At 41.7% G+C, this 56,646-nt stretch carries 58 protein-coding genes and 15 pseudogenes (1 of these 73 running past the window's edge); 31 read left to right on the forward strand and 42 right to left on the reverse strand.

All coding sequences use genetic code 11. From position 1 onward, the window contains the following. Positions 1-16 precede the first annotated feature (16 nt). The 3 genes and pseudogenes from meaB to mce all read left to right on the forward strand — a co-directional run bounded on the left by meaB (position 17) and on the right by mce (position 2,941). Positions 17-931 (forward strand): methylmalonyl Co-A mutase-associated GTPase MeaB, encoded by a 915-nt coding sequence (meaB, locus tag DYY67_RS00750; RefSeq protein ID WP_166389907.1) that lies wholly within the window; start codon positions 17-19, stop codon positions 929-931. A gap of 46 nt (positions 932-977) precedes the next feature. Continuing rightward, entirely contained in the window at positions 978-2,540 is a 1,563-nt protein-coding gene (locus tag DYY67_RS00755; protein ID WP_166390147.1) for a methylmalonyl-CoA mutase family protein, read from the forward strand. A gap of 1 nt (position 2,541) precedes the next feature. Next, positions 2,542-2,941, forward strand: a pseudogene (mce, locus tag DYY67_RS00760) (methylmalonyl-CoA epimerase). Between the two features lie 58 nt (positions 2,942-2,999). On the opposite strand, the pseudogene DYY67_RS00765 reads toward mce, so the two are convergent. Further along, positions 3,000-3,786: pseudogene (locus DYY67_RS00765) on the reverse strand (COG4705 family protein). A 211-nt stretch (positions 3,787-3,997) separates the two neighbouring features. Next, positions 3,998-4,156 (reverse strand): hypothetical protein, encoded by a 159-nt coding sequence (locus tag DYY67_RS00770; protein ID WP_166389909.1) that lies wholly within the window; start codon positions 4,154-4,156, stop codon positions 3,998-4,000. Between the two features lie 303 nt (positions 4,157-4,459). Between DYY67_RS00770 and DYY67_RS00775 the strand changes: the two genes are divergently transcribed. Together DYY67_RS00775 and DYY67_RS00780 are read left to right on the forward strand one after the other, a co-directional pair. After that, positions 4,460-5,008 (forward strand): winged helix-turn-helix transcriptional regulator, encoded by a 549-nt coding sequence (locus tag DYY67_RS00775; RefSeq protein WP_166389911.1) that lies wholly within the window; start codon positions 4,460-4,462, stop codon positions 5,006-5,008. Further along, positions 5,008-5,502, forward strand: coding sequence for a hypothetical protein (locus DYY67_RS00780; RefSeq protein WP_166389913.1), 495 nt, complete (start codon positions 5,008-5,010; stop codon positions 5,500-5,502). Before DYY67_RS00775 ends, DYY67_RS00780 begins: the two co-directional genes overlap by 1 nt. 700 nt (positions 5,503-6,202) lie before the next feature. Here DYY67_RS00780 and DYY67_RS00785 read toward each other — a convergent pair. From DYY67_RS00785 to DYY67_RS00810, 7 genes and pseudogenes are all read right to left on the reverse strand, one after another. Beyond that, positions 6,203-6,756 (reverse strand): annotated as a pseudogene (locus DYY67_RS00785) (CBS domain-containing protein). After that, positions 6,756-9,439 (reverse strand): annotated as a pseudogene (ppdK, locus tag DYY67_RS11770) (pyruvate, phosphate dikinase). The pseudogenes DYY67_RS00785 and ppdK overlap by 1 nt, the downstream one beginning before the upstream one ends. Positions 9,440-9,465: 26 nt before the next feature. Next, on the reverse strand, positions 9,466-9,810 hold the full coding sequence (locus tag DYY67_RS11775; RefSeq protein WP_445082554.1) for a triose-phosphate isomerase: 345 nt from the start codon (positions 9,808-9,810) through the stop codon (positions 9,466-9,468). A 23-nt stretch (positions 9,811-9,833) separates the two neighbouring features. Next, positions 9,834-10,139, reverse strand: coding sequence for a triose-phosphate isomerase (locus DYY67_RS11780; RefSeq protein ID WP_445082555.1), 306 nt, complete (start codon positions 10,137-10,139; stop codon positions 9,834-9,836). Positions 10,140-10,563: 424 nt separating this feature from the next. Then, positions 10,564-10,732, reverse strand: a pseudogene (locus tag DYY67_RS00800) (50S ribosomal protein L40e). A gap of 26 nt (positions 10,733-10,758) precedes the next feature. Further along, positions 10,759-11,681, reverse strand: a pseudogene (locus DYY67_RS00805) (succinate--CoA ligase subunit alpha). Next, a pseudogene (locus DYY67_RS00810) lies at positions 11,674-12,785 on the reverse strand (succinate--CoA ligase subunit beta). Before DYY67_RS00810 ends, DYY67_RS00805 begins: the two co-directional pseudogenes overlap by 8 nt. A gap of 461 nt (positions 12,786-13,246) precedes the next feature. Here DYY67_RS00810 and DYY67_RS00815 point away from each other — a divergent pair. Further along, on the forward strand, positions 13,247-13,615 hold the full coding sequence (locus DYY67_RS00815; RefSeq protein ID WP_166389915.1) for a hypothetical protein: 369 nt from the start codon (positions 13,247-13,249) through the stop codon (positions 13,613-13,615). 178 nt (positions 13,616-13,793) lie between these two features. Here the strand turns inward: DYY67_RS00815 and DYY67_RS11370 are convergent, their stop codons facing one another. From DYY67_RS11370 to DYY67_RS00835, 6 genes are all read right to left on the reverse strand, one after another. After that, on the reverse strand, positions 13,794-13,934 hold the full coding sequence (locus tag DYY67_RS11370; protein WP_320415885.1) for a hypothetical protein: 141 nt from the start codon (positions 13,932-13,934) through the stop codon (positions 13,794-13,796). 235 nt (positions 13,935-14,169) lie between these two features. Continuing rightward, a complete protein-coding gene (locus DYY67_RS00825; protein ID WP_445082560.1) occupies positions 14,170-16,941 on the reverse strand; it encodes a class I tRNA ligase family protein in 2,772 nt (923 codons plus the stop codon). Beyond that, positions 16,847-17,131, reverse strand: a complete 285-nt coding sequence (locus tag DYY67_RS11785; protein ID WP_445082556.1) for a hypothetical protein — start codon at positions 17,129-17,131, stop codon at positions 16,847-16,849. Before DYY67_RS11785 ends, DYY67_RS00825 begins: the two co-directional genes overlap by 95 nt. Beyond that, positions 17,097-17,228, reverse strand: coding sequence for a class I tRNA ligase family protein (locus DYY67_RS11790; RefSeq protein ID WP_445082557.1), 132 nt, complete (start codon positions 17,226-17,228; stop codon positions 17,097-17,099). The genes DYY67_RS11785 and DYY67_RS11790 overlap by 35 nt, the downstream gene beginning before the upstream one ends. Positions 17,229-17,474: 246 nt before the next feature. Next, positions 17,475-17,873, reverse strand: a complete 399-nt coding sequence (locus DYY67_RS00830) for a hypothetical protein (protein WP_166389917.1) — start codon at positions 17,871-17,873, stop codon at positions 17,475-17,477. Between the two features lie 192 nt (positions 17,874-18,065). Then, positions 18,066-18,314, reverse strand: coding sequence for a hypothetical protein (locus tag DYY67_RS00835; protein ID WP_166389919.1), 249 nt, complete (start codon positions 18,312-18,314; stop codon positions 18,066-18,068). Between the two features lie 97 nt (positions 18,315-18,411). On the opposite strand from DYY67_RS00835, the gene DYY67_RS00840 reads away from it, so the two are divergent. Next, positions 18,412-18,858, forward strand: a complete 447-nt coding sequence (locus DYY67_RS00840; RefSeq protein ID WP_166389921.1) for an Lrp/AsnC family transcriptional regulator — start codon at positions 18,412-18,414, stop codon at positions 18,856-18,858. Positions 18,859-18,878: 20 nt separating this feature from the next. Here DYY67_RS00840 and DYY67_RS10310 read toward each other — a convergent pair whose 3' ends face one another. After that, positions 18,879-19,028 carry a hypothetical protein gene (locus DYY67_RS10310; protein WP_255492580.1) on the reverse strand — a complete coding sequence of 50 codons (150 nt, stop codon included), beginning with the start codon at positions 19,026-19,028 and terminating at the stop codon, positions 18,879-18,881. An 11-nt stretch (positions 19,029-19,039) separates the two neighbouring features. Beyond that, positions 19,040-20,050 carry a TrmB family transcriptional regulator gene (locus tag DYY67_RS00845; protein ID WP_255492581.1) on the reverse strand — a complete coding sequence of 337 codons (1,011 nt, stop codon included), beginning with the start codon at positions 20,048-20,050 and terminating at the stop codon, positions 19,040-19,042. A gap of 158 nt (positions 20,051-20,208) precedes the next feature. Here DYY67_RS00845 and DYY67_RS00850 point away from each other — a divergent pair, with 158 nt between their 5' ends. The 9 genes and pseudogenes from DYY67_RS00850 to DYY67_RS10325 all read left to right on the forward strand — a co-directional run bounded on the left by DYY67_RS00850 (position 20,209) and on the right by DYY67_RS10325 (position 28,194). Further along, positions 20,209-20,787 carry a hypothetical protein gene (locus DYY67_RS00850; protein WP_166389923.1) on the forward strand — a complete coding sequence of 193 codons (579 nt, stop codon included), beginning with the start codon at positions 20,209-20,211 and terminating at the stop codon, positions 20,785-20,787. Beyond that, positions 20,781-21,350, forward strand: coding sequence for a hypothetical protein (locus DYY67_RS00855; RefSeq protein ID WP_166389925.1), 570 nt, complete (start codon positions 20,781-20,783; stop codon positions 21,348-21,350). Before DYY67_RS00850 ends, DYY67_RS00855 begins: the two co-directional genes overlap by 7 nt. An 11-nt stretch (positions 21,351-21,361) precedes the next feature. Continuing rightward, positions 21,362-22,547 (forward strand): annotated as a pseudogene (locus DYY67_RS00860) (AAA family ATPase). 196 nt (positions 22,548-22,743) lie between these two features. Continuing rightward, on the forward strand, positions 22,744-23,409 hold the full coding sequence (locus tag DYY67_RS00865) for a hypothetical protein (protein WP_166389928.1): 666 nt from the start codon (positions 22,744-22,746) through the stop codon (positions 23,407-23,409). 53 nt (positions 23,410-23,462) lie between these two features. Further along, the gene (locus tag DYY67_RS00870) at positions 23,463-23,720 is read left to right on the forward strand and encodes a metal-sensing transcriptional repressor (protein WP_218584673.1); all 258 of its coding nucleotides are present in this window, start codon (positions 23,463-23,465) and stop codon (positions 23,718-23,720) included. A 181-nt stretch (positions 23,721-23,901) separates the two neighbouring features. Next, positions 23,902-24,983, forward strand: a pseudogene (gene carA, locus DYY67_RS00880) (glutamine-hydrolyzing carbamoyl-phosphate synthase small subunit). Then, a complete protein-coding gene (locus tag DYY67_RS10315) occupies positions 24,970-25,101 on the forward strand; it encodes a hypothetical protein (protein WP_255492582.1) in 132 nt (43 codons plus the stop codon). The pseudogene carA and the gene DYY67_RS10315 overlap by 14 nt, the downstream one beginning before the upstream one ends. 20 nt (positions 25,102-25,121) lie before the next feature. Further along, positions 25,122-26,990, forward strand: coding sequence for a carbamoyl-phosphate synthase large subunit (carB, locus tag DYY67_RS10320; protein ID WP_320415902.1), 1,869 nt, complete (start codon positions 25,122-25,124; stop codon positions 26,988-26,990). 49 nt (positions 26,991-27,039) lie between these two features. Further along, entirely contained in the window at positions 27,040-28,194 is a 1,155-nt protein-coding gene (locus DYY67_RS10325) for an ATP-binding protein (RefSeq protein ID WP_320415903.1), read from the forward strand. Between the two features lie 68 nt (positions 28,195-28,262). Here DYY67_RS10325 and DYY67_RS00890 read toward each other — a convergent pair whose 3' ends face one another. The 4 genes from DYY67_RS00890 to DYY67_RS00905 form a co-directional block, all read right to left on the reverse strand. Next, positions 28,263-28,745, reverse strand: coding sequence for a transcription initiation factor IIB (locus DYY67_RS00890; RefSeq protein WP_255492639.1), 483 nt, complete (start codon positions 28,743-28,745; stop codon positions 28,263-28,265). Next, positions 28,738-28,896: a hypothetical protein gene (locus DYY67_RS00895; RefSeq protein WP_166389936.1), complete on the reverse strand. Its 159-nt coding sequence runs from the start codon at positions 28,894-28,896 to the stop codon at positions 28,738-28,740. The genes DYY67_RS00890 and DYY67_RS00895 overlap by 8 nt, the downstream gene beginning before the upstream one ends. Continuing rightward, positions 28,880-29,215 (reverse strand): hypothetical protein, encoded by a 336-nt coding sequence (locus DYY67_RS00900; protein WP_166389938.1) that lies wholly within the window; start codon positions 29,213-29,215, stop codon positions 28,880-28,882. The genes DYY67_RS00895 and DYY67_RS00900 overlap by 17 nt, the downstream gene beginning before the upstream one ends. A gap of 80 nt (positions 29,216-29,295) precedes the next feature. Further along, a complete protein-coding gene (locus tag DYY67_RS00905; protein ID WP_166389940.1) occupies positions 29,296-29,916 on the reverse strand; it encodes an FMN-dependent NADH-azoreductase in 621 nt (206 codons plus the stop codon). Between the two features lie 137 nt (positions 29,917-30,053). Between DYY67_RS00905 and DYY67_RS00910 the strand changes: the two genes are divergently transcribed. Together DYY67_RS00910 and DYY67_RS00915 are read left to right on the forward strand one after the other, a co-directional pair. Continuing rightward, positions 30,054-30,419, forward strand: coding sequence for a winged helix-turn-helix transcriptional regulator (locus DYY67_RS00910; protein ID WP_320415886.1), 366 nt, complete (start codon positions 30,054-30,056; stop codon positions 30,417-30,419). Between the two features lie 164 nt (positions 30,420-30,583). Beyond that, on the forward strand, positions 30,584-31,210 hold the full coding sequence (locus DYY67_RS00915) for a hypothetical protein (protein ID WP_166389942.1): 627 nt from the start codon (positions 30,584-30,586) through the stop codon (positions 31,208-31,210). Positions 31,211-31,247: 37 nt separating this feature from the next. On the opposite strand, the gene DYY67_RS11375 is transcribed toward DYY67_RS00915, so the two are convergent. Both DYY67_RS11375 and DYY67_RS11380 read right to left on the reverse strand, forming a co-directional pair. Beyond that, on the reverse strand, positions 31,248-31,577 hold the full coding sequence (locus tag DYY67_RS11375) for a hypothetical protein (RefSeq protein ID WP_320415887.1): 330 nt from the start codon (positions 31,575-31,577) through the stop codon (positions 31,248-31,250). Then, positions 31,567-31,995 carry a hypothetical protein gene (locus DYY67_RS11380; protein WP_320415888.1) on the reverse strand — a complete coding sequence of 143 codons (429 nt, stop codon included), beginning with the start codon at positions 31,993-31,995 and terminating at the stop codon, positions 31,567-31,569. Before DYY67_RS11380 ends, DYY67_RS11375 begins: the two co-directional genes overlap by 11 nt. Before the next feature lie 35 nt (positions 31,996-32,030). Between DYY67_RS11380 and DYY67_RS00925 the strand changes: the two genes are divergently transcribed. Beyond that, a complete protein-coding gene (locus DYY67_RS00925; protein ID WP_166389944.1) occupies positions 32,031-32,333 on the forward strand; it encodes a hypothetical protein in 303 nt (100 codons plus the stop codon). On the opposite strand, the gene DYY67_RS00930 is transcribed toward DYY67_RS00925, so the two are convergent. Further along, the gene (locus DYY67_RS00930) at positions 32,317-32,613 is read right to left on the reverse strand and encodes a hypothetical protein (protein ID WP_166389946.1); all 297 of its coding nucleotides are present in this window, start codon (positions 32,611-32,613) and stop codon (positions 32,317-32,319) included. The two genes, DYY67_RS00925 and DYY67_RS00930, sit on opposite strands and share 17 nt — an antisense overlap. A 101-nt stretch (positions 32,614-32,714) precedes the next feature. Between DYY67_RS00930 and purD the strand changes: the two are divergent. Continuing rightward, positions 32,715-33,994 (forward strand): annotated as a pseudogene (gene purD, locus DYY67_RS00935) (phosphoribosylamine--glycine ligase). Positions 33,995-34,001: 7 nt separating this feature from the next. Then, positions 34,002-34,820, forward strand: coding sequence for a hypothetical protein (locus tag DYY67_RS00940; protein WP_166389948.1), 819 nt, complete (start codon positions 34,002-34,004; stop codon positions 34,818-34,820). Positions 34,821-35,030: 210 nt separating this feature from the next. Here DYY67_RS00940 and DYY67_RS11385 read toward each other — a convergent pair whose 3' ends face one another. The 4 genes from DYY67_RS11385 to DYY67_RS10340 form a co-directional block, all read right to left on the reverse strand. After that, complete coding sequence (locus DYY67_RS11385; protein WP_320415889.1) at positions 35,031-35,267, reverse strand: 5-formyltetrahydrofolate cyclo-ligase; 237 nt, start codon at positions 35,265-35,267, stop codon at positions 35,031-35,033. A 309-nt stretch (positions 35,268-35,576) separates the two neighbouring features. Then, complete coding sequence (locus DYY67_RS10330) at positions 35,577-36,149, reverse strand: bifunctional 5,10-methylenetetrahydrofolate dehydrogenase/5,10-methenyltetrahydrofolate cyclohydrolase (RefSeq protein WP_320415904.1); 573 nt, start codon at positions 36,147-36,149, stop codon at positions 35,577-35,579. Next, complete coding sequence (locus DYY67_RS10335; RefSeq protein ID WP_255492583.1) at positions 36,098-36,301, reverse strand: tetrahydrofolate dehydrogenase/cyclohydrolase catalytic domain-containing protein; 204 nt, start codon at positions 36,299-36,301, stop codon at positions 36,098-36,100. Before DYY67_RS10335 ends, DYY67_RS10330 begins: the two co-directional genes overlap by 52 nt. Next, positions 36,210-36,446, reverse strand: a complete 237-nt coding sequence (locus tag DYY67_RS10340; RefSeq protein ID WP_255492584.1) for a tetrahydrofolate dehydrogenase/cyclohydrolase catalytic domain-containing protein — start codon at positions 36,444-36,446, stop codon at positions 36,210-36,212. Before DYY67_RS10340 ends, DYY67_RS10335 begins: the two co-directional genes overlap by 92 nt. Positions 36,447-36,514: 68 nt before the next feature. Between DYY67_RS10340 and DYY67_RS00955 the strand changes: the two genes are divergently transcribed. The 7 genes from DYY67_RS00955 to DYY67_RS00980 all read left to right on the forward strand — a co-directional run bounded on the left by DYY67_RS00955 (position 36,515) and on the right by DYY67_RS00980 (position 39,573). Beyond that, positions 36,515-36,805: a hypothetical protein gene (locus tag DYY67_RS00955; RefSeq protein WP_166389950.1), complete on the forward strand. Its 291-nt coding sequence runs from the start codon at positions 36,515-36,517 to the stop codon at positions 36,803-36,805. Then, a complete protein-coding gene (locus DYY67_RS00960) occupies positions 36,738-37,058 on the forward strand; it encodes a hypothetical protein (protein ID WP_166389952.1) in 321 nt (106 codons plus the stop codon). Before DYY67_RS00955 ends, DYY67_RS00960 begins: the two co-directional genes overlap by 68 nt. 33 nt (positions 37,059-37,091) lie before the next feature. Further along, positions 37,092-37,238, forward strand: coding sequence for a hypothetical protein (locus DYY67_RS00965; RefSeq protein WP_166389954.1), 147 nt, complete (start codon positions 37,092-37,094; stop codon positions 37,236-37,238). Then, a complete protein-coding gene (locus DYY67_RS00970) occupies positions 37,235-37,381 on the forward strand; it encodes a hypothetical protein (RefSeq protein ID WP_255492585.1) in 147 nt (48 codons plus the stop codon). The genes DYY67_RS00965 and DYY67_RS00970 overlap by 4 nt, the downstream gene beginning before the upstream one ends. A 134-nt stretch (positions 37,382-37,515) precedes the next feature. Next, on the forward strand, positions 37,516-38,862 hold the full coding sequence (locus tag DYY67_RS11390) for a S53 family peptidase (protein WP_320415890.1): 1,347 nt from the start codon (positions 37,516-37,518) through the stop codon (positions 38,860-38,862). Continuing rightward, positions 38,762-39,184, forward strand: coding sequence for a fibronectin type III domain-containing protein (locus tag DYY67_RS00975; protein WP_320415905.1), 423 nt, complete (start codon positions 38,762-38,764; stop codon positions 39,182-39,184). The genes DYY67_RS11390 and DYY67_RS00975 overlap by 101 nt, the downstream gene beginning before the upstream one ends. 161 nt (positions 39,185-39,345) lie before the next feature. Next, the gene (locus tag DYY67_RS00980; RefSeq protein WP_255492587.1) at positions 39,346-39,573 is read left to right on the forward strand and encodes a fibronectin type III domain-containing protein; all 228 of its coding nucleotides are present in this window, start codon (positions 39,346-39,348) and stop codon (positions 39,571-39,573) included. 55 nt (positions 39,574-39,628) lie between these two features. Here DYY67_RS00980 and purN read toward each other — a convergent pair. Continuing rightward, a pseudogene (gene purN / locus DYY67_RS00985) lies at positions 39,629-40,246 on the reverse strand (phosphoribosylglycinamide formyltransferase). Positions 40,247-40,402: 156 nt separating this feature from the next. Between purN and DYY67_RS00990 the strand changes: the two are divergent. Next, positions 40,403-41,368: an MBL fold metallo-hydrolase RNA specificity domain-containing protein gene (locus tag DYY67_RS00990; RefSeq protein ID WP_166389960.1), complete on the forward strand. Its 966-nt coding sequence runs from the start codon at positions 40,403-40,405 to the stop codon at positions 41,366-41,368. Between the two features lie 28 nt (positions 41,369-41,396). On the opposite strand, the gene DYY67_RS00995 is transcribed toward DYY67_RS00990, so the two are convergent. The 6 genes and pseudogenes from DYY67_RS00995 to DYY67_RS01015 all read right to left on the reverse strand — a co-directional run bounded on the left by DYY67_RS00995 (position 41,397) and on the right by DYY67_RS01015 (position 49,055). Continuing rightward, entirely contained in the window at positions 41,397-41,870 is a 474-nt protein-coding gene (locus DYY67_RS00995) for a response regulator (protein WP_320415906.1), read from the reverse strand. 130 nt (positions 41,871-42,000) lie between these two features. Further along, on the reverse strand, positions 42,001-43,071 hold the full coding sequence (locus DYY67_RS01000) for a UvrB/UvrC motif-containing protein (protein WP_255492588.1): 1,071 nt from the start codon (positions 43,069-43,071) through the stop codon (positions 42,001-42,003). After that, positions 42,969-43,586: a GIY-YIG nuclease family protein gene (locus DYY67_RS10345; RefSeq protein WP_255492594.1), complete on the reverse strand. Its 618-nt coding sequence runs from the start codon at positions 43,584-43,586 to the stop codon at positions 42,969-42,971. Before DYY67_RS10345 ends, DYY67_RS01000 begins: the two co-directional genes overlap by 103 nt. Then, positions 43,576-46,394, reverse strand: a pseudogene (uvrA, locus tag DYY67_RS01005) (excinuclease ABC subunit UvrA). The gene DYY67_RS10345 and the pseudogene uvrA overlap by 11 nt, the downstream one beginning before the upstream one ends. Further along, positions 46,387-48,327: pseudogene (gene uvrB / locus DYY67_RS01010) on the reverse strand (excinuclease ABC subunit UvrB). Before uvrB ends, uvrA begins: the two co-directional pseudogenes overlap by 8 nt. Before the next feature lie 95 nt (positions 48,328-48,422). Next, positions 48,423-49,055, reverse strand: a complete 633-nt coding sequence (locus tag DYY67_RS01015) for a pyridoxamine 5'-phosphate oxidase family protein (RefSeq protein WP_166389962.1) — start codon at positions 49,053-49,055, stop codon at positions 48,423-48,425. A gap of 74 nt (positions 49,056-49,129) precedes the next feature. Between DYY67_RS01015 and DYY67_RS01020 the strand changes: the two genes are divergently transcribed. After that, entirely contained in the window at positions 49,130-49,540 is a 411-nt protein-coding gene (locus DYY67_RS01020; RefSeq protein WP_166389964.1) for a hypothetical protein, read from the forward strand. 38 nt (positions 49,541-49,578) lie between these two features. Here DYY67_RS01020 and DYY67_RS01025 read toward each other — a convergent pair. The 3 genes and pseudogenes from DYY67_RS01025 to DYY67_RS01035 all read right to left on the reverse strand — a co-directional run bounded on the left by DYY67_RS01025 (position 49,579) and on the right by DYY67_RS01035 (position 53,115). Continuing rightward, positions 49,579-50,641 (reverse strand): annotated as a pseudogene (locus DYY67_RS01025) (LLM class flavin-dependent oxidoreductase). Positions 50,642-50,774: 133 nt separating this feature from the next. Further along, positions 50,775-52,100, reverse strand: a complete 1,326-nt coding sequence (locus DYY67_RS01030; protein ID WP_166389966.1) for an HD domain-containing protein — start codon at positions 52,098-52,100, stop codon at positions 50,775-50,777. Between the two features lie 69 nt (positions 52,101-52,169). Further along, positions 52,170-53,115: pseudogene (locus tag DYY67_RS01035) on the reverse strand (iron-containing alcohol dehydrogenase). A 143-nt stretch (positions 53,116-53,258) separates the two neighbouring features. On the opposite strand from DYY67_RS01035, the gene DYY67_RS01040 reads away from it, so the two are divergent. Next, positions 53,259-53,564, forward strand: coding sequence for a hypothetical protein (locus DYY67_RS01040; protein WP_166389968.1), 306 nt, complete (start codon positions 53,259-53,261; stop codon positions 53,562-53,564). Positions 53,565-53,568: 4 nt separating this feature from the next. On the opposite strand, the gene DYY67_RS10350 is transcribed toward DYY67_RS01040, so the two are convergent. From DYY67_RS10350 to DYY67_RS01065, 4 genes are all read right to left on the reverse strand, one after another. Further along, positions 53,569-54,264, reverse strand: coding sequence for a hypothetical protein (locus DYY67_RS10350; RefSeq protein WP_255492598.1), 696 nt, complete (start codon positions 54,262-54,264; stop codon positions 53,569-53,571). Positions 54,265-54,626: 362 nt separating this feature from the next. Next, positions 54,627-55,712, reverse strand: a complete 1,086-nt coding sequence (locus tag DYY67_RS01055; RefSeq protein ID WP_166389974.1) for an SPFH domain-containing protein — start codon at positions 55,710-55,712, stop codon at positions 54,627-54,629. 100 nt (positions 55,713-55,812) lie between these two features. Beyond that, positions 55,813-56,259: a hypothetical protein gene (locus DYY67_RS01060; RefSeq protein WP_166389976.1), complete on the reverse strand. Its 447-nt coding sequence runs from the start codon at positions 56,257-56,259 to the stop codon at positions 55,813-55,815. 132 nt (positions 56,260-56,391) lie between these two features. After that, positions 56,392-56,646: the final stretch of a hypothetical protein gene (locus DYY67_RS01065; protein WP_166389978.1), read on the reverse strand. Its footprint extends 318 nt past the window's final position; the window shows 255 of its 573 coding nt (coding positions 319-573); its start codon lies beyond the right edge, outside the window; the stop codon is at positions 56,392-56,394.

Below are 56,646 nucleotides of genomic sequence, written 5' to 3' on the forward strand. Positions count from 1 at the left end.
TACGTGATTGTTCTATATGGATTTAGTAAAGGATCTCAAGCAAGGCAATAGAAGGGCCATTGCAAGAGCGATATCGCTGGTTGAAAACGACGAAAAAGAAGCAAAGTCTCTGGTCAAAAAAATCTTCAAGAGTTCTGGAAAATCAATCACTATAGGCATAACCGGTCCTGCAGGGGCTGGCAAGAGCACTCTAATCAACAAAACAAGCATTGAGCTCAACAAACTTGGCTACAAGACAGCTGTTCTTGCAATCGATCCTACAAGTCACATAACTGGGGGCGCAATTCTTGGTGACAGGGTGCGCATGACAGAATCCACCGACTCTGGAACTTATATCCGCAGCATGGCATCAAGGGGTGCCACAGGCGCAGTCTCTCTTGCGTTGCGAAACAGCATCCGGGTGCTGGAGTTTTCCGGATTTAATCCGATAATAATTGAAAGTGTTGGGGCAGGACAGACTGAAGTTGACATATCGCGAGTTGTTGATGTGACTATAGTGGTCTTTAACCCAAACACTGGTGATAACATTCAAACAATAAAAGCAGGTTTAACTGAGATTGGAGATATTTACCTGATTAACAAAAGCGACCTGTCTGGGGCAAATCAGCTATTTGACTCTGTAAGGGATTTCATAGGCATGTCGGAAAAAAACCCAACAGTCATGATGACGTCTGCCAAATCAAACAAGGGGATAACAGAATTTGCAAAAAAACTGAAAGAATTGATGGAATCGCAAAAAAAATCGAAGAAACAAAAGGAAGAGGCAAGGCTTGACGCAGAACTGAAGGATATTATTTTAAATAATGTTAAAAATAAAGTGAGCAACATGCTTGATTCAAGTAGTGTTTATGCTAAATATCTCAAAAAGGTACAAAAAAAGGACATGGATCCGTTCGAAGCTGCAGACAAGATGTCTAAACTGTTAAAATGAGAGAATAAGATATGGCAAAAACTAATCAAACCTTCCAAAGAAAAAGATAAAAACTGATTCTAACATTCCTGTCAAAAACTATTATGATTCAACAGTAAAACCAAAGAGCAAAAATGAAGTGCCGGGAAAATACCCGTTCACAAGGGCAATTCATCCTGGAATGTACCGTGACAGACTTTGGACAATGAGGCAGTATACCGGGTTTGGTACTGCCGCACAAACAAATCAGAGATTCAAGTATCTGCTTGAAAGAGGACAGACTGGCCTGAGTATGGCATTTGACTTGCCCACTCAGATAGGATACGATGCAGATGATTCCCATGCAGAAGGTGAAGTGGGGAAGGTAGGGGTATCAATCACATCGCTCAAAGACATGATGACGTGCTTTGATGGAATTCCACTTGACAAAGTAAGCACTTCTATGACAATTAACGCGACTGCTTCAACACTGCTTTCATTGTATATTGCCACCGGGGAATCACAAGGAGTAAAAAGTGAACAATTACGCGGCACAACACAAAACGACATTCTCAAAGAATACATTGCAAGAAACACCTACATCTATCCTCCAAGGCCGTCGATGAGACTGATAGGTGACATGATTGAATACTGCTCCAAAAAAGTACCCCAATGGTATCCTGTGTCCATATCTGGGTACCACATGAGGGAGGCAGGATGCAATGCGGTGCAAGAAGTTGCGTTTACTCTTGCAAATGCCATTGAATATATTGAAACATGTGTTGATAGAGGTCTCAAAATTGATGACTTTGCCCCGAGGTTATCGTTTTTCTTTTGCTGCACTAGTGAATTTTTGGAAGAAGTTGCCAAGTTTCGAGCTGCAAGAAGAATCTATGCAAGAATAGTCAAAGACAGATTTCACGCAAAGGACAAAAAATCAATGCAGCTAAAATTCCATGTTCAGACAAGTGGAGAGTCGCTTACCGCACAACAACCAGACAACAACATTGTTCGAGTGGCCATACAATCAATGGCTGCAGTATTGGGAGGCTGTCAATCGCTTCACACAAACTCTAAAGATGAAGCATTAGCGCTGCCGACTGAGGCAGCAGTAAAGATTGCATTAAGAACGCAGCAAATAGTGGGACACGAAAGCGGAATTACAAAAACAGTTGATCCTCTTGCAGGCTCATACTATGTGGAATCATTGACTGATAAAATAGAAGAAGAGGCAAACCGATATCTCAAAAGAATTGACAGGATGGGCGGCTCACTGGCTGGCATTGAGAAAGGCTTTTTCCAGTCCGAAATACGACAAAATGCGTATAGGTTAAAGAAAGAAATCGACAGCAATGAGCGTGTGATTGTAGGGGTTAACAAGTTTACTGACTCTGCTGAAGAAAAGCAAGAGATTATGAGAATTGATGACAGTATTCAGGTAAAGCAGATGCAGAACCTAAAGGAGTTGCGTAGCACAAGAGATAACAAAAAGACTGAAGCTGCACTATCGAAAATGATGAGTGCTGCAGAAAAAGAGGAAAACTTGATGCCACTCATCTTGGAATCGGTGCGAAGTTATGCCACATTGGGAGAGATAAGCAATACATTTCGAGAAGTGTTTGGAATGTATCAGCCAAAGGAGTCATTCTAAAATGAAGATAAACCATGTTGCAATAGCTGTTAACAATTTGGATGAGGCAGTAAAGGAATATCAAAATGTACTTGGGGTAAGAGAAGTCGAGTTTGAGACCGTAGAGACTGAAGGAGTACGAGTTGCAATACTACATCTTGAAAATTCACGAATTGAGCTTATGGAGCCAACAAAGGAGACCAGTCCCATCAAGAAATTCCTTGATACAAGAGGAGAAGGCCTGCATCATATTGCTCTTGAAACTGAAGCAATAGAGGGCGAGGTTGACAGGATGAAAGGTGCTGGAGTGAGATTTCTTGGAGAAGTACGACCTGGATCTGGAGGAACAAAGATTACCTTTATCCATCCAAAATCACTTCATCGGCGTACTAACAGAGCTCTGCTCGCATCCAAAAAAGTAAATTGATGTGCAGTGGGGAAGTAAACTAACTGAGAATTTCCTAGTGGATTCTACAGGACTCAAGTCTGTTTTCTAATGACGTCTTTTTTTGTGACCGTCAGATAGATTACTGTAGCTAATATGGTGGCAAGGAAAATCATGCTTGTTATTCACGGTTCCCAATCCCAAATCCGCCATTACCCAAATCTTGCGAGAGATAGTCACCTATTGATGCCCCAAGGGGACGAGTTAGAATGTATGCTATCCAAAATGCCAAAATAGCATTCACCTTGAAAACAAAATGACTTGTTGCAACAGATGCAATTAGGACACCGAAAATGATTGCAGAGAGCAAGTAGCCAAGGTTTATGGTTCTCAGCCAATAGGTCCCCTGCAGCGGTTCCAAGTGCAAATGTAAATAAAATAGCTAACCAATAAAATGACTCCCTTCTGGTAGTGACGATTGTGTGTATTGATAGTGTTTTTTCCTTCTTGTACCAAACAGCAAAGACTATTGAAAGCAAGACAGTGAAGATTATTGTAGAAACTATCAAAGGTACCCCAAGGTTATCAGTCAGATTGTCTGTGATGAGAGTTCCTACTATGCTTATTAGAACAACGGCAAGCCAGTATATTCCTGGTACATATTTTTTGAATCTGAACTGGAAGATCAGCGTCACAGCAAGCATTGCTCCCATGATTAACGTTACTCCATCTAGTCCAAGATTCAACTTTGGTATTTAAAAAATCAGCACCTGTCTCACCAACAGTGGTGCATAGAATCTTGATTATCCAAAAGAACAAGGTGATTTCGGGCACCTTGTTTAGCATTACTTGAGCACCTGACTGAGTATCCTTATCTTTCATTTTTTTCACTTTGTATGAAATTGATATTAGTCATAATAAAAAGTCCAAGCGATTTCTCTTCCAATTTGAGGTTTTTTCATTTTATTGGTATATTACAATACAGGTACACTTGACTAAGTTATCTAGAAATGCTTGTAATGCAACATGGCTTGGTTTTAAGAATTAAAAAAATTTGAAAAGAAAATTAAAAAAATAGATGAGTGGAGTTTCTCTACTTTTTCAATTCGGTCTGGTCGTTTTGCTCTCCATCTCCATCACCTGTTGGTCCTTGACTTGCGCTGTTCTGGTCGTCATTTGTCTCTCCATCATTATGGTTGTCTACGTTATTGCCTGCAGCATCTACTGCGTTTGGAGTATCTTGGTTGGTCAACTGTTGTTGATGTGGTTGATTGAGCAAATACGTTACCGGCCATTCCAAATCCGATGGCTATTACTGCAATTGCCATCAAGGGAATTGCCAAGACTGTTTTTTTGTTTGTCATGTTGTGTTGTTTCACCTCGTAGTTTCGATAATCACATTTTTGCATATTATGATTGAGGAACATCTGGCTAACTTTAATGAAAAACGTTAACCTGAGATTACACGTTAACACATCAATACTTAGCTAACTGCACCTGTAATGTAATTACCCTTTATTATGCTAGGCATTCCAGTGGTAGAAGGAGAAGACTGTTGCGAAATGAAAAAGATGATGATTCTGAAAATAGATTACGCATATACGATTACATTAAAAAAAATCCCGGAGCACATCTTAGAATGATCACAAGACAATTAGAGATGGGTATGGGTGCAACCCAACATCATTTGGATATTCTGGAAAAGTCTGGAAAAATAAAATCAAGGAGAATTAACATCTATAGACATTATTATGCAGTTGAAGTATTAGAGGCAGAACATAATATTCTTGCCTTTTTGAGACAAGAAACAGCCATGGACATTCTCACATATCTTATGGATCATCCAAAGTCTACTCAAAGCGACATAATCAATTTCAAGGGGTTTTCAGCTCCCACAATAAGCTGGCACATGTCAAGGCTTGAGGAGGCTGGCCTAGTCAGTTCACTAAAAGACGGCAGAACGGTAAGATATTCAATAATAGACATGCAAAGTATATCTGCTGCACTCAAGACGTATCACCCAAACGTGTGGGACAAGATGTTGAGCAGATTTGCAGATCTCTTCTTGCAGATGGCTTCCAAGAATGAGGAGAAGGGTACCTGATGTTTGAAAATATTTTATTTGCAATCAGTGGAATGGCTGAAGTGGGAGGAGAGGCACCAGATCTTCCAGAATCTCTTGATTTTGCAACTGGAATATTTGCGGCAGTTTTGTTTGTAATGTCACTGTTTGCATACAGACGCACAAATATGAAGAGACTGCTTTTTGTCAGTGCAGCTTTTGGACTTTATGCGTTTCGAGCAATACTGCCAAGCTTGGAAATTATTCTTCCTACCAGTAGAGGCAACAACCATTACTGTAATACTGTCATCAACAGGATTTGTAATCCTTGCATTATTCTTTGTAGCAATAGTGAAAAAGAATTAAAAATTGGAAAGGCGTTTTGTAGCTACTCCGGTAATCTTCTGCCCATTTTGTGCGAAATTTCTCTGACAAAACTGAGAATCCAAATTCTCTGGGAGAAGAAAAACCCCTCGGTTCACCTTTATACGGTGTTTGAACCTTACAGGACTAGCATTTTCTATATGTGGATTTAGATTGTAAAACACACAAGGTGAAGCTTGGAGAATTAAGGTAGAAGGTGACAACAAATGGATCACACTTGTTCAAAATGCAAGCAAACAACAAACAATAATGCAAAAACGAAAAGCCATTTTTCTTAAAATCATTCTTATTGTTTTTGTTGCCAGTGTGGTCTATCTTGGTTGGGTTTGAAATTTCGGATAAAACATCACATACACATTTAGTTTCTAAATATAGGTTTCTAGTTATACCTGCACTAGTCTCTTTTGCAATGATGATGTGGTCTGCTTTTAAGATAATGACACGCAAAAAGCGGTGAAAATGCTAATCTTGGCGCTTTCTAATCTGAACCATGGTCTCAAATAATGACATTATGAAAAAATAACAGACTCAATTGACGGTTGTTCTAAGGATTTGACCTTAGAACTTCCGTCGGTAGAGAATCTGCATTATTGATTATGGATGTGAATACAAAAGATTGTGTTTGTTTATAATAAAATGATTAATTTTGTGTTTGTTGTAAAGTATGTTTGAACTAAACACACTGTTGAATATATTCATCTAATGTGCAAGAACTGCAAGTAGAAACCGTGGAATAATACAACAAAACCACGTAGAGAAAGTCTGCAATCCACGGTCTCTATATGTAATTTTTCTTGTATTGTGCAGAATAGAAAAAACTCCTCAAGGGTATTTTTTAAAGAAAGAGTATAATCATTCTACAATCTTTAGCGTGTCAGATGCGGTAATTATTCCGACAATCTTGGTATTTTTTGAAACAAGAACACATTTTGAATATCGTATTAGTGAGACCAGTGTCTTGACAGGTGTGTTGTAATCTACAATGGTGGACGGGGATCCATTATCTCTGACAGTCTTATCTTCTTTCTTTGCGTCTCATCATTGTCAATGAGATGTTTTACTATGCCGTCCTCTGTCACTACGCCCATTACTTCAGTTCCTTCAAACACCGGAACCTGACTAATTGACAAGTCCTGCATTTTTTTTATTGCGTCATTTAAGGTGTCACTTGTCTTTAGTTTTACAATCTCTTTGCTGCAAATGTCGCCTGCTTTCATTGCCGATTGGCTTTCAAGTGACCACAGCACCTCGAATATTTTTCTTGCAGTGGCATAGCTTGGCTGACATCTTCCAGACTCGATCTGATTTATCATGGAGGTGCTGACGCCTGTAAGGGAGGCAAGCTTTTGTTGCGTCAATCCAATTTTCTGTCTTGCCTGTTTTATGGATTCAAGTCTTGGTAGCATTATCTGTCACGTACCACTTTTTTTGAGGATTTTTTCGAGTCTTCAAGGGCTGCCTGTGCTGCTGCAAGTATTGCTATTGGCACTCTATGTGCTGATGCGCTCACATATGTTAATCTGACCATATTGCAGAACTTGATTGAACGGGGGTCTCCTCCATGCTCGCCGCAGACTCCTATCTCAAGATTTGGTTTGACATCCCTGCCTCTTGATATTGCAATCTGCATGAGGTCTCCTACTCCGTTGATGTCTAGCGACTGGAATGGATTTTCTGCCATTATGTCTTTTTCAAAATATTCTGGAAGGAATTTTCCCTCTGCATCCTCTCTGCTAAAGCTAAATACTGCCTGGGTGAGGTCATTTGTTCCAAAGCTAAAGAACTCAGCCGTCTGTGCAAGCTCAGCAGATGTCAGACAAGCCCTGACAACTTCCATCATTGTGCCAAAATTCATTTTCAGTTTGACTCTAAACTTTGATTCAACATCTGATTTTATGGAATCGTATATTTTTTTGATATATCTCAATTCGTTTATGCTTCCAACCTGTGGAATCATTATCTGTGGATGAACGTCTATTTTTTCTACTCTAAGCTCTGCCGCTGCTTCACATATTGCTCTAATTTGCATCTCGTATATTTCTGGATAAGTGACGCCTACTCTGACTCCGCGATGGCCCATCATTGGATTGAACCTCTGCCAGCTCTTTTGCTCTGTCAAATATTTTCTGGTGTCTGAATTATTTGCTCTGGGAGGCCTTGTTTTTCTAGGGAATGTATCTTGTTCATCAACTCCTCAGTGTTTGGCAGAAACTCGTGTAATGGAGGGTCTAAGAGTCTGATTGTTACGTGGTACCCTTGCATTATTTTGAGAATCTCCTTGAAATCATGTTTTTGTAATATGCGAAGCTTCTCCAATACTGCTTTTCTTTCTTGTATAGTCTTTGTCATTATCATCTCTACAAAGACTGTCAAGTCTATCTCGTGCATTGAACATTCTTTCTGTTCTGCACAATCCAATTCCTTTTGCGCCATATGATCGAGCAAGTTTTGCAGCTTCTGGTGTGTCTGCATTGGCTCGTATTCCAAGTGTTTTGAATTTCTCGGACCATTCTAGTATCGTTCTAAAGTCGTCTGTCAGTTTTGGCTCAACTGTAGGTATATCTGCCTGTGTACACATTGCCAGTGCTTCCGTCCACTGTTATGGTATCTCCCTCGCTAACAGTTTTGCCATTGACCAAGAATTGCTTTGCAGAATAATCTATTTTGATATCAGAGCATCCCAACAATGCATGGTTTTCCCATCCCTCTTGCCACCACTGCCGCATGAGATGTCTTTCCAGCCTCTGCTTGTAAGAATTCCAGCTGATGAAAAAAACGCAGGCACATCTTCTGGCTTGGTCTCTTCTCTGACCAAGATGACCTTTGCTCCGCTCTCACCCGCACTTGCTGCTCTTTTTACATCAAATATGACAATGCCGGACGCAGCGCCTGGTGATGCAGGTATGCCTTTTGTTATGGGCTGAATCTCTTTACTGCTTCTGTATCTATAGTTCTGTGCAAAATTTGGTCTAGATCTTCAGGATGCAGACGAAGGATTGCTCGCTCTTTTGATATCATTTTTTCTTTTACCATTGAAACTGATGTTCTAATCATGCCAGCTGTATTCATTTTGGCAGAGCGTGTCTGCAACAGGTAGAACCGACCTTTCTCAACTGTGAATTCAATATCTTGAGGTTCCTTGAAATGTCTTTCAAGTTTGTTGCATGTATTGAGCAATTGTTTGTATGTTGAGGGCATTTCTTTTGACATGTGGTCTATTGGCTGCGGTGTCCTGATGCCTGCTACGACATCCTCTCCTTGAGCATTGACAAGATATTCCCGAAGATCTTTTTTGAACCATCCGAAGGATCGCGCGTAAAGACCACACCTGTTGCACTGTCACTTCCCATGTTGCCAAATACCATGGTGACAACATTTACTGCAGTTCCACTTGCGGCATCTTTTGAAATTTTATATTTTTCTCTGTATACTACTGCCCTCTCGCCCATCCAGCTCTTAAATACTGCCTCTATTGCAAGCTCAAGTTGTTTGTATGGATCCTCTGGAAACTGCTTTCCAGTATGTTCTTGGCAGATTGTTTTGTACTGTGATACTATTTTTTGCAGTGACTCTTCGTTTAATTCGTAATCATGTTGTACGTTTTGTTGCTTTTTTGCATCAATGCAGAACACTTTCAAATTTTTTGTCATCTACGCCAAAGACTACTTTGCCAAACAACTGGACAAATCTTCGATAAGAATCAAGTGCAAATCTTGGATTCTTGCTTGAATTTGCAAGCCCTAAAACTGTCTTGTCATTTAATCCCAAATTAAGAATGGTATCCATCATGCCAGGCATTGATACTGAAGCGCCTGATCTTACGGATACCAAGAGAGGGTTTTTCTCAGAGCCAAATTTCTTGCCTGTTCTTCTCTCAATTTTTTGAATATTTTTTTTTACTTCTACCATGAGGTTTCTTGGCAGCTTCTTGTTGTTGCTATAGTATTTGGTGCAAACATCTGTTGTAATTGTAAAACCTGGAGGCACTGCAAGTCCAAGCCTTGTCATCTCCATCAGGCCTGCGCCCTTGCCGCCAAACAATTTCTTGTTCTTTCCGTCGCCTTCGTTAAAAAAATAGACTGACTTCACACAGGAACTCTATTAACCGAGGAATATCAAATTTTTCTGCTTTTTGTGAAGGCCTGAGCAAACTCGCCAATTGTTTTCTCCCAATTCTTGGCCTTGACTATGCCACTTGCAACTAGAATGCCGTTTGCTCCAAGCTCAAGTGCCTTTGACACATCATCTCCTGTGACAATGCCTGCACCGCAGAGCAACTTGGTGGAATTTTTTGCATCTTTTACTGCCTTGACAGAATTTGTTATGATCTCAGGTCTTTCCTTTGACACTGCTTTTCCACTTCCTATCAGCTCAGGCGGCTCTATTGCGATATAGTCGGGATTTAGCTTTGCATATTTTTTTGCCTCATTTACATCTTTTACGCATACAACAGATGTCATCTTCAAACTCTTCAGTCTCAGAACTAACTGTTCAATAGTCTTGACTTGAAATCCTGATGTTCGCTGTGATTAACTAGAGACCCGCTGACTCTTGATTTTTTTAAAAGCTCTGGAACAACAAATCCTGTAGTGCTGCCAACTTTTGAGATGTCTGTATGCTGAGAAAACACTGTAACTGGAAGTTTGGCCACTTCAGATATCAAATGTTGTGGAGGACACACGATGATTTTTGTTTTGTATTTTTTGGCAATCTTTGACGCAGCCTTTGCCAGTCGTAATGAATTGCCTGCTGAAATCTCTTCATAATTTTTAAAGTTAATTATGAACAAATGCTTTCAGCTGAATTTGTTGTTGCCTCTATATCAAGAGTTCCTTGTTTGAACGCTATGATGGAATCTGACATGATTTGTTTTTTGAAAATTCTTATAGGATGGAAGAAAAAAGAAATTTCATGAGAAGAGAATCATTTTTGCTGTTAGGAGCAACTTCATGGACTTGTATCAAATGCCAAGTCTTTGGGGTATAATGATGATGATCTTGTAAAAGTTGACATTTAAAAAAATACTTGAAAGCGGAGACAGTTATAGTATTAGCAGAATTGGAAAATTGGTTTGCTGGAAAAATGAATGGTGTTGACCAATCAGTAATTGACAGGGTACTGAACATTGCACACTACCAGAAATCAAAGTTTGAGGCAAACAACAAGTTTAGGATAGTATCAGATGGCAACGATTGTAGCTGCGGAGGCACTGATTACTTCTTTATGCCCAGTGTTCTGTTCTTCAATCTCAGGTAAGGATTGTGGCACTTGCGGCATCTTGCTAGCTGACATTGAATTTTTGGCACCGCATGAGAAGCAGACCTTAAAGTAAAGTCTTGCCTTTTGAGCAATCTGTTTTTTTAATGGATCTGTAATTGGCATTTTCTATTTTTCATCCTATTTGTCTGCTATTTGTTTCTACCCTTTTCTAACTTTCCTGCAAGCAGCATTGGCACTTCAGCAGGCCTCTTGGCAACAGGTACGTTTGCCTTGGCATACATGGACACCTTGGATTCTGCTGAACCGTATGTTCCATAAATTATGGCACCTGCGTGACCCATTCTTTTCTCCTTTGGAGCTGCACGTCCTGCAATATATGCTACAACGGGCTTGTCAAACTTGGTATCAATGATATGTTGCGCCAGCATCTCTTCAGCATCACCACCTATCTCTCCTACGACAACTACTCCGTCTATGTTGGCTCCGTTTCGAATTGTGTCAAATGCCTGTATCAGGGGTGATCCGTTAATTGGGTCTCCGCCTATTCCAAAACAGATGCTTTGACCAAAATTTGCCAGTGATAGATTGTTGGAGACTTCATACATGAGAGTGCCGCTTCGTGAAAGCACTGCGATTCTTCCAGGCTTGAATGGGGATGCTGGCATGATTCCAATCTTGATGACTCCTGGTATTATTACTCCGGGGGTATTTGGTCCAACCACGATTGCATCGTATTTTTTTGACAGTTCAACTACTGTTAACGCATCTTTTATTGGTACGTGCTCTGGGATTGCAATTAGCAGCTTGATTCCAGACTCTAGGGCCTCAACTGCTGCACCGAGGAAAAACTTTGCAGGAACAAAGATTATTGAAATTTTTGCAGCCAGTTCGCGCTTACCGCATCTTTCATGTTTTCATAAATTGGAACGCCTTCAAATTTTTGTCCGCCTTTTCCAGGGGTAACTCCGGCAACAATGTTTGTGCCATATGCAAGCATTTGCTGTGTATGCAGTGATCCAAACTTTCCCGTGATTCCCTGAACAATTACTGACTTTTTTTTGTAGTCCTTGTCTCCTTCCTTTCCGATTAATAATTCAAAAAGATCAGCCATTTTTATTTACCTCAATTACTGCGGCATTTATTGCTTCTTCAATTGTATCAAACATTTTTGTTCTAGAGCCCTTTAGCATCTCTTTTGATTTGTCTGCCTCTGCACCTGACATTCTTGCAAAGACTGGCACGTCAACCAGCTTGGTATCGTATGCCTTGATGAATGCAGTAGCAACAGTAGTTGTTTTTACAATTCCTCCGTAAAGATTTACAAGTATGCCCTTGACTTTTTTCATTTTACTAATCAAAGTAAGAGCTTCGTATACGGTATCAGTTGTTGCTCCGCCCCAACATCCAGAAAACATGCTGGTTTTCCTCCATTGTCAGATAGCATATCCAATGTAGACATGACAAGACCTGCTCCGTTACCTACAACGGCAATGTTGCCATCAAGCTCGACTAGTGAGAAGCCGCTTTTTTCAGCGCGTTCTTCAAGTTCTGAGACCTCCTGGAATTTGCGCAACTCGTCATGCCTGAACATGGAATTATCGTCAATTATCATTTTACCGTCTAGTGCAACAAGTGAATCGTCCTTTAGTATTGCAAGGGGATTGATCTCAGCCAACTCTGCTTCCTTTTCTACTGTAACTTTGGATAATTTTTGAAGTATGTCGACAAACTGTGTGAGTGCCTTGTCTTTTAACCCCATTTCTTTGCCTATTTCTTCTGCAGTTTTTGTATCAACATTTCCAAGTCCTACTTCGTGTATTATCTGGTTCTTGACAGACTCTATCTCTACACCTCCTTCTGCAGAAGATATCACGGTATAGCATCTTTTGCTTCTGTTCAAAAACAATGAAAGGTAAAGTTCTTTTTTGATATCTGCCATTTTTTCAAGCAAGATTGCCTTTGTCTTTTCTCCTTTGACTACTTTTTGCATTATTTCTGGATACTTTAATTCAAACTCATCTGCATTGTGACACTTTTGGATGGCCCCTGCTTTTCCTCTTCCACCCACTGCCATCTGCGCCTTGATGACAAATGGAAAGCCAAGTTTTTCGGCATCCTTTCTGCCTTGTTCTATGGTGACAGATGTTAATCCTTGAGGAATTGGAATTTTATAATCTGCAAATAATGCCTTGGCCTGATATTCAAGTAAACGCATGGAAAGATTTCATTTTTATGGTCTTTATAATCTGTATGTACAGTCATTTGGGTTAATTGATAATTGGCTCGTTTCACAATGCTGCTTGTGTTATAAAATATTTAGCTGATCATCTTTTTGATTTGTTGTTTGTGTATTGGGTTTGTTCTGGGAATATTTGGTAGTGTATCATAAGATTGGATTTTTGTGATAAGGAGAGTTAAAAATGCTACAGGTTAGTCATTTTTTGGAGTAACGACCAGGCAAGAGGGTGTCCTAATAGACACTCGGTCATACTCCATAACTTTACAATTTTTAGTTTTAAATGGCTTAAGATGAAATAAAACGCTATTGTGATTAGATTCTGTTATTTTTTTCAATTTTATTGACTTTTTACAACATTTCTATAGTTCATCTTGTGCTCAATTCTAGTAATCTACCTATTTGATATAAAACAAAACCGCATTGAATCTGTCCAATGCATGAAAATACTGGAATTTTGTGACCTGATACTTGCCACGAATAAAAAAATTCGCTACGTTGGGGTGTATCATGACGAGAAGATATATCACAAGTTACAGAAAAATGTGAAAAGCCATTTTACAGATGAAGAAAACATGATATCCGTAAAGACAGAGGTTGTAAGGGCATCCATGCGCCGATACATGGTGGAAAAATTGGGCGAACCCATATTTTCAATTACCATGTATCCAAAGGTCATCATGGTAACTTTCCATTTTATGGCGACAAATCTTGTATTGCTAAGTATGGAACCAAATGTAAACACCGATGACATCATAAACAAGATACAGAATCTGATAAAAACACACGGCTATTCATTAGTGCCCTAGTTGCGCGCTGCAGTCATTTGCAATTATGGAAAACACAGAATGTTTCACAATGAACGAACACAGTCTTTTCAATAGGTACCACGTAGTTATCGATGTAAGTTGTAGATTCTTACCAAGGCGGTCTGTTCTTGGTGGAAGTCATCCGGAACAGACCCCCTTTGTTATTGTGTTGGTTTAATCAACTAAATTGCTCTTCTAGCAAGTCTACGCACGAAAGCAAGAGGTCCCTGCTTTTTTTCACAAGCCATCCTGGGAACTCTTCTACTGTAAAAACTAGCTGTTGTTGAAAACTTGGAGGTATGCTTCCTCCAGATGTCACCACTTGTACTATTACATAACCGTCAGTTCAGTGTGCAGACTGTTTCTTGGTAAGAGTCTCCTTCCTCTTCCATGCTGTTTCTGTATAATACAATGGGCGTCTTTGTCCTTGCCACGATGAGAGGATCCCTTTTTTAGCAATACTTGAAAGTGGGACAAAAGCCAACCATCAAGAGTTATTTGCTTGGGCATGAGAATTAATCTCTGTTTAATTATTAAATTGGATAGATAAAACCCTACTCTATAGAGATTTGGATCTTTTGACCATCAAGATCTTCGTCTTTGTAACTTTTGGCCTTGTCTGAAAATTCAACCCTTTTTACCCTTACAAGAAAGGCAAGTTCTGACTGCTTTTCGTTGACCATTGTGAGGGAATCCTCATCAAGGCCTTGGATGTATGCTGCATCCAAGACATCAGTTGGGTTGTATCCGCGCTCTTTTCTGAGCACCTGCAACCTTCTTGCTATGTCTCGAACCAGGCCGCGCGCCATCATCTCACGGTTTCTTGACGTGCTGATAAACACTATGAGCGAATCACGTCTTGCCATCGCATGGCCTTCTTTTTCTGTAAAATCTACTATAAAGTCATCTCGGTCTAGCTCAATTTTGTTGCCGCCAAGATCAAAGCCAAATGTTCCATTTTTCAGTAATCCATCAACAATCACGGCAGGGTCCGTCTCTGAAAACTTTGCCACAAGGCTTCCCATCTCTTGTTTTGCTTTTGGACCTATCTTCTTTCGTTCAAGTTCGACCTTGGGTGTGATGGGCAATCCGGATTTTATCAGGTTTGATACAAGCTCAAGCCCTTCTGATTTTGGCAGCTCAATTATTTTGTATTTTTCTACATTGAGTTGTGATACAAGCAAGTCTGACAGGGATTCTAGTTTTTGTTTCTGTGATGGCTCCACGCAAATGATTGCTTCATTTAATGGCCATCTTCGTTTTAGTTTTCCCTTCATTCTTGCAGCTGCTGAAACTGATACTGCTTCTTTCATCAGGTCAAATGATTCTTCTATTTTTTCACTGACTAGTGATTGTTGTGGGGAGGGAAAGTCTTCCAAGAGTATGCTCTTTTTTTCAGAAAACATTGTGGTGTACAGATACTGTGTTGTAAACGGGCAGATTGGATGAATCAGGACATCGATTGTTTTTAAAATCTCATACAATGTGGCATAGATTGCAAGCCTTCTTTCCCTTGATGATTCGTCTTCTGTCCACAGCTCCTCTCTTGTGATTGGGATGTACACCTGGCTTACAGAATTTATGATATAGTCATCTATTGCCCTTGCTGCTTCATGGAACCTGCATCTGTCTTGGGACTCTATTACAGATGAGATTAATTTTTGTAGCTTTGACAGAATCCAAATCTCTGGCTCTTTTAGGAGATTCCTGTCTTTTGCCCATTGTACTGTGAAAGTCTTGTCATACTTGTCGTATTCGCTATTTTGTTTCAGGTAAATGTGCAAGTGATAAAGTGTGCTGAGGATCTGGTATGGCCTTGAGACAAGCTCGTCTGTGCTAAAGTTGAGGGGCTCTATGGGGCTTGATTTCCACATGAAATACAGTCGAATCAAATCTACAGAATACTTGTTTAGCAGTTCAATTGCATCCAGAACATTTCCCTGACTCTTGCTCATCTTGTTGCCGTTTTTGTCAAGAACGTGTCCCTGGAACAGAAATGATTTGAAAGGTGCGATCGGCGCATCGTTGAATATCACGTTTTCAATTAGTAGTGTGTATGCCCATCCTCTTGTCTGGTCTATGCCTTCAGTAAGAAATGCCGCTGGGATGTATTCTTGATAGTCGTTGTTTGAAAGTGACGCATATGGTGCAGCTCCGCTGTTGTGCCATGTATCCAAAACAAACTGCTCTCTTTCCATTTTCGATTTGCACTTGCCACAGCTTATCGCAACTTTATCTATCCATGGCCTATGCATCTCAAAATTTGGACCATCTGGAAGATCCGATGCTGCCTTTATGATGTCATCTCTTGAGAAGAACCATTTTTGGTTACCGCAATTTTTACAGTTCCAAAGGGGTAACGGGCAGCCCCAGATGCGCTCCCGTGAGATGCACCAAGGGTGTCTGTCCTTGATTATCTCGACAAACCTGTTTCTTGGCGGCTCAAAAAAATACTCGACACTCTCTGCTGCCTTTATTGCCTTGTCTCCTAGCCTGTCAAGAAAATAAAAAAAGCCCCTTCTTGCAAGCCATAGCAGTTTGTGCTGTGATCTCCAGCACAATGGATATTGATGCTTTATCTTTCCTATTCTCACAAGGGCATTTTTTTCCTTGACTGCTGCAACTATCTTGTCATCTGCATCTCTTACAAAAAGTCCTGCAAAGGCACCTGCATCTTTTGTAAATTTTGCCTCGTCATTTATTGGGTTAAAAATTGGTATCTTTCTTTTTGTTGCAATCTCAAAATCTTCTTCGCCGTTTGCAGGTGACAGGTGGACAAGTCCGCTTCCTGTCTGCACATCAACAAAATTCTCTGACACTACGATGTGAAAATTGGGAAGAGTGGAACGCTCTTTGAGTCCTGGGATCTCGTCTAAAAGGGGATGGATGTATTTTTTTCCTTCAAGTGTAGAGCCCTTTACTTCCTTGATGACTGTGTGTTCTTCGACTCTGGCCTCTTTTACAAATTCTTCTAGTCTGCTTTTGCCTACAAGCCATGTCTCATCTCCAACTCTGACATGGACATAATCTTCATCTGGGTTTACTCCAACCATTGTATCCGTAACAAGTGTGAACGGCATTGTGGTCCAAACAATGAGGTATAGATCCTCGTCTTGCATCTTGACCTTGTAGTACAGTGATGGGTCCTGAACTGTGTCATATCCTTGATTTACTTCGGCATGGCTCAGAGATGTCTGGCAGCTTGGACAGTATGCCACAACCTTGTATGCTTCAGAAAGAATTCCGCTTTCGTGAGCTTTTTTTAGATATTTCCATTCTCGTTCGATATATTCGTCCTTGTATGTCCAGTATGCATTTTTTTGGATTAAATGACATTCCCAATAATTTGTCAGACTCTAGCCATTGCTCATTGAATCTGTGCACAATTTTTTTGCATTCTAAAACAATTTTTTCAATTCCTGCAGATTCTATCACCTGTGACTTGCTTCCAGAAATGCCAAGTTCTTTTTCTGCCTGCAGCTCAACTGGGAAGGCCTTGCGTGTCCCATCCTGCATTGAAAATAATCTTGTAGCCCCGCAGAGTCATGTACCTGTACCACAAATCCTTCATTATTCTGCCGCGAAGATGTCCTGCATGTGGAGTTCCATTCATGGTGGGAGGGACCCTCGATGAAGACTGTTTTTTTTGTTTTATTTGGAGACTCGAAAATTAATTTTTCTAAATCGATGCCTGATAATTGTTGCTTGACCTCATCTTCCACCTTCTTTGGATTAAACTCGCTTGAAATCTGCATGGATAAGTGGCTATAATTTTACTGATTTTATAAAGGTACGATAGAACTGTATTATCAGAAAAGTGAGTTTTGCTAAAAAATGCTTTCACTAGCTGTAATGTATGCTATGACCAGATTCTGATTGACCCTTTTTTGCATTTTTCGTACAGTCCAAGCTTGTACAGTTTTTTCTCTAGTTCCTTTTTGAGCTCTTTTGGCACAGCTATGTGGAGAGGAATGTCCTTGCCGTTCATCTCCCTGCCTGTAAATGCCTTTAGCTGTGCATTTATGTTCGGATCGTCTTTGATGTATGTCTTGACTTCGCCTAGGTGTCGTAGTGCGCCCTTCATGCCCTCTAAATCTGGGGTCTGTCCATCTCTTTCTTTTGGCTTTGGAAGACTCCTGTACTTTTCATCAAAATACTCTGGCATCTCTGCAATGTCGATGTGCGTTATTGTAATTCCTTGAGATTCCAAAGTGATAGCAAGAGAGTTTAGCATCTTTTGGTGCTCCGCAGACGTCATGTTAGTAATATCTGAAAATGATTAAATTTAGATGTTGTTTGATTTTGGTTGTACTATCCCCTTCTAAATGATTGCCTATTTTTTGTTATTCTGTCAAAATCAAGAGAAGGGAAAAGTCCAACGTCTTTTCCCCATTTTTCTGTACGGCTCTACCGACGGTACCACGTAGCCTACTCAAACGCCCTGAAAGAGTCACCAATTCCACATGGGATTGACTCTAAAGATGAGTACTACGTATCCTATCAGAACACCTGCCACGATCAAGCCAGCTGATTCGTAGAATGCGACAGGGTTGTTTCCGCCGCCGTATCCTCCAGCTTCTGGGTTGATGACAAAGATGGTCACAAATACACATGCCAGCATTATGGCAACTGCTATTGGTATGTATTCATCGTGGCGTTTTCTTTGTTGGATTTTACCCGACGCGTCGTATGTTGACATGTCTTAGGTACGTTGTACATAAATATAGGGATATGCCAATTTTTTAACACAAATGTCCAAGAAAATCCTTAATTATTGAACAAATATGCATAATTGTATGGCAGTTGACGATCTGGACAAACGCATACTAGAAGAACTATTGAAGAACTCAAAGCGTTCTTACCGCCAACTGGCAGACGAGCTTGCAATTGCACCGGGAACTGTTCTTAATAGAATAAAGAATATGGAGTCAAAGGGGATAATCAAGGGCTATACCATAATTGTGGATCAAGGAAAACTAAGTTCACAAATCGTTGCCTTGATTGAGATAATTTCATCGGGAGGAAAACTGGAAGAGATGGGAAAAAAACTCTCCAAGTTCCCAAACATATACGGCGTCTATGAAACAACCGGATCACCTGACGCAATCATACTTGGAAAATTCCGGGATACGGACGAGCTTGGAAAATTTGCAAGATATCTTTTGGGGCTGCCGTCTGTTAGCAGGACAAACACCCATGTGGTGCTAAATACCGTCAAAGAAGACTTTAGAGTTTTGCTGTGAATTGCTTCTAAGATATAGTACTAGCTCAGTGCTATTTTTGAATCGACCTTGATGTGTATCTTCTCACCTGTATGCTGGTGATCATTGTAAATCATCTTGGTCTTGATTCCTTTTTTGTTCAGGTATCCTTCAAGCAAAAGCGCCCAAGGGATAGAGTGTCCGCTGTTCATCTTGGATTCTATTACAAAGTGATTGCCCTGCGACTCGTATTTGAGATGCCCGAACATGTGATATCCAACGTAGAGTCAACAAGTGAAATTATTTCGTCAAGTGTCTTTGATTGTATGTCAAGCCCATTTTTCTCCAAAAATACCATGAGGTCAATTCCCTTGCCTTTTGAGTTTAGCATTGAATTTAACACAAATCCAAGTCCATTTTCATTTACCAGTTGCACTACCTTGAGGGTCTCTTGTGCGTCTGACTTGGTCATATCTGACAAATTGTTGACCTTGATGCCGCTCTTCCAGGCATGCTCAAATGTCTTGACCTGGTTTGTACCAAGCACATCTGTTGACAGAAATATCGCGCCCTTGCCATTGCTGCTGTTAATCATTAGAATCTCAGAATCGTCAAAAGTAATCATGTTTTGGGAAACCTCTGCAGTCTTGATCTTGATCTCAGACGGCAGGTTGTGGAATGTTTCTGTTCCTACAAGATTTGACGGAATTATTATCTTGACATCAATATTTCTTCTCAGAGCTACCAAGAGCTCATCTTTGCACTGGGAGATGAGGCCGAGTCCCCATGAATCAATTATTGCATGAATCGATGTCTTGGAGCCTTCTATCATTGTCTGGAATTGTTTGAATACGTAATTCTGGGCAAGGTGGAAATATCTTTTTTCTTCTGAGCCTCTTGCCTTTTTACTGTCCTCGCTGAGTCGCTTTAGTTTGGTAGTAAGACTGTTCATTGCGTTGACACGGTTTATCTGCTCCTGTATGATTTCATCAAATGCGTCTTCTGGTGCAATGGCCGTGCACATTATCGGCTTGCTTTTTGATATTATTGCAATCTTCTTTTTTTCAAGTTTTAGTAATGTAGGATATACCTTGGTTCTTGGCAGGTCGGAATAATATGCAAGCTCGCTTGCGGAAATCGTGCCTTTTGTAATCAACGTGACATAGGCCTGTGCTTCGTATTTGCTCAGACCAAACTCTTCCAAGCTTACTGCTAAATCCTGTCCCTTGACCATGCATGAAATTGGCTACTTGCAAGGTAAGCTCAATAGCTAAATTCATTGAACAAAGGTTAGAAAAAATACTAAGCTGTATCTCCGGACGGTGTTACTGTGGTGACACTAGTTGTCGTAACATGGTTTTGATATATCAAAATCCTACCTTGTAATTGAAAATGACAACTCAATCAAAATGGGTAATAGAAGATGAGACTAAAAATCAGGTTGTCCGTGCAAGTACAATCAAACCAAGACTGGACTATGCAACAGAGACAGTCGATGGTATCCTTGAAGTCCTGGTACAAAAAAGGCGCGACTTGAACGAGTCAAACGTGTCACTATACAGAAGGTCTGATGGCACTGCAGAATCGCTCAAAGCACTTGAAAGCGAAGTGCGGCGCGAGCTTGAAATCTCATATGCCGTAGAGTCGCTAAGGCAGGTAAGGCGAAGCCTTGACTCCATTGCCGGCATGGGAAATGTTCCTGCAGGTCTTGCACCTACCATATCTCTTGTAAGAATAGTCAGGTCAAGAATGCTCTCCTTGCTGCCTGCAACTGATTTTGAGCTTGGCGAGCTATCCCTTGTCCTGTCTGGGGTCATAATAGATGCGGCGCACCTTGCAAGCGCCTGTCTTGACTTTGAGAAGGCAAATGAGGAATCAAGAAGGCTGCTAGATGAAGCTAAATTGATTGCCGACTCTAAAATATACAAGCAGTTCCCTAATCTAGATTTCCTGCAAGGCCTCTCATGTTGAATTTTTCAGGAGATGGCACAGAGCAGGATCTATCTCATCCTCTTTTTAGAATAAAGACGCTATCGTCAAAGATCGAGCAAAAAATTGCACAAAAAGACAAGGGAGATGATGGTTTTATTGATACGCTCTCAGTTGAGGAATTAAAGGACCTGCGACAGGTGATTCTTGCATCTGAATACCTGCTTACAAAATATCAGGATAAAAAAGACCTCAAGGTCTTCCTCGAGGAGTTTATTGGAATAATCATGCATGCCACAAACTCTGTCAACGGATTGAGGGACGAACTAGAAGACTTGGTAATATCCGCAGAGGTCGCCCTGCAGCAGATTCACACGCTGCACGATGATGTGACCCAGACTTTGACCCTTGGACGGGGGTCTCAAACAAAACTTGATGACTTTAGGCTGTCCCGCGCATCTACAATCCCATTGCTAAGAGAGCCTGTTGCCTCGCCTGCTATTGAGGCGCCTGCTGTAACACAGCCAAGTTCAATTAATTTAACAAATCCTACTAGACGAGTTCACACCAGTGATTACCTAACAAGAACCGAAGTGGAGATTTAGTTGATAATATTATGAGCCTAGCCCCGCAAGAATTAGAAAATAGTGCAAGTAGATTTGCTGCGGAAGCCATAAAGCTTGACTCTCAAGGAGCACGCGGCATGGCAATATCTAACTATCAGAGGGCAATCGAATCTCTAACAAAACTAATCCATCTATATCCTGAAAACAAACTAAACAGAGTATATCAGGAACGTGTTGCCGCATATCAGAACCGTATCAAGGCACTGCAACTGAATAACGTGGAAGTAGAGCCGGCAGTTGATCCAAAAGCAACCCCTGAAGAGCAGAAGCAGTCTCTGGCAAAAAATGAACTTGACTCGCTGATAATGAAGGAAAAGCCAAACGTCAGCTGGGCCGAAGTAATTGGCCTCGATGATGCAAAAAACGCACTCCGAGAATCTATTGTTTATCCTGCCAAGCGTCCAGACCTGTTTCCACTTGGTTGGCCCAGAGGAATTTTGCTTTATGGTCCTCCGGGATGTGGCAAGACCGTACTTGCGGCAGCTACTGCAAGCGAGATTGACGGATATTTCATTAATGTAGATGCGGCATCCATGATGAGCAAATGGTTGGGTGAGGCAGAAAAAAATGTCTCAAAATTATTTACCATGGCAAGAGGAATGGCTGAAAAAGAGGGATTGCCAGTAATATTGTTCATAGATGAAGTGGATTCACTTCTTGGAAACCGCAACAGCGAGATAGGCGGAGAGATTAGAGTCAAAAACCAATTCTTGACCGAGATGGACGGCATCAACGGAAAAGGAAAAGATCTCAAACTCTATGTCATAGGGGCAACCAACAAACCCTGGAGTCTTGACTGGCCATTTCTTAGACGATTCACAAAGAGAGTCTATGTATCACTTCCGACACTAGAGGCGCGAGTCAACCTCTTTGAGCTATATACTGCACCGCTTCAAAAGGAGGAAAAGGCAAAACCTGCCGAGCTTGCAAAACTTGCAGACGGATACAGCGCAAGTGACATCAAAGACATTTGCCAGTCTGCACAGCTAATGGTTGTAAACGATTTGTTTCATTCGCCCGCATTTCAGGATCCCTGTAGTTGGAGAATCCCCGCCACAGCCACGTCAGATTACCATGTCTGACTTTAAAGAAATCATAACAAGACGAAAGCCAAGTGTAAGCATGGAAATGATTCGCGCCTATTACAAGTGGAGCGACCAGTTCAAGGCACTGTAGGTTTTACTATTCTGGTTCAAAAATCTTGTAAGTTCCAGACAAGGGCAATAAACTGACTGAACAATTCTTAGTGGATATTATCTTCACATTAATCGCAGGTCTTACAGGATTCTAATTACTGATGCCCTGTCCTAGGGGGGAGGATATATTTTTTAGGAACTTATTTTCAATTTTAATTCAAGGAACACATGTTTGAATGATTGGCCTTCTTCCCTACGTGATAGGAGCCGCGGTAGTTGGAATACTGCACATGTCAGCGCCTGACCATTGGGTTACACTTTGTGTCCTTGCAAGGAACAAACAGTGGGCACCCAAAAAGCTATTCGGAATATCATTTGTAGCGGCAGTCGGTCATGTGGGCCTGTCTGTTGTTATGGGTCTTGCAGTAGTAATTCTTGGTCTCGTATTCTCACACTTGATTTCATACTATCTTGATACTGGAATTGGAATTATCATGGTTGGGGCGGGGCTAATCGTCGGGATCAAACCACTTGTCGTAAAAAGAGACCATCATCATGACCACGGACATGAACACAATATCGATACTCATGATAATGAAGTCAAGGAAGGTGTTGGCAAACTGACCCAGGGAATGGGGTATTTTGCTGTTCTAGGAGCTGCTCTTTCGCCTGATCCTAGCATTATACCAATTTATCTTTCAGCAATATCAGCGGGGTTCTATTTTGCGTTGGAGCTATCTGCAGTGTTTGCAATTGCTTCGATTCTAACACTCTTGCTTTTAGTCAAGCTCGGTACAGTGGGACTTGCAAAAACCTTCGAGAAAATTCCAGAAAAATACAATGACTCACTAGTAGGTTTTGTAATTGCTGCCATAGGAGTTTATGTTCTTGTTGCCAGATAGGTTGGATAAACCATCCAATTAGATAAATATCTCAATAGGTACAAAATAGATCAGTGACTCATCATAAATTGCCTGAAGTAAAGAAAAGATTGGCAAGGATAGAGGGACATGTTAAAGGCATAAGGAAAATGATTGATGATGAAAAGGGATATCCTGAGATTGTACAGCAGATCACAGCGGTCAGAGCGGCTCTTGATAGTACCATGGAGATAATAATTCAGGATCTTGTGGATCATGTTAACCTCAATACAAATACTAGAGGAAAACAGGCAGCCAATGATCTAAAGAATACAGTATCCAAAATTCTATAGGGTACTGGCAAGAATCTGTCTTTGAAACCTGAAAACAAAAAAAACAAATTTAGATCGGCATAAAACTTAAATTCGTATTATTCTGCAGTTGCTGAGGGTCACAGAAATTCCAACAAAAAAAGCCAAACATGTAAACAAGTTTGGTAAGCTTGTTTTGGAAGATGGCACTGTTTTTGACGGAATGGGTTTTGGTTATTCTACAACTGTCTCAGGCGAGGCAGTATTCAATACGGCATGTCAGGTTATACTGAGGCGCTAACTGACCCGTCATACAGTGGGCAGATTTTGACACTTACCTATCCATTGGTGGGAAACTATGGCATTCCAGATGTTTTAGAAAAAGATGAGGATGGAATCCAAAAATATACTGAATCTGACAGGATACAGATTCGGGCACTTGTGGTGCATGAATTGTCACTTACCGCAAGCCACTGGAATCTTGACATGACGCTAGATGAATGGCTGTACAATGAAAAGATTCCTGGAATTGCAGGAATTGATACAAGGGCACTTACGACAAAACTTAGGACAGAAGGTGTCATGATGGGAATACTTGCAGTGTCTGAAAAAGAGATTGATGAGAAGCACTCAAGGCACAGCTTGCAGTCTGCCAAAAAATACAACGATGACGAATTCATGTCTGATAGTGTCCACAAAAGAGCCCAAGACATATGGTACTGGACAAGAATCAATTGTAGTCGTAGACACTGGTGTCAAAAATGCGATACTGCGCAATGTGCGAAAACTTAGGATACAAGGTGGTCTGTGTTCCGTGGAACTATTCACTGGAAAAGATCATGTCATATGAACCAAAGGGTGTGGTCATAGCAAGCGGTCCTGGGGATCCGATAAAATGCGACAAGACCATAGACACTGCAAAATCATTGATTGAAAAAAACATTCCAACACTTGGGATATGCCTTGGCGCGCAGATTCTGGGTCTTGCAGGTGGCGCAAGCACATACAAGCTAAAGTATGGTCACCGGGGGACAGAACAAGTCGTGCATTGACCTCGATACCAACCAAGTTTACGTGACAAGCCAGAACCATGGATTCTGTCTAGATCCAGATTCTCTAAAGAAGACTGATTTCAAATTGTGGTTTACAAATACTGATGACAAAACAGTAGAGGGAATACGACACAAAGAAAAAAAGATAATTGCAGTACAGTTTCATCCAGAAGCGTCACCTGGTCCTTTTGATTGTATGTTTGTTTTTGAAGAGCTCAAGCGACTGATAGGGGAGGACAATGCCAAAAGATGAGTCGCTAAAGAAAATATTGGTTCTTGGCAGTGGGGCAATTAAAATCGGAGAAGCAGGCGAAAGTCACAAAATGACCGCCAATTCGACTACTCCGGTAGCCAGTGTCTCAAGGCCATAAAGGAAGAAGGGATACAAAGCATTCTTGTAAATCCAAACATTGCAACAATTCAGACTGACACAAGATTTGCAGACAAGGTGTATTCAATTCCAGTAAACCCTCAGTACGTAGAGTCCATCATCGAATCTGAAAGGCCAGATGGTCTGATGCTTGGGTTTGGTGGACAGACTGCCCTGAACTGTGGAGTAAAACTCGAAGAGATGGGTGTTCTCAAAAAATACGGCGTCAGGGTACTTGGAACTCAGGTGTCAGGAATCAGGGCAACAGAAGACAGGCAGCTCTTCAAGGATGCCATGATAGAGTGTGGTGTTCCAGTACTGAAAAGTAAAACTGTTTACAACTTTGAGCAGGCAAAAGAGATTGCAAATGAGCTTGGCTATCCTGTAATCATACGCGTCGCATACACGCTGGGTGGAAAGGGAGGAGGAGTGGCTCACAATGAAATTGAATTGCATGAAATAGTGACAAGAGGTCTTAACGCAAGTCTTGTGGGGCAGGTACTCATCGAGGAGTATGTCGGACACTGGAAGCAGATAGAGTATGAGGTCATGGCAGACTATGATGGCAACAATGTCATAATTTGTAATATGGAAAATGTTCTTTCAATGAGGGTTCACACTGGTGACAATGTCGTTGTTGCACCATCGCAGACACTTGACAATCATGAATACCAGATGCTAAGGTCTGCGGCACTGCGTGCTGCAAAGCATGTTGGAATAGTTGGTGAGTGCAACGTCCAGTTTGCACTTGATGCAGATTCTGACAAGTATGTTGCAATAGAGATGAACCCTCGGCTTTCTCGCTCGTCTGCTCTTGCAAGCAAGGCAACAGGATACCCGATTGCATACATGGCAGCAAAGATTGGGATGGGTTACACACTGTCTGAGCTTGTAAACCGTATCACAAAGACTACCACTGCATGCTTTGAGCCATCACTTGACTATATTGTATGCAAGCACCCTCGATGGGATTTTGGCAAGTTTGAGATGGCAAACCGAAGCCTTGGGCCTACAATGAAATCCGTGGGAGAAGTGATGGCAGTGGGGCGATGCTTTGAGGAATCATTTCAAAAGGCAATCAGGATGCTTGAGATTGGAAACGACGGCTTGGTTGCAAATCGCACACCTGACAAGGTTTACGATATCGAAGATCTGGAAGACAAGCTGCAAAAGTCAGACGACCGTATACTGTACCACGTGGCAGCTGCACTGCGACAGGGAATTTCTGTTGCAAAAATATACAAGCTTTCTGCAATAGACCCGTGGTTTATTGAAAAAATTCAAAACATTGTAGAGACTGAAAAAAGTCTCAAAGAAACAAAACTTGATTCTGATAAACTACGTCATGCAAAAGAGATTGGATTCTCAGACAAGCAGATTGGAAGACTGACAGGAAAAGACGACATGGATATTCGAAAGATGCGAAAAGAGTTTGGAATTGTTCCAGTAGTAAAACGAATAGACACACTTGCAGCCGAATGGCCGGCGCAGACAAACTATCTGTATCTGACATATGGCGGAAAGACAAATGACTTTGAGGTAAGCTCTACAAATGAAAAGATTGCAGTGCTAGGTGCAGGACCCTACCGCATCGGTAGCAGTGTAGAGTTTGACTGGGGAACTGTAAACATGGTGTGGGGACTCAAGGAAAATGGCGTAAAGGAGGTCTCTGTGATAAACTGCAATCCGGAAACCGTATCAACTGACTATGATATTTGTGACAGGCTCTACTTTGAAGAGTTGACACTTGAGAGAGTTTTAGATATTGCAGAATTTGAAAAATTGACAGGAATTGTGACTGCAGTTGGCGGCCAGACTGCAAACAATCTGACACCCGAAGCTTGCAAAGCATGGAATCAAGATAATTGGCACGTCGTACGAGGACATTGACAGGGCTGAGAACAGGTCTCACTTTAGCAAACTGCTCGACGATCTTCACATAAGGCAGCCTCCATGGCAGGCATTCTCAAGCCTGTCTGATGCCAAAAAGTTTGCACTAAAGGTGGGCTATCCGGTTCTTGTAAGGCCGTCTTACGTGCTAAGCGGCGCTGCAATGAAGGTTGTCTGGTCCGAAGAGCAGCTCAAAAGATATCTTGACGAGGCAACAAACGTCTCGCCAGACTATCCTGTCGTGATTACCAAATTCATGCTAAATTCCTTGGAGGCCGAAGTTGACGGCGTATCTGATGGAAAAAATGTAGTCATTGGTGCAGTACTTGAACACATTGAAGGGGCAGGCGTACACTCTGGGGATTCAATGATGTGCATTCCTCCATGGAGCTTGTCAAACAAGGTCATTGATACAATACTTGATTATACCAAAAAAATTGCAAGCGCATTTACAATAAAGGGTCCGTTTAACCTGCAGTTTTTGATAAACTCAGATCAAGTGTTTGTAATTGAGCTTAACATCAGGGCATCGCGATCCATGCCGTTTGTGTCAAAATTTGTAAGGATGAATCTTATCCGCCTTGCGGCTCAAGCAGTACTTGGAAAATCTCTTCCGGCAGTTCCGCATGACCGGTGGAGAAAAATACACAACTATGGAATCAAGGTACCGCAGTTTTCATTTATGCAGCTAGAGGGTGCTGACGTGGTACTTGGAGTGGAGATGCAGTCAACAGGAGAGGCTGCATGTTTTGGTGAAAGTTTCTATGATGCACTTGCAAAGGGGCTGATCTCTGTTGGATATTCTCTGCCAAAGGAAGGGTCTGTCTTGATAACAGCTGGAGGCTCTGAGAACAAGGAGAAGCTATTGCAGACTGCACTGTTGCTCAAAAGCCTCGGCTACAAGATTTTAGCAACAGAGCACACTGCAGAATTTTTGTCAGACAAGAGGATAGGTGACGTGGAAATTGTATACAAGATAAGCGAGCCTCAAAGAAAGCCAAACATTGCAGACATGCTGTACCAACACAAGATTGACTTTATCATAAACGTACCAAGCACATCGACACTTGAAAAATATGTCGGCATGTTATACGACGAGTATCAGATAAGAAGAAAGGCAGTAGAGCTTGGCATCCCTGTGCTGATAACTACACGAACTTGCAGACTCTTTTGCAAAGGCACTAGAGTGGCTAAGGCACAATGAGACCACGAAAAAACCACTAGAGTCGTACGAGCCAATCCAGTAGGTTTTCTGCTAAACTTGGAATAGTCCTAGCTTTCAATGCCGAGGCTTTTTCTTAAGATTCTTGCAACGTTTCTAATTGTCACGCTGCTAACCCCTGATGCCTTTGCAATATTGTTCTGGGTGAACTCTTCTTCGTTTAGTATGCCTGACATGAATATGGCAGTTGCTGCAAGGGATACAGGACTTTTACCGTCTGTTATTCCCTTTTCTTTTGCCCTGTAAAGTATGTCAAGCGCATCCCTTTTTGCCTTTTCACTTGAACCAACAGCTGTTCCTATCTTTGATATGAATTCTGATGGATCAAAGGCATCTACTTGCAAGTCTAGTGACTTGACAAAGATTCTGTAATTTCTTGACAACTCTTTGACTGTTATGTTTCCCTCATGTGCAATATCGCTCAAGGTCCTTGGAACATTTGATTCCCTGCAGGCAATGCACAATGCAGAAAGAATCATTCCTTTGATGGTCCTTCCCCTGATGATGTTTTTTGCAAGTGCCTTTCTATACAGATACGCTGCCCGTCTCTACTACTGCATCAGAGATTTCAAGCTTTGACTGTATCGATGACATGACAGCAAATGCTGCACGCAAGTTTCGCTCAGTAGAGTTTACCTTGCTTCTGCTATCCCATGTCCTCAATCTGCTAAACGTGTACTTCATGTAGCCTGAGATGGAATTTCCTGCAGCATCCTCTATTTGCATTCCCAATTATTGTTGACAGTCCCTTGTCATGGATGGAAAGCGTTGATGCCATCCCAGTTCTGGTGTTATTGTTGTAATCTTCAAGTGTGAATGATTTTTGCTCAGGTGTCGTGTCTTCCACCTTGTCTACTAGAACGGCACCACAACTTGAGCACAAGATCTCACCGCGTACTGTGTCAGTAATCAGTGGCCCATGGGATTGCCTCCCTTGGACGCACTCGTCTCTTGTGCTTTTTTGAACTATACATTTCTGTCCGGATTTGCTATTAACTACCATTTGTATATCTAATATAGTATTGAAAGTATTTAAACACTAAAGTAAGGAATTGGATATCAGGTGAAGCAGTGTAAAGCGACCTATTGGTACCATTCGTGCGCAATTGCCTGTATCTCTTCTAACGCCTTTGCCAAATTGCTTGACTTGGTATTCTCTGCGCCGTTCATTCCTTCTGCAAGTATTCCCCTCACCTCGCTGAAACCCATGAATTGAAATTCCGAGTTTGAAAGGGACACTGCATGCTCCCATGCTTTCATGGGTCCTGTGCTGTAAGAGCCACCGCTAGAAACAATTGTCAGCGCTTTTTTCCCTTTCATCAATCCTGCATATTTTCCATCTTGTGCATTCCATGTGTGGCCTTTTAGCATTATAGAATCAAACCACGCCTTGACCACAGCTGGCATGGAAAAGTTGAACATTGGATATGCAAGAACTACAATATCTGATGATTTTACCTGCTCTGTCATTTTGTCCATCTTGGACAAGAGATTTTTTTGCTCTGCTGACAGGTTCTGCTTTAGGTAATCTCGCTGGATGTATGCCATGAGGTTATCATCCAAGAACATGTCAGGTGTGTTTTTTGCAAGATCTATCTCTTCAATTGTAGAGTTTTTTATTTTGGACTTGAATTCTGTTAGGATCTTTTTTGTGTTGGAGCGCTCTCCGCGTGGAACGTATTTTACAACAAGTGTCTTTGTCATGGCTTTTTACCTAAATTTTCTATACTAGATATAAAAAAGTAAGTATTTAAATCAGGAAGTAACTATCGGTAAATTAACTGAGGTTGTGGTAAGTTGAAAGAAGAAGAGTGCAGCATACTTGCAGGTAACATGAAGGCGTGCCCATTGACAATACTTTTGCAATAATTGGCAAAAAGTTTACGGTACACATTTTACGAAACATGACACGGCTGAACCAAAGCAGATTCAACGAGTTTTTGGATTCTATTGAAGGAATAAACCCCAAGACCCTGTCTGCAAGGCTTCGCGAGATGGGAAAAAATGGACTCATTGAGAGAAAGATCTATCCTGGCACTCCTGTGAAAATAGAGTATTCCATGACTGACAAGGGCAAGGCGTTGACGCCGATTCTTGAGCAAATGGCTGCATTTTCCATGCAGTACTGTGCAAAAGATGTCTTCAAGGACGGAAAACCTCGTGCGTTCAAGCAAGTGTTTGAAAAATCGCCTGCAATTGTAAAATAAAATTCTAAAAATTAATCGCGTTTACTCCATTCTAGTCTAGTTTTTTCTAAAATTTGTGGCTATTTTCAATATTTACGTCTTTTACTTTAGCTCTAAATCTTGAATCTTAATTGGTAAAAACAATTGATATTATTTATTATAATTTCAAACAAAAACGAAACAAAATGAAGGGGTTGCTATTCTTGGCACTATTGGTATCAATAGCATTGCTTATTCATACTGCATATGCTGAAGGCATGGGGGTTGCAGCAAAGCCGGGCAAAAACAACCTTGAATCATACACTGACCCTGTGTTTCTTGGAATATTTTCATACGAGTCAAGCGGCCCGATAGTAAATTCGCCTAGCATCAGTAGCTCTAATCTGGTTACACAGGCTCCAACTATTGTCCCAATAATTCCAAATGTTGTTCCAGTGATTCCAAATGCAACTCTGATAGCCCAAAATGTGACTTCAGATGAAAATGCCACTGCAGACTGGCTTGCGCAATTTAGTCCATTTACACCGCAAAATGCATATTCCACATTTGTGTCCCAGCTAAACCAGACAGTCCAGGCCATCTTCTGGGGCCAGTTCAACTATACTGAACAGAAAACAAATGAGGGCCTTGCAGCGATGAACCAAGTCAAGCAAAATGGGGGTAGCGCAGAGCAGGCAAGAGAGGCGTTCATACAAAACGCAAGCACATCTAGAAGCGATATCACAACTGTCAACAACAACCTCAATGTACAATATGGACACGCAAACAGCACGGTGCAGCAAGAGTTTGACCAATGGGGAAACTTGCGCTGATTTTATCTAGTTTGAAGAAATCTGTTTTGATAATGTTCTAGAGAACACTTGATATTATTGACTCATTTCCAATTATGGAGCCGTCAAGTGTTACTATCTTTGCAGATTTTGGTGCCTTGATTGCATTTATCAGAGGCGAGATTGATTTTTTGTAAGACTTTTTGAATGTCGCATAAAAATACCTGTTAAATGATGGCACAATGATAATTTCTATCTCGCCTGCTGTGGAGGGAAATATCTGGCTTTTTTCCACTTTCATTGAAACCCACACTCGCTGGCCGTCCAAGACTGATCCTTCATGAAAATATACTGGATGAACATGACCCATGACGATCTTGGAAATGTGGGACAAGTTCTCAGATGGCATCACATGGCCATGTGTCAGCAGTGTATCCCCTATCACAATTCCTGACGGGCTCGATACTGTTACCCAATCTGGAACAAGTTTCTGTATGTTGCCGTCGTGATTTCCTGGAACGACAAATGGTTTCAATCTTTTTTCCAATCTCAAAGAAGAGTGGCACTATATCCCATTCTATCTTTGATATTGATTCAACACTTGATTTTACATCGCCTAGCAGTACTAGCGAATCTGGTTTTTCTGACTCTATTATTTTCTCTAAACTCTGTATGGTTTCTGCAATGATTTCCTTTGGACCAATATGGATGTCATTTGCTATGATCTTGCTTTCAAATCCAATGTGCAGGTCGGTCACAACAAGATATCTCTTCTTGTCTTCCAAAATAAGGGCAGGCTGTGACTGGACCAGCCTTGTTAGAACCATCAAAGATAATATGATTAGTTTTGAATTAAATTCTTGTGACAAGACGAGGCGACGCTGATTCGATAGTCTCTGAGAGGGGAGTAAAACTGCACCACTTTGAGCCAAGCGGGCGAAAGATCTGGACTGTAGTTGGAAAGGAAAATGAGCACTGGCTTGACCCTGAGTTGGGATTTTGCTCGTGTGCTGATTTTTACTATAATGCATTGAGTACGGGTGGGGAATGTTATCATCTAAAAGCTGTAAGAATTGCGCAGGAACAGAAAAAAATAGAGACTGTAAAATTTTCTGATTCAGAGTTTGAGAGTTTTGTTTCTGCTCTTGTCAGAGACTTACTGTGAACAAGTCTTCTTTTGCAACGCCCTTCCACAGGCCAATCATGCCTTCTGGCTTTACCGGTTCCACCTTTGTTATCTTTTGAATCTTGATGTGGTCAGGATTTGGAGGCATCCACAGCATTGCCATGTAATCGCCTACGGTACCCACTGCATCAGGTTTTGCAGATGTGATTTTGTCTTTTGCAAATCCCTTTGACACTAGAGCATCAATTGCCTTTTGTTCTAGGTCGCGTCTACCGTGGGTGAAAAGATAGACTGATTTTTGAGAGTCTATTGTGCTCATGGTGTGATGATCTTTTCAATCGTTAATCAATATTTCGACAGTGTGAAATTTTTGCCAAAATCAGTTGTTAGCTTTTATACGAGTCAAATAAAGAAAAATCATTGGTTGACATTTTAGTTGTAGGCTCTGGTGGACGCGAGCATGCACTTGGATGGAAACTCTCGCAGAGCCCAAAGGTTGGAACCATATATCACGCGCCAGGAAACGGTGGAACCTCAAATAATGTGGATATCGAGGTCCACGAGATTGAAAAATTGGCACAATTTGCATCTGAGAAGAAATGTCTTACAATAGTGGGACCTGAGGTGCCTTTAGCTGCAGGAATTGTGGATGTGTTTGCAAAAAAAGGCCTTGCAATATTTGGTCCAACACAGGATGCTGCAAGGCTTGAATCAAGCAAGGTCTGGGCAAAAAATTTCATGAAAAGAAACGGCATCCCTACTGCGCGCTTTGAGATATTCGATGACGCGGCAAAGGCAAAAGAATACGTAAAATCAGTTGACTATTCTCTTGTAGTAAAGGCAGATGGCTTTGGCAGCTGGAAAGGGCGTGATTGTATGCAATGATAAACAAGAGGCAATCTCTGCAATTGACAAGATTCTAGTTGAGAAGAGCTTTGGTGCGATCAGGTGCTAGAATTATTTTAGAAGAGAGAATTGACGGTGTAGAGGCATCATACATTGCAATCTCTGATGGTACGGTTGCGTATCCAATGGCAACAAGTCAGGACCACAAGCGAGTCTATGATGGCGACAGGGGACCTAACACCGGTGGTATGGGTGCATATTCTCCAACTGGTGTCATTGATGATACCTTGGCACAAGATATCCAGAAAAATGTAATTGAAAAAACCATATCATGTATGAAAAAAGAAGGGACGACATTTTGCGGATTTTTGTATGCTGGAATAATGGTAAAAGACGGCAAGCCTTTTGTTTTAGAGTTTAATGCAAGGATGGGAGACCCAGAGTGCCAGCCAATACTGATGAGGATGGATTCTGACTTGGTTGATTACATCCAGGCAAGCATTGACGGAACACTGTCCAGTCTTCCCAAGATATCATGGAAGCGTCAGAGTGCAGTATGTGTCGTACTTGCTTCAAAGGGATATCCAGAGTCTTACCCAAAAAATGAGGAAATTTTGGGTCTTGATGTGCAAGATAGTAACTCGTATGTGTTTCATGCCGGAACAAAGCGTGTTGATGGCAAGGTCTTGACAAATGGCGGACGTGTGCTAGGGGTCACTGCAACTGGAGATACATTGCAGGATGCAATCTCTAATGCTTATGTCAGAATTGAGAAGATTAACTGGCCTAGCAAATACTGTAGAACAGATATTGGGAAAAAAGGACTCGGACCCTCTGTGGATTCAGACATGTAGGGATGCTATGAAATCAAACAAAACGACCGTGATATTGCAGAAAGGAGAAACAAAATACAAATTAATGAAAATCATTTTTACCAATGATGGTTCGTACTCTGTTACAGCGCCCTATCACAATGAAAAGAAGGCATGTTTGTTTAAAGCTGCAGTAGACTATCGAAAACATGAACAATTTCTCTCTCTTAGCGATACAATAGATAATGTGGAGTTAGATGACGATGATCTTGCTCTAAAGATATCACATCATCCATCTGGCTTCTTACATTTTTCAGGAAAGGGAATTACATCAAGACAAGATGCTGATGGCACCATTACAGGCATAGGCATACAATCATGGCCACTTAGTGCGCCGGTCCCAGGTCCTGCATTCTATGTTAAAATTAAAAATTATCAGGATATGATTAAAACCGCTCAATCGGGGGCTGAAGATTTATGTGTAAATTTGGAAACAATCTCTGCAGATGAGGACAATACTAACACAATTGTGGAAGGATTCTTCATCAGGCAACAATCTCAAAGATACATCTACAAGGAAAATGGTTTAGAGTATATTTCCCTCATACATTCAAGTGGAGTCATTATGAAACTACATGTTGTAAGGCCGGCAAAAATTAACCAATATTTTGGATTTCTAGGTCTTCACATTCATACCGAAGCATTGAATTCATCTTTGACGTATGCTGAGTATAGTTTCTCTACCTCATCAGGTGACGTAGTATGTGATGAAAACAAACAACTACTAACAGGTACTTGTCTTTACGCCATGTATCCAAATATCACAAATGAAAAATTACCATCGTTAAATTGGCCACCAAAACTCTAGTCATATGGAAACTATGAATCAATTTTTGTAAACATGAACTTTTACGACAACTACATATTTTTCCTCACAAAAGGAGCTCTCCGCTTTGCACGGCTAGGATTGAAAAAACAAAGGGGCGAATTTTCCTATTTTTTCCTATTTATTCAAAATGTCGGAAAAACAGGATCTAAACATGCAAAGAAAAACCAATTAAAATTTAATTCTATTGTACTATGACTTGGGATAAATTATCTTGTCTTCTGTAACGATACAGTCCATTCTGATATCATGTCCGTCGTGCGGCATTGCCTTTACCACCTGTTTTGAATATGACAAGGCAATATTCTTTGAGCGCTTGCCGTTAAGATACCTGTCATAGTACCCAAATCCATATCCCAACCTATATCCGTCCGCTGTCAGCGCAATTGCAGGAACCAAGATAACATCGATCTTTTTGACGGTTCGCACCTGTCCTTTGGCTCCATCACAGAAAAATTTCCCATCTCAAGGTCTGAAAAACTAGATATCTTTTTGAAGACCAAGTCGTTTTTTTCAACCTTTGGAAGAGACAGTCTCCTTTCCAGCATTTAGTATCTCCTGCATGATATCCTGCGTGTGAACCTCACTTCCTATGGAATAGTACACCCCAATGCTTGCGGCATTTCTGTAATACTCTATCTTTCGCAGGTTGTCGCGAATCTTACCGCTTGATATTTTATAAAATCAAGCGAGGTGCCATCTCGCTGGTCTAAGAGCTGTTTGCGAAGCTGCGCCTTTTCAACGGTTTGTGACAAATCCCTTACTAATTGAAGCTGCAGTAACCGTGTTTCTTAAAAGCATCGCTCTAGTCATGGGACCTACACCTCCAGGAACAGGCGTCGCATATGATGCCTTTTTGATTATTCCATCATAGTCTGCGTCTCCTGCAAGCTTGCCGTTTACCCTGCTTGTCCCAACATCAATTACGACTGCGCCTTCCCTTATCATGGAATCAGTCAGGGTAAAGTGCGCCCTGTTGCCTACTGCAGTAATCACAATATCTGCACCAAGGCATTGCTCTGCCAGGTTTTTGGTCTTTGAATGGCATGTGGTAACGGTGGCATCTCTTTCAAGCATCAGATGGTATAGCGGCTTGCCAACCAAGTTGCTTCTGTTTATGATTACAACGTTTTTTCCAGACAACTCGATGTTATAGTAATCAAATAGCTCCATTATCCCAAGCGGCGTGCATGGCTTCAAGATTGCACGACCAGAGGCCAAAAGTCCTGCATTGTATGGCGTAAGGCCGTCAACATCCTTTATTGGTGATATTCTAGATATGGTAGAAAACTCGTCAATAATTTTGGTAATGGCAACTGGACCAGGATTCCGTGAACTGTTTTGTCATTGTTTAGCAGATTGATTAGGCTGTCAAGCTCCATCTGGGTGAACTCTTGTGGCAGCCTGTGGTCTTTTGTGGCAATGCCAACGTCTGCACAGTCTTTTTGCTTGCTTGTGAACATATGACGAGGATGCGGGGTCATCGCCAATCAGAACTGTTGCAAGACACGGTTCCACTCCGTCGTTTTTGAGCTCTGCAACTGATGCCCTGACTAGATCCTTGACAGAATTTGCAACTGCGACACCGTCTATCTTTTGTCCTGTCAAACACTTTTGAGTAATTTTTTGGATATTTAATCTTTGGAACTTATTATCTCAAACTACATTGATTTCTCATGAACCTAAGGGAAGCAGAGGCTGTAATTCGGGAAACACTTGACCAGATAAAAAAACATGAAATCGAGCTGCACCAAGGATGCGTTGCATGCCATGTCATATTTTCAATAACGCAAAAGTCTGGCAGGTCAGAGCAAGATGCTGCAGACTTGATGTCTCAGGTATCTGACAGGAGACCCAGAATTGAATTCAGAGCTCATCGAGACTGTAGAGCAGATACACATGACAGAGAGAAACATGGGAGGCGTATTTGCAGCCCGAGAGCGAGAGTCAAAGGACAGCTACCTTGAAGCTTACTTTGCAAATGTGCTCGATGAGCTTACATCCGACCTAAAGCATGCAACACATGATGTCATACTGCGAAAGTTACTGCTAAGCTACATGTCGCTGTACTTGGCACAAACAATTGGGGTGGACTATCATGCAGCAACAGAAGAGCTGTACTACTTGCTTCGAAAAGATGATGGAAAAAATTCCAAGATTGCGCACATTATTGCAAAATTTGAAGAAAAGATAAAAAAGCAAGAGTCTGGCATGCGCTAGAGTCATTAAGATCTCAGGTGGACATCAAAACCATTGAAGATAGAGTTTGATACAAAAAAATACGTAAAAGACATCTCAAAAGGAAAGTCATATTTTCACACATTTCTAAACCGTGAGAATATTGCAGCAGGCGTACCTCAGGCTGGCACCAGGTCAGGAAGACACGCAGGCTCCGCATGAAAGTCGATGAAGTGTACTATATCGTAAAGGGGGACGGATTTTCTGAAACATTGGAGGAAAGGATTACACCATATCAGAAGGAATGTCGTATTTTGTGGCAAAAAACATTGAACACAAGTTCCATGGAAACAGGCAAGAACTAGTAGTTGTCTATTTTTTTAGCGGGCAAGACTCGTAAGGCCTGTATTTTAGCGCAGGCTCTGATAATAGTTTTAAACATAATTGGCAGTTAAAGCTGAGTTGTCCTTTTATGTAAAAAACTTGGCAAAATTCAAAATTGAACAGAAATCTTGCCATCTCTGTACTGGTTCTAGTATCGATGATATCTGTCATGACAATGTATCCCGTATATGCAACAGGCTCTGGCCCAAAATGGGACGCACGTCCATATTTTCAACTAGGCGGCAACGCCACCTCATCTCCAGAAGGACTTAACACGACTCAGGTCTGGAACGCCTATGGCTTTTCAAATCTAAGCTGTTCCATGGCAAGCAGCGTGGGATGGGATTACGTAAACCTCTGTGGACATGGACAGGTAATTGCAATAGTTGATGCCTATGACGATCCTACAATCGAGAACGACCTTGCAACATTTGACAGCCATTGGGGTCTGCCTGACTGTACCAGTGCAAACGGGTGCTTTGAAAAAATAACCCCTGACGGAACTCCAAGTGCAAACTCGACGTGGGCACTAGAGGAGTCACTTGATGTCGAGTGGGCACATGCAACAGCGCCTGGCGCAAAAATAATACTTGTTGAATCACAATCAGATAAATTCCAAAATCTACTTTACGCGATAAATTACACTGAAACCAAGACCGGTGCAGAGCAGGTCTCAATGGGCTGGGCCGTTCCAGAATTTCAAAACGAAACTGTATATGATTCCTATTTTGCCAAGTCAGGCATTGTCTTTTTTGCACCTTTGGGAAATGGACACCTGTACCCCTCTGCATCTCCATACGTGCTATCTGTTGGAGGAACAACACTTGGCATATCTGCAGGAGGTGTGGTAAAAAGTGAGACTGCATGGAGTGGAAGCTCTGGCGGACAAAGCTACTATGAACAAGAGCCGCAATATCAGACAGTATATGGTATTGACAGCGGGGGCAAACGAAGCGTGCCAGACGTATCCTATGACGCAAACCCAAGCACGGGCTTTTCAGTTTATGATTCTACTGTATACAACAACCAGACAGGCTGGTTTCTAGTTGGAGGCACCAGCGCAGGTGTACCGCAGTGGGCAGCAGTTGCAGCAATTGCAAACAGCCAGGGCGCTGGACTTTCATCATACAAATTCACGGCAAGCTCTAGTCTTTACACTGCAGCTACTGGCACACTATACTCTGCCAATTACCGAGATATCACTCAGGGGGGAACTGCTATCAACCCGGCAACACAAGGGTATGACTTTGCATCTGGACTTGGAAGCCCTGTATCCACACAAACTGGTATCTTTTCTGTCACCCAAACCAACAGGATCATCAATCCCGCTAAATCTTACTGCAGTTGCATCAAACAAGCACATATCGCTTACATGGCAGCCTCCATCTTTTACTGGGGGATCTCAGATAACAAAATATCATGTCTACAGGGGTGCAGCACTTGGAGGAGAAATGATGATTGATACAATATCTCCAACCAACCAGTCCTATTCTGATTCTTGGCTTGAAAACGGAGTGACATATTACTATTATATCACTGCAGTAAATGCAGTTGGAGAATCGCATGGCTCAAACGAGGCACATGCCACTCCGGGAATCGCGCCAGCTGCTCCGCAGAACCTTGCAGCTGAAATGACAGGTGACAATGTTCTGCTTACATGGCAGCCTCCATCTTCTACTAATGGCTCTGCAATAATACCAATACAACGTGTATCGCGGCACCTCTCCAGGTGGCGAAGTACTAATCAAGTCAATCTCAAACAAGACTACATCATATGCCGATAACACTGTGCAAAGTGATCAAACCTACTACTATTATGTGACTGCAGTAAACGCAGACGGAGAATCTGTACCAACAGGCGAGGTCTCAGTAACCGCACCTGCAACAGTACCATCATCGACCGCAAAGCCTAGTAGCAATTGCATCAAACAAGCAAATATTGCTCATGTGGCAGGCATCTTCTCTGACCGGCGGCTCTCCGATAACAAAGTACAACATCTATGGCGGTGCATCACCTGGAGACGAGACGTTTGTTTACTCTGTCTCGCCTAACGTCTTGCAGTATACAAATGTCGCACTTGTCAACGGTGCAACCTACTACTATTACGTGACTGCAGTAAACTCTGTTGGGGAATCACAGAAATCAAACGAAATATCTGCCACTCCTCGTTGATATTTTTTATACAAATCCTGCTGACAAATTAAAACCTGAAAGATACTATACTTGCCTAGCGCAGAACAACTTTTCTGCCACTTGTCTTTATCTTGCCTTCTGCAACAAGTCTGACTGCCTTGGGATAAATTTCGTGCTCTTGCTTGAGTATTCTCTTTGAGAGACTCTCTTCTGTATCATCGTCTTTTACCTTGACTATTGATTGCAAAATTATGGGGCCTGTATCGACTCCCTCGTCAACAAAATGCACTGTACACCCTGAATATTTTACGCCATATTCAATTGCCTGCCTCTGTGAATGCAGTCCTGGAAATGCAGGCAGGATTGCCGGATGTATGTTGATGATCCTTCCCTTGTAATGCTGATAAATTCTGGACTCATTATTCTCATAAATCCTGCAAGGCAGATTAGGCCATTTTTTGGAGCGACATTGTTTTCTTCAAGTACTGATACTAGTTTTTTGTCATACTCCCAGCTGCCTCCCTTGAGTCCTGAGCTGTCAACTGTTACAGTCTTGACTCCAAGTTTTTGCGCAATCTTCAGTCCTCCTGGCGTTAGGCTTGTTTGATATCACAACTGCAGGATGAACTGGAATCTTTTTCTTTTTGACTGCGCGCAGTATTGCCTCCATGTTAGAGCCGCGCCCTGAAATCAGGATTGCAAGATTTTTCATTATATCATGATCCAGTCTTTACATAAATAAACATCTTCTCTAAGATCAAAAAAGATCGTGTTTGAATCGCTTTAGATCAGGTGTTGCACTGGATCAATCTTGCAATTTATATCAGATGCAATTCCTCGAAATCTCAATTTGAGACAAGTCGTAAAGATGACATCTAATGGTATTTTTGTATCAGGCCAAGACGGCACCAAGATACACCTTGATCCAAAAAAAGGAACAGGTGACGGCATAACATTTGTGTCCCATGCTCATATAGACCACCTTCACAGGCAGAGCGGGGGGCTGGTCCTGACATCACAGCAGACAAGCGAGATTGCAAAAATGCGGGGATATTCTATTGAGAACTATACTGAAGAGTATGAGAATTTTTCACTAATTGACGCAGGCCACATTCTTGGAGCAAAAGGGCTCTTGTTTGGCGATGGCATCTTCTATACTGGAGACATTAGCACACGAGGGCGCGCATTCATGAAGGGCGCACAGGTACCACGATGCAAGGTTCTGATAACAGAGTGCACATTTGGGATGCCAGAATATGTGTTTCCTCAAGTGGAAGAAACAGTCAGGCGCGTCAATGAAATCATATCTGACATGTACTCTAGGGGAAAACCAGTCATTCTCTTGGGCTATGAGCTTGGAAAAGCCCAGATTCTGTCATACTTGTTTTCACACTGGGCGCCATACTACCACGATTCTGTAAAAAAAGTAAATGATGTCTACAGAAGGTTTGGCGTAGACCTGCCTGATTCTCTTGGGCATTCGCAGGCAGAGAGTGCGGGGCTTTTGGACAAAAAACCATGGCTTATGATTGCGCCAAACATGAGCGGCAAGAATATCTTTGTGCAGCACATGAAATCAAAATATGACGCAATAACAATTGGCTTTAGCGGATGGGCACAATCTCCAAGGTTTGCATTTGCGCGACAGCATGATTATACCATACCGCTCAGTGACCATTGCGATTACAACGAGCTTGTACAGCTTGTAAAACAATGCAATCCCGAAAAAGTCTACACCGTACACGGATTTGTAGAAGAGTTTGCGTCAGATTTGGTCAAGATGGGTTATGATGCACAACCACTGACTGAAAATGCACTAGATGATTATTTTTAAATATAAATCCTAAAATCGCAAACTCCAATTAATTCATATTTTTTTTATTAAAATATTGGGGATTGTGAATTGAATTGTTTTTTGATCTCTCCAAAAGATTCTTCAGTATTGTGTTTATCTCTTGGAGTCGGGCATTTTTTACTGCAATCTCATCGAGCAGTTTCTCTTTTACTTTGAGAACCAGTCTGTTTGTCTCAGAAACTACCTCGTTGATATCATAAGGCTTGTAAATTATGGCAGATGCGTCAAGCTTTAACAGTTTTTTCCTAGTCTCCTCTGTTGCGTCAGCTGTTATCAATATGACAATGGCATCTGGCTGCATCTCTCTTATTTTTCCTAGAGTGTAAAATCCGTCGGGGTTTTCCATCATGACATCCAAGAATACTACGTCTGGCTCTAGTTTTTTGTAAATCTTGACTGCCGTTGCTCCGTCGTATCCTTTTCCAAGTACATTGATGCCTTTTATCTTTAAAAATTCACAAAGAACGGAGACCGTGTCAATACGTCATCGTCGATAACTATGGCAGTAATTCCTGGCCTATCAGGGTCTTCGCGTGATCTGCAAGAAATTCCATTTATTGAATGAAACCCCAAGTGTGTATTTTAGATAATTCTTGTCTGGTTTAAACAAACTAATCTGAAGAAAACTTTCTCAATGTCCTGTTGTATGCAACGCCAAATCTATGTGCCTCGTCTCTTGCATACTGGAGAACCTTTAGCGCAGAATTGTTTTTTGGCAAGACAATTGGGCTTTTTAGGTTTGGGTGGTAAATTTCTTCATTTTCTTTGGCAAGTGAAATGATAGGTATGCTGACACCTGCAGTTTTTAGCGCGTCTTGTGCAGCATTTAGCTGACCCTTGCCGCCGTCTATGAGTATCAAGTCAGGCATCTTTGATTTTTCCTGCCGCAATCTCAGGTATCTTCTTTTTACCACCTCGTTTATCATTGCAAAGTCATCTCTTCCCTGTACTGTTTTTATTCTAAATTTTCTATATCCTGATTTTGATGGCTTGCCGTCAACAAGGCACGACATTGAGCCCACCGCATAGTCTGCGCCATGGTTTGAGATATCAAAACATTCTATGGTTCTTGGAATGTGTTCAAGATTCAATTTCTCTTGCAGCTCAACCACTGCAGGGTCTGCGCCCTTTGACAGCAAGAGATCAATGTTTTTCATTACAAGTTTTATCATGTCTTTTCGTTTTCCGCCTGTTGGTATAATGATGTTTACCTTGAATCCTCCAGTGCGGGAAAATATTTCTTCAAGAATCTCTTTTTCAGCAGGCATCTGGTTTGTCACTATATACTTTGGAATCGGATTTGAGGAATAGTACTGCGACAGAAAACTTGAAAATGAATTGTCTGCCACAAGATCAAATGAAAAAGTGTTCCTGTCTTTTATCACACCACGAGTCTGCCTAAAACTCATGACATGCGCAGTCTGGTCCTGCACCTTGATTCCAAAATATTCCTCGTCTGCGCCTCCAATTGTTTCCATTTTTTGTCTTGTCTTGAGATTTTGGAGTCTCTGCAGGGTTTCGCGAATCTCCTTTGCTCTTTCATACTGTAAATTGGATGACGCGTCTTTCATCTCAGATTCTAGTTTTTCAACAAAATCTCCCAGTCTTCGTCTTCCTTTGAGAATAGATTCAAGCTCTGAAACGTGTTCGGGTATTTTTTTTGCGCGTCCTTGAACTGGCATGGCGCCTCACAGTTGCCAAGGTGATACTCTAGACATGCCTCTTTTGGCAGCCTCTTGCATATTCTGATCTTAAACGTTTTTCTTAAAAGTCCGATTGAGAGCATCTTTGAGCTTCCATGGGTAAATGGACCGTATACATGCCCCTTGCCAAGGAATTCTCCAGTCCTTGTCCTTCTTGCCACCATGAGGCGAGGAAACTCTTCGTTTGTAATCCTAAGGTACGTGTATCGCTGCTGGTCTTTTAGCTCGATATTGTAGGGTGGCCTGTAGCGCTTGATCATGTTGGATTCAAGCAAGAACGCCTCCTCCTCATTGTCAGTTAGGACAAATTCAATGTCTCTTATTTTTTCAACAAGTTTCTGGGTCTTGTAGTTCTGGTTTTTGACAAAATACGACCTGACACGGTTCTTCAGGTTCTTTGCCTTTCCTATGTACAGTATGCCATTTTTGCCATCTTTCATGATGTAGATGCCAGAGTGTGACGGAATGTTCAGCGACGAAATATCAAGTGCCATTTTTCAAGATTCGCTTTAGGTACTGTCCTGTGTAGCTTCTTGGATTCTGAGAAACTTGTTGCGGAGTTCCGGTTGTAACAATTGTGCCGCCTCCGTCTCCGCCTTCAGGACCCAAGTCGATTATCCAGTCTGAATTTTTGATAACATCCATGTTGTGTTCTATGATTATGATGGTATTTCCAAGCTTTACCAAGCGGTTTAGCACTTCAAGCAATCTCTGAACATCGGCAAAATGCAATCCAGTTGTTGGCTCGTCTAGTATGTATACCGTTCTTCCGGTATCTCGCTTTGAAAGTTCGGACGCAAGCTTGACACGCTTGGGCCTCGCCACCTGAAAGCGTTGTAGCAGCTTGGCCAAGCTTGATGTATCCTAATCCACATCAAAAACTGTCTGGAGTTTTCTCTGGATTGAGGGAATGTTTTTGAAAAACTCTAATGCCTCTTCAACTGTCATTGAAAGTATATCTGAAATGTTCTTGTCTTTGTAGTGAACCGCAAGTGTTTCAGAGTTGTATCTTTTTCCCTTGCATTCATCGCATACAACATATACGTCTGACAGAAACTGCATCTCTATTTTTTTGACCCCGTCTCCTTCGCAGGCAAAACATCTGCCGTCTGCCACATTGAACGAAAACTGCCCTGGTGCATATCCTCTCTCTTTTGATAGTTCAGTCTCTGCATACAATTCCCTGATTGGCGTGAACGCGCCAATGTATGTGGCAGGATTTGAGCGGGGGGTGCGTCCTATTGGGGACTGGTCTATTCCTATTACTTTGTCAATCTCGTCTAGTCCTGCTATTGCCTTGTGCCTTCCGGGCCTCTCAATGGAGCCGTAGATGTCTTTGGCAAGTGCCTTGTAGAGTATGTCGTTTACAAGCGTGGATTTTCCAGAGCCTGATACGCCTGTTACAGTAATCATCATCCCCAGGGGAAACGAGACGTCTATTCCCTTGAGGTTGTTCTCTGCTGCACCTTTTACAATGATCTCGCCTTTTTTTGCAGACGCTCTTTTTTCAAATTTTATTGCATCGTGATTTTTAAGATACTGCCCTGTTACAGATTCCGAACTTTTCAAAATGTCATGTATTGTTCCCTCAAAGACCACATTTCCTCCATGCACACCTGCGCCAGGCCCCAAGTCAATTATCCAGTCAGAGCTTCGCATCACTTCCTCATCGTGCTCTACGACAAGTATTGTATTTCCAAGGTCTCGAAGCTTTGTCAGGGTCTTGATGAGTTTTGCATTGTCTCTTTGGTGAAGCCCGATTGTTGGCTCGTCAAGCACATAAAGTACGCCTGTTAGGTTTGAGCCAATCTGGGTTGCAAGCCTGATTCTTTGTGCCTCTCCACCTGATAGGGTGGAGCTTACCCTGTTTAGCGTAAGATAGTTCAGCCCAACATTTCTTAGAAATTCAAGTCTTGATAAAACCTCTTTTAGAATTGATTTTGCAATATATTTTTCAGTCTCGCTTAGCTGGAGATTTTTGAAAAACTCGTAACACGAATCAATTGATAAATCACAGACATCCATTATGGACAATGAGTTAATCTCTACTGCAAGCGATTCGTCCTTTAACCTTCTTCCCTTGCATGTGTTGCACGGGGTTTCTCGCATGAACCTGCTCAGATCTTCTCTTTTTGATTCAGAATCTGTCTCTGCAAAATTTTTCTGCAAGCTTGGTATTACGCCATGAAAAGTGTTGGTATACTCCCATCTTGAATCAGTTGACTGCGATTCATATGAAAACTTGACAGCCTCCTGGCTTCCATACAGGATGATATCAAGTTGCTTTTGCGACATTTTGTTAATTGGAGTCATTAGGTCAAAGCCGTATTTTTTTCCAACATCTCGCAGAGTCTGCCTCCTAAATGACGAAAACCTGCCTGACCATGGAACTATGGCCCCATCCAGAATGGATTTTGTCTTGTCAGGAATTAGCAAGTCAGGCTCAAACTCCATCTTGACGCCCAGTCCGTGGCATGTCTTGCATGCGCCAAACGGCGAGTTGAACGAAAATCCTCTTGGCTCAAGCTCGCCTATTGATATTCCACAAAATGGGCATGCGTTGTTCTGAGAGTAGACTTTTTCTTGGACATCTACGACCATGACATCCCCTTTTCCTGCCTTTAGTGCAGTCTGGATTGATTCGTAGAGCCTGCTTTTCTCCTCCCAAGTTGCCTTGAGCCTGTCAACTACAATTTCTATATTGTGCCACTTTTGTTGTCAAGTACTGGAAACTCGCCTGTAATCTCTATTATTTCCCCATCTACTCGAATTCTAGAATATCCTTGTTTTTTTACATCGTCGAATATTTTTTCATACGTTCCTTTCTTTCTTCTAACAAGCGGTGCTAGAACCATTATTTTTTTTCCTTCTGATTCTTTGAGGATTGATTCGCAGATTGATTCTATTGACTGGTTTGATATCTTGCGCGCGCATCTTGGACAGTGGGGAGTTCCAATTCTTGCATACAGTAATCTGAGATAATCGTAAATCTCTGTTATTGTCCCAACAGTAGACCTTGGGTTTTTGCTTGTGGTTTTTTGCTGGATTGATATTGCAGGTGATAACCCCTCGATTGAATCAACATCGGGCTTGTTCATCATCTCAAGGAATTGCCTTGCATAAGCTGACAATGACTCGACATATCTTCTCTGTCCTTCTGCATATATTGTATCAAATGCAAGCGTTGATTTTCCAGAGCCTGATAGGCCAGTAATTACAACAAGTTTATTTTTTGGAATGTCAACATTGATGTTTTTTAAATTGTGCTCCCTTGCACCTCTGATGATGAGTTTGTCATTCATTTCTTAACTGTCTCTGTATTTTGGTCAGTTTATCACGGTATTCAATAGCGTTTTCAAAGTCCAGATCCTCGGCATAGCGCTTCATGGTTGCCTCTATCTCAATTGCAAGAGTCTGCAAGTCATGCTTTGACATGTGCTTTGTCTCTTCGAGTACTATTGTCTGAGAAGGTATTGCCTTTACGATGGTGGCAGGCGTGATTCCCATCTTTTTGTTGTATTCTAGCTGCCTGCTCTTTCTTCTTTCTGTCTCTGCCATGGCAAGCTTCATCGATTGGGTGATCTTGCTTGCATACATTATCACGGAACCGTCTACGTTTCTTGCTGCCCTGCCAAATGTCTGAATGAGGCTGGTAATGTTTCTCAGAAAGCCTTCCTTGTCTGCATCAAGTATGGCAACAAGGGACACCTCAGGTATGTCAAGGCCCTCTCGCAAGAGGTTTATGCCACTAGAACATCAAATTCGCCAAGCCTTAGCTGCCTTATTATCTCAGTTCTCTGGAGGTTTTCAATCTCCGAATGGAGGTATCTTACCTTGACCTTGTTTTTAGACAGATACTCTGCCAGGTCCTCTGCCATTCGTTTTGTCAGTGTAGTGACAAGCACGCGCTGATTTCTGTCAACGCGTTTTTTAATTTCCAAAATCAAGTCATCCATCTGCCCTTCGGTCTTTCTTACCTCTACTGTTGGGTCTACAAGACCTGTTGGCCTGACTAGCTGTTCTACTATCTGAAAACTTTTCTTGCGTTCATACTCTCCAGGTGTTGCAGAGACAAAGATTGTGTTTTTTTCATATTTTTCAAATTCTTCAAACTTTAGAGGCCTGTTGTCAAAAGCGCTGACAAGTCTGAATCCGTAATCAATTAGAGATTTTTTGCGCGTATGGTCACCGTTGTACATTCCGTGCAACTGCGGCAAGGTGACATGTGATTCATCAACTACTAGCAAAAAGTCATCGCCAAAAAAGTCAAGAAGGCAAAACGGAGGCTCGCCTTCAATGTCTGCCGTCAAAATGTCTTGAATAGTTTTCAATTCCAGAACAATATCCAAGCTCTTCGATCATTTCTAAATCATATTTTGTTCTCATCTCAAGTCGCTGTCTTTCAAGCTCGCGCAACTGTGGCAGTCTTTCTTTTAGTTCATTTCTTATAGACTCGACTGCCTTTTTTCTGACATCTGCTGCAACAAGATAGTGTTTTGCAGGATAAATCTTGATTTGCGAGACTTGTTTTTTTTCTGCAAGAGATACAGGATCACAGATTGATATCTTTTCAACATCGTCTCCGAACATGGAAATTCTTACAACAGAATCAGAATATGCCGGAATGATGTCAATTGTATCGCCCTTTATTCTGAATCTGCCAGGCAATAACTCCGTATCATTTCTGTCGTATCTTGCATTGACTAGTTTTTTGATCAAAGATGTTCTGCCAATCTCAGAGTCTTTTTCTATTGTAATTGACATCAGCTCCCACTCGCGAGGTGAGCCAAGTGAGTAAATGCATGAGACGGTGGCAACAACTATGGTTGGCTCCCCTGAAAGGAGCATGGCAGTTGCCTCTAGCCTCATTTTTTCAATTTTTTCGTTTATCTGGGTGTCTTTTTCAATGTAGGTATCAGTCTGTGGTATATAGCTCTCGGGCTGATAGTAATCGTAATAGCTTACAAAATACCCGACATTGTTTTTTGGGAAAAACTGTTTTAGCTCAGAGTAAAGTTGAGCGGCAAGCGTCTTGTTGTGCGATATGACAAGCGTATTTTTTCCAGTCCTTTGTATGGCGTTTGCAACTGTAAATGTCTTGCCGCTTCCTGTAACACCAAGCAGGGTCTGGATCTTTTTCTTTCTGATCCCTTCTGCTAGCGCATCTATTGCCTGGGGCTGGTCCCCTGTAGGGGTATAGTCTGATACTATCTCAAAGGTGGGATTTTCAAGCAAGATTGTACTTGTTTGTGTCTATTCCTAACTAAAACTTTGAGTTGCTTTAATCACTAACTGGGTGTTTGCATGTATTTTCCGTGCTAGTTGTATTCCTACCAGAGCGGGTCTTCTGATATGTCAAGGCCGTCTCTTGTCTGCTTTATGCCCATTGTTTTGACTGTATCTTTGGCAGTGGGAGTGTTTCTTTCAAGGATGAGCTTTGCAAGCGTAAGTCTTGTTTTTTTGTCCAGGTGCTGCCCTATCTTGTATTTGCCGCGCATTGTTTCTGGCACTACTTTGATGATGGCAACCTCATCTACCACGTGCATCTCAGGTGTTATCTTTTCATATTTTCCTTCTGGCTGGTACTTTTCCATAAGCGAGTTTAGCGCAAACACTTTTTCAGCCCTGTCTGAGACTATGCTCCCGCGCCCCTTTATCACGACACTTATGTAAAACGTGTCTGCCTGCGATGCATCTGTTGGGTGGCTAAAGTATGACGGCAGAAACTCTAGACTGTGGTCGACTTCAAAGCCGACCTTTGGGTTTCTTGTAATGTTTTCAAGTTTCTCTCCTTTGACGTGAGAGTGCATGTATACTGCGTCTTTTGCGTAGACAAAATTCATCGGTATTATCTGCGGGTATCCGTCCTTGTCTATGCTGCAAACACGACCAGTTTCCTGGCTGTTTAGAAATTCGATTATCTTCTCTCTTGATTTTATCTCCAGTCTTCCAAGTAACTGCATGGATCAGTGATTCTACTTGTTGTTATTTTTGCGTATGCTTTAATGGTTAAATTAGGGTGAGTATACCGTAACATATGAGATCTGGCAGCCGTGGATCTACTTTTGGGACATTTATGATAATTGGCACTGCAGTTGCCGCATTTTCAAGTTTTGTGTACCGTCTGTTTGGGGATACAATTCCAACCATATTTTGGGTGCATCTCAAAGAAGTTGGCGCTGCACTGATAATGCTTGCAGTCTTTGTATTTGCAGTTGCATGGCTGCTCAAGGCAAAACCTCACAAAAAACCACAGCACTATTTTGTCAAGGTCTTTGATCTTTTCGGGCAAGAGTTCAAGATTGAGGGCATGAGAACTGAATTTAAGACACATGATGTAGCATGGAGCTTTATGAAAAACTACAAAAAATCATATCCACTGTACAACTTTGCGCTAGTCTCTGATCTTCCAAATTCTGACAAGATGACTATATTTCGATATCTTTAGGAAAAATAATTTATTATTTTCTTGGGTTGTTTTGGTCTTTAAAGTATCGGCAGTACTGTAGAGCCAAACTTGTCTATTGAGCCAAAGTATCCTGAACCCCAGAATCTCACAATAAAGTGGTTGACTCCTGCTTTTATGAATCTCTCAAAGACTGGTATAATGTCGTCTGGAGTGCCAATGCCAATTGATGAGCGTGCTACCTTGTCTGGAATTGTCTGAGCGGCCTCTCTCATCTTTACTATCCATTCTTGATTTGACATGGAATATTCCGTGAAATATTTCTTAAAGTCAAAGCCTGCAACATCTTCAATTCCGTGCACCTTGAGCACTTCGGGCTTGAACAAGCTGACCTTTACTGCATTTTTCATCTTGGCCCATGCAACTTCTGTATCGTCTGCAAAGTAAACATCGATATCTACACCGAACTGGAATTTTGAATCATCTCTTCCATTTTCCTTCATGGATTGCTTGATTGATTTGACATGCTCCTCGTAAAGTTCTGGGGTGTATCCTATTGGAATCCAGCCATCACCATATTTTCCGCACAGTGCAAGCGTCCTTGGTGCACCTGCTGCCATGTATATTGGGGGGATGTGGTTTTCTAATCGGAGCTGCCTGCAGGCATGCATTGTCAAGTTCGTAATACTCTCCCTTGAAACTTACCCGATGATCAGGCGATGACTCAAAAAGTAATTTAATCACTTGAAGCTGTTCTTCGAACCTTCCAACTGGCTTGTCCCACTGTATCTTGAACTCTTTGATGTTTTGGGCCTCACCTGCACCGATGCCAAGCGTGCCTCTTCCATGTGATACTCTGTCAAGTGTAATGCTGGCTAGCGCAATATTTGATGGATGTCGTCTTACTGCATCTGTGACACAAGTTCCAAGCTCCACTTTGTTTGTAATGGCAGCTATTGCAGAGAGCATGACCCATGGGTCATTTACAATTGCATGATTCCATTGCGGGACATTGCTGTGGTCCATGTACCAAATCGAATCGTACCCTACCTTATCAGCCAAAACGCAAGCTGTTAAGATTTGATCCTCTGTTAACCCGAGACGGGCAACATTCAACCCCTGTTGAATTCCAAACTTGATCATATTTTATCCGAAACCCTGTCGCAATTTGTTCATTTGAAAGCGGTATTTAAGTTTAGTAAGGGAAGCGGTAATCGTCGTTTGAAGCGATAAAGTGGCAGTAAAATCTGGCAGGCTGCTAGATTGTAGACAAATTTTACAGCTTAACCCTATAGTAATCCCATCTTTCAGGATCAAACTGCCTCACAAACTCAATTTTCTCGTTACGCTTTTTCCTTTCCTGTATTACGTCCCTTAGGGCAAAGCTTGCAAGATACTTGTATCCTTTGGATTGGGACTGCATCAAAAACAACTGGCGCATCTCGCGCCCGCCCTTCAATCCCCAGTATCCCATTTTCAGTGCAATGGGCTCCAAAAATACAGTATCATTTTTTCCAAAGTGTGGGTCGTCAATATCTGAGCGAAGCTTATAGTTTTCAAGTGAACTTCCCTTTACAAACCCAACCACGGGACCATTCTCGTTTCCAATCCTTAATGTGTTGAGCAATGTTTTTGGATCCCGCACAGAGTCTGCAAAACTTGCCTTCAAAAATTGTAGAGGATATGGCAACTCTTGGAAAATTTCAAAAAGTGCGTTGATAAATTCATCTCCCTGACGTGTTGTGATCTGGTCAATTGTGGGCACAAGCTGCACCTTGTCGTAAATCACTGCAGCTTGATTTTGTATCTCGTTTTCACGAAGCCTCATGAATCCCAATACGTTGTCCATAAATGATTTGCGCATAGTTCTTGGCAGAGCCCCCAAAATTTGATTGCACATCTCTGATTCATTGTTTAAGAGATCCTCAAAATATGCAACAGAGCGAATTGCTATCAAATTGGGGTGCCATGCCAAAGAATGTGCGTTCTTTTTTGCCATCTCAAGCGCATATGAGAAATCACCCATTGCATAACCGGCAATCCTGTCTGATACTGAAAGAAACCATCCAAGTCTGTTGTAATGCTCCATCTTTGACGAATCATCCCTTGTAATATCTGACACGGAATGAAAATGATCAATTAGTAATTCTGCTTTTTCTTTATTTTCTCCTACCCAAGGATACGTTGTTCTCAATATCATGGCTGATATGATGTTGGGGTCTATGTCAGATTCTTTTAGTAACGCCTCAAGTGTTTTGTCAGTCTTGACAAAATTTACTGCGTCTGGCTCGTGTGGTTTGTCGATTCTTTTCTGCGGATCGTAATCGTGGAACAAGGCTGCGACAAAAAGATATTTTGTATCGTCTTTTGTAATGAGATTCTGCTGGCTCTGCCACTGTGCTGCCAAGAGTGTGACATATGTTACTTCCAGCTCGTGGATTATGTTGTGATATCCATAGTAATCAATACCTAGCCCTTTTTGGTGGAACAGGTCTATTGTATAATCAAGTATCTTCGAATAGCAAGAGGACTCTAACCCGCTCTGATTTAATGTCTCTAATATTTTCCCCCTGAGATTGCTCGTGCTGTATATCTCTTGCATTGGAACTTTTACTTGTATGGTACAGGTACCATAAAAGCTTAATTGGAAATGAAATTGGGTGTAGTTCTCTTACATTTTGCCGTTGACAATGTCTTGCAAGAGTTGCATGACATCCTGTTTTGTCACCGGCAGTGGATTTGGATCGAGGTGTCCCTTGTCTGTCATGATGACATCTGCAGCTTGATCAACAGGTGCCTTGAGAACAAGTTTGTCAAACTTTAGCTTCTCTATCACTTCCTTGAATTTGTCGTAGAAGATCGACTTGTTGAATCTATGTGCCACTGTAGTGCAAGATGATAGCGAGTATCCATGTGGCACTCCTTCGTTTGAAAATGCATATGATAATGCATGTCCTAGTGTTGTCGATGCATTGCCAAAACCAATCCCGGACAGCATGGAGCCAAATGGATAATTTTCTGGCTTGTTGTTCATTATCGCATCATACAAAATATCAAAAGCAGACTTGCACATCATTTTTGTAAACTCGTTTCCTCTCTTGCTGTCATAGCCTTCTGTTGCCTGAGCACATGCATCACACACTGAATTTTTGACTATGGCTTCTGGAGTTCCGTCCATAAAGTAAGAGTCAATGACTGCAACATCGGCAAGAAATCTTTCATCTTGCAAGAGCTTCTTTTTTCCTTCAAACTTGAGTACGCAGTATGTTGTCATCTCTGCACCTGTAGCCAAATGTTGTTGGAATGAGTATCTTTGGTATCTTCATCTCCATGCCTGCATATTTTGCAACATCAAGTGAGCTTCCACCGCCAAGACCAATTATGGCAGATGGATTTTTTGGCTTGAACTCTGCGACAACTCTATTCACTGTTTCAATAGAAGGCTCTGGTTCAACCTTGTCATATAGCATGTAATCTTGAATATTCATCTTGGTAAGCCATTTCTTTGATACATCGGGAGGTGCTGTTGTAACAACTAGGGAATTTTTTGGATATTGTGTATCTGATAATGCGTCTTTGCCATAGTTAATCGTCTTTGGCATTCTTACTGTATTCATAGAAAAATAAGATTTTCAATTATTATTATACTCTTCTTTGGTCTGGCATCTGAAAACAGAAAACAAAACCTTGCAGGTTGTGCCAAATAGATGGGAAGAAAGGAGTGGATTTTTATATCTAAAAACCAGAGGATAACCAGAAAATGAGTCCTAAAAACTCTGATGAAACAATTTCCAAAGTAGAATCCATGATTCGTGTGCTCTCAAAAGCGACACCGCGTGGCAATATCTTGGATCAGGATGACATTCAGGCCCTCAACCAGGTAGAGTTGGAAGATCAACCAAAATTGGCTGACAGGCTGGAGGACATGATTGTGCTTCTAAAAGACGAGCCAGATAACAAGCGAAAGATACTAGAGATTCATGATACTACAATGGACGAGTTTGGCCATGTCGAACCAGTTCGTGATACGCTAGAATCGGTAAAGACGTATTTTCTCGGTAAATAGCAGGTTAGAGTCCTATGCTGTTTATTGCAGCGCCTGAATTTGCATCAATTACTAGGATTATCTTTTTCCCCTTGTGGTCATATTTTGCAAACCAGATTGGTACGTGCAAAAGCTCACCGCTTGATACCTCTTCCTGAGTGTCAATCTGTTGTATCATGTGGTACTGAGAGTGTGCCCTCTTTGATTGCAGCTGGTCTGCTATTCCCTTTGCTTGGCTTTTTGCCGCATCCTCGTTGATATCGCCGTTTAGAACTTTGACTGACTTTGGAATCTTTTTGGAATCAAAATCTACTCTGCCATCGAGTGCAAATTCGTAATCATGGGGCTGGTACATTGTTAGTGCCTTGAGTGCAATTACAGGGCAGTTGTAGTTTGCGTCAATTGTGTAAGCCCTTTTTGTATTTGAGCCGCCACCCATCATTCCACCGCCGCCCAACATGCTTCCCATCAGCATGCCATCCATCATGCCCCCGCCAAAATTTCCGCCTCCTCTCTGCGAACCAAATCCTCCTCCGCCCATGGCTCCACCCATTACTCCAAACAAAGCAGCTGTTGTAGCTATACTTCCCACTTCTGCTGCAACATCTATTGCAACAAGGTTGGTTCTTGCGGTAACAGGAATTATCCAATAAGGAACCATTGTCAGGTTGAGTCTCCTCCAAAGTTGAACTCTCCTGCAAATGTCTGTGAAGCAAACCATGGTCCATCATTTTTTTCAGTCTGGCGGTAGCATCGTCCTTGTCAGTTATTGTGATTGGAAGCATTGTATGTTTTGCAATATTTTTCCAACCTGTATTTTCTAAAGTTACACTGCTGCCGCAATATTCGCATGTTATTACCATCTCGCCAAATTTTGGAGAAATGGGTGCACCGCAACTTGGACATTTTATTTCTTTTATCGTGTCCTGATCTTGATTTGTTGTTGTCTGAGTGGGTTGAGGTGTTTGAGGTGCCTGAGCTGCTTGGGCTGCCTGAGGCTGTTGTTTTGCACCACATTTTATGCAAAAAGTTGCGTCATCTGGAAGTTGCGTGTCGCATTTCATACAATACATAATTTTTCTCCTAACTTGTCTTCAACTGCTTGCCGCAGCTGGAACAAAACTTGGAATCGGTGGCAATGTGAGCACCACATTGTGGACATAGAATTCCTTCCTGTGGTTTTGGCTGTTGTATCTGTTGTTGACTTGAACCGCAATTTGGACAGAAACTGTTGGATACAGGCATCATCATACTGCATTTGGGGCATTGTTTCATTGGTGGCTGGTACATTCCTTGTCCCATCTGGCCTGCCATGGCATATCCTATTCCAGAGCCTGCTCCAAATCCTACTCCTAGGCCAGCCCCTAATCCTGCCACGCCTCCTGGATTCTTTGCAGCGTCTGTCATTGCTTGACCTGCTTGGTACTGCATGTAGTTGACTCCAAGCACTGACATTTCTGATCGTGTGTTAATTGCCTTTTGAACCTCTTCTGGTAGACTGATTGTAATTCCTGATATCTTGTTGATCTCTATTCCATATTGTCCAAAGTTAGTTGGTGCATTGGCAAGTACTATTTGCTCAATGTTTTGAAGATTGGTGGCAATGTCGGTAATTTTCAGTCCATTGTCTTTCATCTTTCCTATTGCATTGAACACAAGAAGAATCATCTGTTGCTTGAGCCTTGTCTCTATGTCATCTGAGGTCTGGACCGCAAAGGTTCCAACGAACTGGTTGATGAAATTCTCAGGTTGTGATATCTTCCATCTAAATTCTCCAAATATTCTCAAGTTTACTATTCCAAAGACTGGGTCAACGAACTGGTATGGTTCTGCAGAACCGAATTTTCCATCAATGTACCTGTTCTGCAAATAATAGACTTCTGCTGCCTGCTGCACTCCTGTGAAAAATTTTAAGAGACCGCCGACTATTGGCGCATTAAAATCGGTAAGGGCGTATCTATTTGGCTTGTCAAAATACGTCAAAACCTTTCCATCTCTGAAAAAGACAGCAATCTCATCTTCTCTGATTACAATGTTGTCATTTAGCCTGATGAGGCGTGGAACTTTCCACATGATGTTTCCTTCCTTGTATTGTGAATCCCACTCTATTGTGGTAGACCCTGCTATGCTACCTCCGCCAAAATTTGGATCTTTTTTATGTCCAAACATTTACAGCCCACTTTTTCCCTTTCTTGTTATTATTATTTTCATTTTCTATTTTGTCACCAATATGTTTTCAACAGATTCCAGCCTCTGCTTCCATGTGTGTTTAAAGTCGTCTAAGCATGGGGCTAATTTTAGCAGCAATTGCTTGCGCAGTTGATGTGCCTGAAGTATATTCAGTCAATGATCCAGAAACTGTGGAAGAAATTTGCTCAGCGCTATTGACAAAATTATAATCGTATTCGTATAACTTGTTTAATGTGCCCTCATCAATTCTTATGTTAGGTGATATGCCAGCAGAGCCTTGCTGGGAATGAAATACCTCTCCTGAAATTTGCTGTACCTGAGAAATGATTGCGCCAATGGAAGTCAGGCTGGTAAAATCGCCCTTGTCCGACATGGCTTTTCTCAATGTTTCAAGTTTGTTTTTTGATTCGTCTAGTTTGTCAAAAACCTGCTTTCGTAGCAACTCGTCTGCCGCTCTGATGTCTTCTAGCTTGCGGTATTCTTTGAGTGCAGGTATGACGAAGCTGCAACTTTTTGAAAAAGCCACGGCTCTTGGTCTACCTTATCTCTCAGGTCTGGATTATTTCCTGACATTATGTTTCACCATATGCAATTACATCGCTTAAGGATTGCGTAACTAATGTAATGTTGTTAATTTCACAGAGAAAATCATGATTTTCTAAACTACAATTATTCCATTTGAGATTAGCCATTGTATTCCTTTTACAAAGTCACCGTCAGTGATTTGTCCTGCCGCCCACCAGCCTGCATTTGTTTTAATCCATGCTGGAATTGGCGGTGCTGTTGAAGGCGTAGAGCCTCCTGACTGTGTTGGTATCTGTATTATTCCATGCTGTATCATGTATTGTAAACCTTGGATAAATTGGTCGTCTCCAAGCTGTCCCTGCGACCACCACTTTGCATTATTTTTAAT

Source organism: Candidatus Nitrosotalea sp. TS (assembly GCF_011319465.1).
Classification (GTDB): Archaea; Thermoproteota; Nitrososphaeria; order Nitrososphaerales; family Nitrosopumilaceae; genus Nitrosotalea.

What these genes read in the sequence shown, in the direction of transcription:
- meaB (WP_166389907.1), top strand. Translation starts at nt 17, where the DNA reads ATGGATTTAGTAAAGGATCTCAAGCAAGGCAATAGAAGGGCCATTGCA.
- DYY67_RS00780 (WP_166389913.1), top strand. Translation starts at nt 5,008, where the DNA reads ATGTTTGAAAATATTTTATTTGCAATCAGTGGAATGGCTGAAGTGGGA.
- DYY67_RS11775 (WP_445082554.1), bottom strand. Translation starts at nt 9,810, where the DNA reads ATGACATCTGTTGTATGCGTAAAAGATGTAAATGAGGCAAAAAAATAT.
- DYY67_RS00815 (WP_166389915.1), top strand. Translation starts at nt 13,247, where the DNA reads ATGAAAATACTGGAATTTTGTGACCTGATACTTGCCACGAATAAAAAA.
- DYY67_RS11785 (WP_445082556.1), bottom strand. Translation starts at nt 17,131, where the DNA reads ATGCAGGATGGGACACGCAAGGCCTTCCCAGTTGAGCTGCAGGCAGAA.
- DYY67_RS11790 (WP_445082557.1), bottom strand. Translation starts at nt 17,228, where the DNA reads ATGAATGGAACTCCACATGCAGGACATCTTCGCGGCAGAATAATGAAG.
- DYY67_RS00830 (WP_166389917.1), bottom strand. Translation starts at nt 17,873, where the DNA reads ATGACGTCTGCGGAGCACCAAAAGATGCTAAACTCTCTTGCTATCACT.
- DYY67_RS00835 (WP_166389919.1), bottom strand. Translation starts at nt 18,314, where the DNA reads ATGTCAACATACGACGCGTCGGGTAAAATCCAACAAAGAAAACGCCAC.
- DYY67_RS00840 (WP_166389921.1), top strand. Translation starts at nt 18,412, where the DNA reads ATGGCAGTTGACGATCTGGACAAACGCATACTAGAAGAACTATTGAAG.
- DYY67_RS10310 (WP_255492580.1), bottom strand. Translation starts at nt 19,028, where the DNA reads ATGAACAGCGGACACTCTATCCCTTGGGCGCTTTTGCTTGAAGGATAC.
- DYY67_RS00845 (WP_255492581.1), bottom strand. Translation starts at nt 20,050, where the DNA reads ATGGTCAAGGGACAGGATTTAGCAGTAAGCTTGGAAGAGTTTGGTCTG.
- DYY67_RS00850 (WP_166389923.1), top strand. Translation starts at nt 20,209, where the DNA reads ATGACAACTCAATCAAAATGGGTAATAGAAGATGAGACTAAAAATCAG.
- DYY67_RS00855 (WP_166389925.1), top strand. Translation starts at nt 20,781, where the DNA reads ATGTTGAATTTTTCAGGAGATGGCACAGAGCAGGATCTATCTCATCCT.
- DYY67_RS00865 (WP_166389928.1), top strand. Translation starts at nt 22,744, where the DNA reads ATGATTGGCCTTCTTCCCTACGTGATAGGAGCCGCGGTAGTTGGAATA.
- DYY67_RS10315 (WP_255492582.1), top strand. Translation starts at nt 24,970, where the DNA reads ATGCCAAAAGATGAGTCGCTAAAGAAAATATTGGTTCTTGGCAGTGGG.
- DYY67_RS00895 (WP_166389936.1), bottom strand. Translation starts at nt 28,896, where the DNA reads ATGAAGTACACGTTTAGCAGATTGAGGACATGGGATAGCAGAAGCAAG.
- DYY67_RS00900 (WP_166389938.1), bottom strand. Translation starts at nt 29,215, where the DNA reads ATGGTAGTTAATAGCAAATCCGGACAGAAATGTATAGTTCAAAAAAGC.
- DYY67_RS00905 (WP_166389940.1), bottom strand. Translation starts at nt 29,916, where the DNA reads ATGACAAAGACACTTGTTGTAAAATACGTTCCACGCGGAGAGCGCTCC.
- DYY67_RS00915 (WP_166389942.1), top strand. Translation starts at nt 30,584, where the DNA reads ATGAAGGGGTTGCTATTCTTGGCACTATTGGTATCAATAGCATTGCTT.
- DYY67_RS11375 (WP_320415887.1), bottom strand. Translation starts at nt 31,577, where the DNA reads ATGCCATCTGAGAACTTGTCCCACATTTCCAAGATCGTCATGGGTCAT.
- DYY67_RS11380 (WP_320415888.1), bottom strand. Translation starts at nt 31,995, where the DNA reads ATGGTTCTAACAAGGCTGGTCCAGTCACAGCCTGCCCTTATTTTGGAA.
- DYY67_RS00930 (WP_166389946.1), bottom strand. Translation starts at nt 32,613, where the DNA reads ATGAGCACAATAGACTCTCAAAAATCAGTCTATCTTTTCACCCACGGT.
- DYY67_RS00940 (WP_166389948.1), top strand. Translation starts at nt 34,002, where the DNA reads ATGAAATCAAACAAAACGACCGTGATATTGCAGAAAGGAGAAACAAAA.
- DYY67_RS10335 (WP_255492583.1), bottom strand. Translation starts at nt 36,301, where the DNA reads ATGTTCACAAGCAAGCAAAAAGACTGTGCAGACGTTGGCATTGCCACA.
- DYY67_RS00955 (WP_166389950.1), top strand. Translation starts at nt 36,515, where the DNA reads ATGAACCTAAGGGAAGCAGAGGCTGTAATTCGGGAAACACTTGACCAG.
- DYY67_RS00960 (WP_166389952.1), top strand. Translation starts at nt 36,738, where the DNA reads ATGACAGAGAGAAACATGGGAGGCGTATTTGCAGCCCGAGAGCGAGAG.
- DYY67_RS00970 (WP_255492585.1), top strand. Translation starts at nt 37,235, where the DNA reads ATGAAAGTCGATGAAGTGTACTATATCGTAAAGGGGGACGGATTTTCT.
- DYY67_RS00980 (WP_255492587.1), top strand. Translation starts at nt 39,346, where the DNA reads ATGTGGCAGGCATCTTCTCTGACCGGCGGCTCTCCGATAACAAAGTAC.
- DYY67_RS00990 (WP_166389960.1), top strand. Translation starts at nt 40,403, where the DNA reads ATGACATCTAATGGTATTTTTGTATCAGGCCAAGACGGCACCAAGATA.
- DYY67_RS01000 (WP_255492588.1), bottom strand. Translation starts at nt 43,071, where the DNA reads ATGCCAGTTCAAGGACGCGCAAAAAAAATACCCGAACACGTTTCAGAG.
- DYY67_RS10345 (WP_255492594.1), bottom strand. Translation starts at nt 43,586, where the DNA reads ATGGCACTTGATATTTCGTCGCTGAACATTCCGTCACACTCTGGCATC.
- DYY67_RS01015 (WP_166389962.1), bottom strand. Translation starts at nt 49,055, where the DNA reads ATGCAGTTACTTGGAAGACTGGAGATAAAATCAAGAGAGAAGATAATC.
- DYY67_RS01020 (WP_166389964.1), top strand. Translation starts at nt 49,130, where the DNA reads ATGAGATCTGGCAGCCGTGGATCTACTTTTGGGACATTTATGATAATT.
- DYY67_RS01030 (WP_166389966.1), bottom strand. Translation starts at nt 52,100, where the DNA reads ATGCAAGAGATATACAGCACGAGCAATCTCAGGGGGAAAATATTAGAG.
- DYY67_RS01040 (WP_166389968.1), top strand. Translation starts at nt 53,259, where the DNA reads ATGAGTCCTAAAAACTCTGATGAAACAATTTCCAAAGTAGAATCCATG.
- DYY67_RS10350 (WP_255492598.1), bottom strand. Translation starts at nt 54,264, where the DNA reads ATGGTTTGCTTCACAGACATTTGCAGGAGAGTTCAACTTTGGAGGAGA.
- DYY67_RS01055 (WP_166389974.1), bottom strand. Translation starts at nt 55,712, where the DNA reads ATGTTTGGACATAAAAAAGATCCAAATTTTGGCGGAGGTAGCATAGCA.